The 51,052-nt window shown below is 72.8% G+C and carries 46 protein-coding genes, 2 pseudogenes and 1 riboswitch (1 of these 49 cut by a window edge); of the genes and pseudogenes, 18 read left to right on the top strand and 30 right to left on the bottom strand.

All coding sequences use genetic code 11. From position 1 onward, the window contains the following. The coding region (locus tag BM142_RS15965; protein WP_139228905.1) for an HNH endonuclease signature motif containing protein at positions 1-906 on the top strand (906 nt) is incomplete at its 5' end. Positions 907-916: 10 nt separating this feature from the next. Here BM142_RS15965 and BM142_RS24605 read toward each other — a convergent pair. Next, positions 917-1,423, bottom strand: a complete 507-nt coding sequence (locus tag BM142_RS24605) for a hypothetical protein (protein WP_092200925.1) — start codon at positions 1,421-1,423, stop codon at positions 917-919. 120 nt (positions 1,424-1,543) lie between these two features. Between BM142_RS24605 and ychF the strand changes: the two genes are divergently transcribed. Continuing rightward, positions 1,544-2,617, top strand: a complete 1,074-nt coding sequence (ychF, locus tag BM142_RS15955; protein WP_092200922.1) for a redox-regulated ATPase YchF — start codon at positions 1,544-1,546, stop codon at positions 2,615-2,617. A 19-nt stretch (positions 2,618-2,636) separates the two neighbouring features. On the opposite strand, the gene BM142_RS15950 is transcribed toward ychF, so the two are convergent. The 6 genes from BM142_RS15950 to BM142_RS15925 form a co-directional block, all read right to left on the bottom strand. Then, on the bottom strand, positions 2,637-3,791 hold the full coding sequence (locus BM142_RS15950; protein WP_092200919.1) for a tyrosine-type recombinase/integrase: 1,155 nt from the start codon (positions 3,789-3,791) through the stop codon (positions 2,637-2,639). Positions 3,792-3,942: 151 nt separating this feature from the next. After that, on the bottom strand, positions 3,943-4,368 hold the full coding sequence (locus tag BM142_RS15945) for a type II toxin-antitoxin system VapC family toxin (RefSeq protein WP_092200916.1): 426 nt from the start codon (positions 4,366-4,368) through the stop codon (positions 3,943-3,945). Continuing rightward, on the bottom strand, positions 4,365-4,625 hold the full coding sequence (locus BM142_RS15940) for a hypothetical protein (protein WP_092200914.1): 261 nt from the start codon (positions 4,623-4,625) through the stop codon (positions 4,365-4,367). Before BM142_RS15940 ends, BM142_RS15945 begins: the two co-directional genes overlap by 4 nt. A gap of 395 nt (positions 4,626-5,020) precedes the next feature. Then, complete coding sequence (locus BM142_RS15935) at positions 5,021-6,466, bottom strand: aldehyde dehydrogenase family protein (RefSeq protein WP_245160179.1); 1,446 nt, start codon at positions 6,464-6,466, stop codon at positions 5,021-5,023. An 83-nt stretch (positions 6,467-6,549) separates the two neighbouring features. Beyond that, a complete protein-coding gene (locus BM142_RS15930) occupies positions 6,550-7,425 on the bottom strand; it encodes an alpha/beta fold hydrolase (protein WP_092200908.1) in 876 nt (291 codons plus the stop codon). Between the two features lie 17 nt (positions 7,426-7,442). Next, a complete protein-coding gene (locus BM142_RS15925) occupies positions 7,443-7,850 on the bottom strand; it encodes a hypothetical protein (RefSeq protein WP_092200905.1) in 408 nt (135 codons plus the stop codon). A gap of 166 nt (positions 7,851-8,016) precedes the next feature. On the opposite strand from BM142_RS15925, the gene BM142_RS15920 reads away from it, so the two are divergent. Together BM142_RS15920 and mobF are read left to right on the top strand one after the other, a co-directional pair. Then, positions 8,017-8,985 (top strand): LysR family transcriptional regulator, encoded by a 969-nt coding sequence (locus tag BM142_RS15920; protein ID WP_092200988.1) that lies wholly within the window; start codon positions 8,017-8,019, stop codon positions 8,983-8,985. A 905-nt stretch (positions 8,986-9,890) separates the two neighbouring features. Continuing rightward, entirely contained in the window at positions 9,891-13,547 is a 3,657-nt protein-coding gene (gene mobF, locus BM142_RS15915; RefSeq protein ID WP_092200902.1) for a MobF family relaxase, read from the top strand. A gap of 295 nt (positions 13,548-13,842) precedes the next feature. On the opposite strand, the gene BM142_RS15910 is transcribed toward mobF, so the two are convergent. Continuing rightward, positions 13,843-14,523, bottom strand: a complete 681-nt coding sequence (locus tag BM142_RS15910) for a winged helix-turn-helix transcriptional regulator (RefSeq protein WP_092200899.1) — start codon at positions 14,521-14,523, stop codon at positions 13,843-13,845. 257 nt (positions 14,524-14,780) lie between these two features. Between BM142_RS15910 and BM142_RS15905 the strand changes: the two genes are divergently transcribed. Both BM142_RS15905 and BM142_RS15900 read left to right on the top strand, forming a co-directional pair. Continuing rightward, complete coding sequence (locus BM142_RS15905; RefSeq protein WP_092200896.1) at positions 14,781-16,295, top strand: FAD-dependent oxidoreductase; 1,515 nt, start codon at positions 14,781-14,783, stop codon at positions 16,293-16,295. Between the two features lie 6 nt (positions 16,296-16,301). Next, positions 16,302-17,534, top strand: a complete 1,233-nt coding sequence (locus BM142_RS15900) for an SRPBCC family protein (RefSeq protein WP_092200893.1) — start codon at positions 16,302-16,304, stop codon at positions 17,532-17,534. Positions 17,535-17,567: 33 nt separating this feature from the next. Here BM142_RS15900 and BM142_RS15895 read toward each other — a convergent pair whose 3' ends face one another. The 4 genes from BM142_RS15895 to BM142_RS15880 all read right to left on the bottom strand — a co-directional run bounded on the left by BM142_RS15895 (position 17,568) and on the right by BM142_RS15880 (position 21,014). Then, positions 17,568-18,752 (bottom strand): NAD(P)/FAD-dependent oxidoreductase, encoded by a 1,185-nt coding sequence (locus tag BM142_RS15895; protein ID WP_092200890.1) that lies wholly within the window; start codon positions 18,750-18,752, stop codon positions 17,568-17,570. A 152-nt stretch (positions 18,753-18,904) separates the two neighbouring features. Beyond that, complete coding sequence (locus tag BM142_RS15890) at positions 18,905-19,438, bottom strand: hypothetical protein (RefSeq protein WP_092200886.1); 534 nt, start codon at positions 19,436-19,438, stop codon at positions 18,905-18,907. A gap of 116 nt (positions 19,439-19,554) precedes the next feature. After that, entirely contained in the window at positions 19,555-20,424 is an 870-nt protein-coding gene (locus BM142_RS15885; protein WP_092200883.1) for an RNA polymerase sigma-70 factor, read from the bottom strand. After that, positions 20,421-21,014, bottom strand: a complete 594-nt coding sequence (locus BM142_RS15880; protein ID WP_092200880.1) for a carboxymuconolactone decarboxylase family protein — start codon at positions 21,012-21,014, stop codon at positions 20,421-20,423. The genes BM142_RS15885 and BM142_RS15880 overlap by 4 nt, the downstream gene beginning before the upstream one ends. On the opposite strand from BM142_RS15880, the pseudogene BM142_RS25680 reads away from it, so the two are divergent. Then, a pseudogene (locus tag BM142_RS25680) lies at positions 21,013-21,582 on the top strand (alcohol dehydrogenase catalytic domain-containing protein); the annotation flags it as partial. The gene BM142_RS15880 and the pseudogene BM142_RS25680 sit on opposite strands and share 2 nt — an antisense overlap. Before the next feature lie 149 nt (positions 21,583-21,731). Beyond that, positions 21,732-22,211, top strand: a pseudogene (locus BM142_RS25230) (zinc-binding dehydrogenase); the annotation flags it as partial. Between the two features lie 128 nt (positions 22,212-22,339). Here the strand turns inward: BM142_RS25230 and BM142_RS15870 are convergent. The 5 genes from BM142_RS15870 to BM142_RS15850 all read right to left on the bottom strand — a co-directional run bounded on the left by BM142_RS15870 (position 22,340) and on the right by BM142_RS15850 (position 26,231). Further along, a complete protein-coding gene (locus tag BM142_RS15870) occupies positions 22,340-23,068 on the bottom strand; it encodes an ABC transporter permease subunit (protein ID WP_092200877.1) in 729 nt (242 codons plus the stop codon). Beyond that, a complete protein-coding gene (locus BM142_RS15865) occupies positions 23,065-24,009 on the bottom strand; it encodes an ABC transporter ATP-binding protein (RefSeq protein WP_092200874.1) in 945 nt (314 codons plus the stop codon). Before BM142_RS15865 ends, BM142_RS15870 begins: the two co-directional genes overlap by 4 nt. Then, a complete protein-coding gene (locus BM142_RS15860) occupies positions 24,006-24,917 on the bottom strand; it encodes an ABC transporter permease (protein ID WP_092200871.1) in 912 nt (303 codons plus the stop codon). The genes BM142_RS15865 and BM142_RS15860 overlap by 4 nt, the downstream gene beginning before the upstream one ends. Beyond that, complete coding sequence (locus BM142_RS15855) at positions 24,907-25,863, bottom strand: ABC transporter ATP-binding protein (protein WP_217640746.1); 957 nt, start codon at positions 25,861-25,863, stop codon at positions 24,907-24,909. Before BM142_RS15855 ends, BM142_RS15860 begins: the two co-directional genes overlap by 11 nt. Positions 25,864-25,994: 131 nt before the next feature. After that, positions 25,995-26,231, bottom strand: coding sequence for a hypothetical protein (locus BM142_RS15850; protein WP_139228903.1), 237 nt, complete (start codon positions 26,229-26,231; stop codon positions 25,995-25,997). Positions 26,232-26,407: 176 nt separating this feature from the next. On the opposite strand from BM142_RS15850, the gene BM142_RS15845 reads away from it, so the two are divergent. Further along, on the top strand, positions 26,408-26,860 hold the full coding sequence (locus tag BM142_RS15845; protein ID WP_092200865.1) for a nuclear transport factor 2 family protein: 453 nt from the start codon (positions 26,408-26,410) through the stop codon (positions 26,858-26,860). A gap of 40 nt (positions 26,861-26,900) precedes the next feature. Here the strand turns inward: BM142_RS15845 and BM142_RS15840 are convergent, their stop codons facing one another. The 4 genes from BM142_RS15840 to BM142_RS15825 form a co-directional block, all read right to left on the bottom strand. After that, on the bottom strand, positions 26,901-28,124 hold the full coding sequence (locus tag BM142_RS15840; protein WP_092200861.1) for an MFS transporter: 1,224 nt from the start codon (positions 28,122-28,124) through the stop codon (positions 26,901-26,903). Positions 28,125-28,197: 73 nt separating this feature from the next. Then, a complete protein-coding gene (locus tag BM142_RS15835; protein ID WP_092200858.1) occupies positions 28,198-28,953 on the bottom strand; it encodes a succinate dehydrogenase/fumarate reductase iron-sulfur subunit in 756 nt (251 codons plus the stop codon). Then, the gene (locus tag BM142_RS15830; RefSeq protein ID WP_175527302.1) at positions 28,950-30,770 is read right to left on the bottom strand and encodes a fumarate reductase/succinate dehydrogenase flavoprotein subunit; all 1,821 of its coding nucleotides are present in this window, start codon (positions 30,768-30,770) and stop codon (positions 28,950-28,952) included. Before BM142_RS15830 ends, BM142_RS15835 begins: the two co-directional genes overlap by 4 nt. Before the next feature lie 16 nt (positions 30,771-30,786). Beyond that, positions 30,787-31,617, bottom strand: a complete 831-nt coding sequence (locus BM142_RS15825; protein ID WP_092200852.1) for a hypothetical protein — start codon at positions 31,615-31,617, stop codon at positions 30,787-30,789. Positions 31,618-31,876: 259 nt separating this feature from the next. On the opposite strand from BM142_RS15825, the gene BM142_RS15820 reads away from it, so the two are divergent. The 5 genes from BM142_RS15820 to BM142_RS15800 all read left to right on the top strand — a co-directional run bounded on the left by BM142_RS15820 (position 31,877) and on the right by BM142_RS15800 (position 37,887). Next, positions 31,877-32,251, top strand: coding sequence for a PspC domain-containing protein (locus BM142_RS15820; RefSeq protein ID WP_092200849.1), 375 nt, complete (start codon positions 31,877-31,879; stop codon positions 32,249-32,251). A 53-nt stretch (positions 32,252-32,304) separates the two neighbouring features. Then, complete coding sequence (locus BM142_RS15815) at positions 32,305-32,919, top strand: LURP-one-related family protein (protein WP_254791010.1); 615 nt, start codon at positions 32,305-32,307, stop codon at positions 32,917-32,919. Between the two features lie 65 nt (positions 32,920-32,984). Next, a riboswitch (cobalamin riboswitch) is annotated at positions 32,985-33,203 on the top strand. A 116-nt stretch (positions 33,204-33,319) separates the two neighbouring features. After that, positions 33,320-35,740 carry a ribonucleoside-diphosphate reductase subunit alpha gene (locus tag BM142_RS15810; protein ID WP_092200846.1) on the top strand — a complete coding sequence of 807 codons (2,421 nt, stop codon included), beginning with the start codon at positions 33,320-33,322 and terminating at the stop codon, positions 35,738-35,740. A gap of 53 nt (positions 35,741-35,793) precedes the next feature. After that, positions 35,794-36,792, top strand: a complete 999-nt coding sequence (locus tag BM142_RS15805) for a ribonucleotide-diphosphate reductase subunit beta (protein WP_092200843.1) — start codon at positions 35,794-35,796, stop codon at positions 36,790-36,792. A gap of 105 nt (positions 36,793-36,897) precedes the next feature. After that, positions 36,898-37,887 (top strand): LLM class flavin-dependent oxidoreductase, encoded by a 990-nt coding sequence (locus BM142_RS15800; RefSeq protein WP_092200840.1) that lies wholly within the window; start codon positions 36,898-36,900, stop codon positions 37,885-37,887. A gap of 3 nt (positions 37,888-37,890) precedes the next feature. Here BM142_RS15800 and BM142_RS15795 read toward each other — a convergent pair whose 3' ends face one another. Continuing rightward, the gene (locus tag BM142_RS15795; RefSeq protein WP_175527301.1) at positions 37,891-38,733 is read right to left on the bottom strand and encodes a helix-turn-helix domain-containing protein; all 843 of its coding nucleotides are present in this window, start codon (positions 38,731-38,733) and stop codon (positions 37,891-37,893) included. A 205-nt stretch (positions 38,734-38,938) separates the two neighbouring features. Here BM142_RS15795 and BM142_RS15790 point away from each other — a divergent pair, with 205 nt between their 5' ends. Continuing rightward, positions 38,939-39,838 carry a DUF1028 domain-containing protein gene (locus BM142_RS15790; protein WP_092200834.1) on the top strand — a complete coding sequence of 300 codons (900 nt, stop codon included), beginning with the start codon at positions 38,939-38,941 and terminating at the stop codon, positions 39,836-39,838. Positions 39,839-39,849: 11 nt separating this feature from the next. Here the strand turns inward: BM142_RS15790 and BM142_RS15785 are convergent, their stop codons facing one another. Together BM142_RS15785 and BM142_RS15780 are read right to left on the bottom strand one after the other, a co-directional pair. Then, complete coding sequence (locus BM142_RS15785) at positions 39,850-40,236, bottom strand: MmcQ/YjbR family DNA-binding protein (protein ID WP_092200831.1); 387 nt, start codon at positions 40,234-40,236, stop codon at positions 39,850-39,852. 1 nt (position 40,237) lies between these two features. Beyond that, a complete protein-coding gene (locus tag BM142_RS15780; protein WP_092200977.1) occupies positions 40,238-40,633 on the bottom strand; it encodes an MmcQ/YjbR family DNA-binding protein in 396 nt (131 codons plus the stop codon). 121 nt (positions 40,634-40,754) lie between these two features. Here BM142_RS15780 and BM142_RS15775 point away from each other — a divergent pair, with 121 nt between their 5' ends. After that, positions 40,755-43,085: a putative bifunctional diguanylate cyclase/phosphodiesterase gene (locus BM142_RS15775; RefSeq protein ID WP_092200828.1), complete on the top strand. Its 2,331-nt coding sequence runs from the start codon at positions 40,755-40,757 to the stop codon at positions 43,083-43,085. On the opposite strand, the gene BM142_RS15770 is transcribed toward BM142_RS15775, so the two are convergent. The 5 genes from BM142_RS15770 to BM142_RS15750 all read right to left on the bottom strand — a co-directional run bounded on the left by BM142_RS15770 (position 43,078) and on the right by BM142_RS15750 (position 48,223). Beyond that, positions 43,078-43,617 carry a PaaI family thioesterase gene (locus tag BM142_RS15770; protein ID WP_254791009.1) on the bottom strand — a complete coding sequence of 180 codons (540 nt, stop codon included), beginning with the start codon at positions 43,615-43,617 and terminating at the stop codon, positions 43,078-43,080. The two genes, BM142_RS15775 and BM142_RS15770, sit on opposite strands and share 8 nt — an antisense overlap. A gap of 57 nt (positions 43,618-43,674) precedes the next feature. After that, complete coding sequence (locus tag BM142_RS15765; RefSeq protein WP_139228902.1) at positions 43,675-44,631, bottom strand: hypothetical protein; 957 nt, start codon at positions 44,629-44,631, stop codon at positions 43,675-43,677. Between the two features lie 119 nt (positions 44,632-44,750). After that, positions 44,751-45,566, bottom strand: a complete 816-nt coding sequence (locus BM142_RS15760; RefSeq protein WP_254791008.1) for a succinate dehydrogenase/fumarate reductase iron-sulfur subunit — start codon at positions 45,564-45,566, stop codon at positions 44,751-44,753. Continuing rightward, complete coding sequence (locus BM142_RS15755) at positions 45,563-47,509, bottom strand: fumarate reductase/succinate dehydrogenase flavoprotein subunit (RefSeq protein WP_092200819.1); 1,947 nt, start codon at positions 47,507-47,509, stop codon at positions 45,563-45,565. Before BM142_RS15755 ends, BM142_RS15760 begins: the two co-directional genes overlap by 4 nt. Positions 47,510-47,521: 12 nt before the next feature. Next, positions 47,522-48,223, bottom strand: coding sequence for a succinate dehydrogenase cytochrome b subunit (locus tag BM142_RS15750; protein ID WP_092200816.1), 702 nt, complete (start codon positions 48,221-48,223; stop codon positions 47,522-47,524). Positions 48,224-48,377: 154 nt separating this feature from the next. Between BM142_RS15750 and BM142_RS15745 the strand changes: the two genes are divergently transcribed. Continuing rightward, a complete protein-coding gene (locus BM142_RS15745) occupies positions 48,378-48,983 on the top strand; it encodes a sulfite oxidase-like oxidoreductase (protein WP_092200968.1) in 606 nt (201 codons plus the stop codon). A gap of 2 nt (positions 48,984-48,985) precedes the next feature. Then, positions 48,986-49,714, top strand: coding sequence for an FAD-binding oxidoreductase (locus tag BM142_RS15740; protein WP_254791007.1), 729 nt, complete (start codon positions 48,986-48,988; stop codon positions 49,712-49,714). 80 nt (positions 49,715-49,794) lie between these two features. Here BM142_RS15740 and BM142_RS15735 read toward each other — a convergent pair whose 3' ends face one another. Further along, positions 49,795-51,052 carry the 3' portion of a BtrH N-terminal domain-containing protein gene (locus BM142_RS15735; RefSeq protein WP_092200813.1) on the bottom strand. 41 nt of this gene lie beyond the right edge of the window, so the window shows 1,258 of its 1,299 coding nt (coding positions 42-1,299); its start codon lies beyond the right edge, outside the window; it ends in the stop codon at positions 49,795-49,797.

The following is a 51,052-nucleotide window of genomic DNA, read 5'->3' as shown; positions in this document are numbered from 1 at the left end:
GGCGCGGGCGGGGTGTCGGCCGAGCAGGTGGCCGAGGTGGCCCGGGCGGTCACCCCGCGTGCGCTGGGGCTGGCCGCCGACCAGGGCATCGACCTGGCCGCGGTCGATGCGGCGTTCGCGCAGGTCGCCGTGGTCGGGGGGCACCAGGAGCTGGTCGCCGTCGTGGACGGCTACCTGGCGCGGCTGGATCAGGACGGGCCGGAGCCGGACCCGACGGAGGGCCGGTCGATGTCGATCGCCACCCATCCCGACGGCAGCGTCTCGGGCCGGTTCGAGCTCGACGCGGTGGGCGGGGAGAAGTTCAAGGCGGCGGTGGAGTCGCTGGTGCAGGCCGACCGGCCGGCCGGTGACGACCGGTCCCGGGCCCAGCAGCAGGGCGACGCCCTGGTCGCCCTCTGCGACCGGCTGCTGGCTGCCGGCGGTCTGCCGGTGCTGCGCACGGTCAAGCCGCAGGTGGTGGTCACCATCGACCTCGACGACCTGGCCGACCCCGCGACCGGCCCGGGTGCCGGGCGGATGGGCTCCGGCGCCATGATCTCCGCCGCCCGCGCCCGCTGGCTGGCTTGCGACGGTCAGATCGGCCGGATCGTGTTCGGCCCCGACGGCACCCCGCTGGACGTGGGCCGCTCCCACCGGGTGGTGCCCCCGCATCTGCGGCGGGCGAACGAGGCCCGGGACCGGCACTGCGTGTTCACCGGCTGCGCAGCCCCGACCCAGTGGTGCGACGTCCACCACCTGGTCCACTGGATCGACGGCGGCGAGACGTCGCTGGAGAACTCAGCGCTGCTGTGCGAACGGCATCACACCAAGGTGCACCACGGGTTCCGGGTGGAACGCCAACCCGACGGCCGATGGCGCACCTGGCGCCCCGACGGCACCGAGATCCTCGTCCCTGCCCCGCTGTAGCCGGGGTCGCTCAGCCCCGCCCGCCGGTCTTGAACGTGAACCGGCGCGGTGAGCCGTGCACGGAGAAGGCGCGCTCGACCAGCGCCCGTTTCTCGACCTCGAGCGCCATGCCGGCCGGCACGGTCGGTGGCCCCCCGGCGGGCGGCAGCACGGTCACCGGCGCGGGCGGTGCCACGGCACCCGCCGGTGGGGTGGTGGCGGCCGGCGGTGGGGCGGTCGCGGCCGGCGGTGGGGCGGTCGTGACCGGCGGTGGGGCGGTTGCGGCCGCCGGTCGGGCAGTGGACGGCAGGCCTTCCCCCGACGGGCTCACGACGCCGGCGGAGGCCGGCGCGGCCGCGGGCGCCGCGCTCGCCGCGGGCGCCGCGGCGAGCATGGCCAGGGCGGCCGCGAGCGTGCGGTCGGCGCGGTCCAGCGTGGCGTCGGCACGGTCGAGCAGGAGCTGGGCGCGGGCTGTGAGCCAGTACAGCCAGCCCGCGAGGATGAGGGCGCCGACGATGCCGGAGACGCGGCCGATCATGCGCTGACCTTGGCGTATGCCGTCGGCGCCGACGACACCGGGGTCCCGTGGTGCGGGCCCGTACCGGCCGCCGTCCGTGTCGGGGATCGCCGGGAACCGGCACACGTACGCTGGTTCCCCGTGAGTCTCACCATCGGGATCGTCGGCCTGCCCAACGTCGGCAAGTCGACCCTCTTCAACGCCCTGACCAAGAACGACGTCCTCGCGGCGAACTACCCGTTCGCGACGATCGAGCCCAACGTCGGCGTGGTGGGCGTGCCGGACCCGAGGCTGGCGACGCTCGCGGAGATCTTCGGCTCGCAGAAGATCATCCCGGCGACGGTGTCGTTCGTGGACATCGCCGGCATCGTCCGCGGTGCCAGCGAAGGCGCCGGGCTGGGCAACAAGTTCCTGGCCAACACCCGCGAGAGCGACGCGATCTGCCAGGTGATCCGGGTGTTCACCGACCCAGACGTGGTGCACGTCGACGGCAAGGTGAGCCCGGCCGACGACATCGAGACGATCAACACCGAGCTCCTCCTGGCCGACCTGCAGACGCTGGAGAGGGCGATCCCGCGGCTGGAGAAGGAGATGCGCAAGGACAAGGAGCGCGCCGCCCTCCACGCGGCCGCCGTCGACGCGCAGAAGATCCTGGACGAGGGCAGGACCCTGTTCAGCGCCGGCGTCGACCCCGCGCCGCTGCGCGAGCTCGGGCTCATGACGACCAAGCCGTTCCTCTACGTCTTCAACGTCGACGCCGACGAGCTGGCCAACACCGGGATGCTCGACGAGCTGCGCGCACTGGTCGCCCCGGCGGAGGCGATCTTCCTCGACGCCCAGACCGAGTCGGAGCTGATCGAGCTGCCGGCCGACGAGGCCGCCGAGCTGCTGGAGTCCATCGGCCAGAACGAGCCCGGCCTCGACCAGCTCGCGAAGGTCGGCTTCCGCACCCTCGGCCTGCAGACCTACCTGACCGCCGGTCCCAAGGAGTCGCGCGCCTGGACCATCCCGGTCGGCGCCACCGCCCCGCAGGCCGCCGGCGTGATCCACACCGACTTCCAGCGCGGCTTCATCAAGGCCGAGATCGTCTCCTTCGACCAGCTGGTCGAGGCCGGCTCCATGGCCGAGGCCAAGTCGAAGGGCTGGGTCCGCATGGAGGGCAAGGAGTACGTCATGGCCGACGGCGACGTCGTGGAGTTCCGCTTCAACGTGTAGATAGGTATAAAACCGCACGTCAGCGGCTTGTTGATCCCTCCGAATCCACACTCAGTCCACAAGAATCTGCGAGCAAGGCCTGCGCGGCGGTCCGGGTGCGGTCCTCGGCGCTCGGCCACAGGTGGCTGTACGTGTTCAGTGTCGTGGTGGCGGAGGCGTGCCCGAGGGCCCGCTGCACGGTGACGACGTCGCAGCCGGCCGCGATCAGGCCGGAGGCGTAGAAGTGCCGGAGGTCGTGCAGTCGAAGCCCCGCGATGCCGGCCGCCGCGGTGGTGGTGCGCCAGCGGTAGCCGACAGTGTTCTGGTGCGGGGGCTGTCCCGCTTCTCCGGTGAAGAGCCATCCACCACCCGGGCAGAACGCGGCGACATGCGCCGCCAGGATGTCGACAAGCCCCGGGGCGAGGAAGACGACCCGCTCGCTTCCGTACTTGGGCGGCCGCACCTCGACCCGGCCCGCGCCGCCTCGCTGCACCTGGCGGGTGACGGTGAGCGTGCGCCGCAGGAAGTCGATGTCTTCGACCTGGACGGCGGCGGCCTCGCCGAGCCGCAGGCCGGCGAACGCGCAGAGGGCGACGAACGGGCGGAAGGCGTCGTCGGCGGCCTGGAGGACGTCGCCGACCTGGGCCGCGGTGGGCAGGGTCATCGCGGCTGCCGCCCGGCGGCGCCGGGGGAGCGCGACGCCGACGCTCGGATCACTCGCCATCAGCCTGTCGGCGACGGCGCCGCGGAGGACGGCGCGCACGTTGTTCACCCGCGTGTGCACGGTGCCGGGGGCAAGACCGCGGTTGACCATTGCCTTGACCCAGCCCTCGACGTGCGAGCGGCGCAGCGATCTCAGCGGGAGGTCGGCGAACGGCACCGAACCGGCCGCGAGGTTCATCGCGAGGACCGTCCCCGGTGCCCACACCTGCCGGCTGGACCAGTCCGCGTAGAACTCGGCGAACGTAGTGCGACCGGCGCCCGGGTCGACGTAGGTGCCCCGAACGATGTGGGCGGTCTGTTCGGTCAGCCAACGCTGCGCGTCCCGCTTGAGCGCGAACCCCTTCATGATCTGGCGGCCCGACGGGTCCCGGAACTGCGGGCGGTAGCGCAGCCCCTTGCCGTCCAGCCCCGTGGGCACCAGGCGGCCGGTGGCCGGGTCCTTGCGACGCCACCGGTCCTGGATGCTCGCCATGGCTCCGCCCTTCAATCCGCATGGACCTCGCCGGACACCGACGCGGCCGAACGTAGTCCGAGGGCCTGACACTGCGCCGTGTCCGGGCCCCGACGCCGTCCTCGGAGTTCGACCGCGCGCCGCGCCCCGCCCGGCCCGGCGGGGCATCCGGTCAGCTTGACGTGATCCCGGGAAGCAGCGTGAACGTCGCGACGTGGGCGGGGCGGACGACCGTGAAATGGCGCCGGTCGAAGGTGGCGATCCGATCGATGCGCAGGCGCTCGGCGATGGCGACGAGCGAGGCGTCGGTTCCGCCGAGACGGAGGTCCGCGTACCGCTCAACCAGATCGGCCATGCGTGCGACGTCGGCAGTGGTCAGCTCGGCGAGTCGGAGGCCGCCGGGTCGGAGGTCGCGAAGGAACCGGACCTCGGCGCCGGGTCCACCCCACTCGTTGAGGAGGTAACAGACCTCCGCGAGCACGGTGGGTGGAACCAGCGGCGGCTCGTCGAGGGTCTGGAGCAATTGCGCCGCGGCGTCGTGATTGGTGTCGGCGGTCCGGGCAGCCGCCACGAGAACGTTCGTGTCGACGAGGATCACTCGCGGCCGAAGCCTCGCTGCAGGTACTCGTCAGTGCGGATGGACAGGTCCGCGGGACCACCGTGCACCGAACCGATGAAGTCGAGCTTCGCGCGGGTGGGCCGGGCAGCGTCTTCGCCGCTTGGCTGCTCCGGCTCCTTATCCGCGCGCACCACATGCAGGCGCTGGCCGGGCCGCACGCCGTGGCGACGCAGCTCAGCGAGCAGCTCGGCTGCATCCTCGGGGACCGTCAGGTCCCAGCCGTCGGCGGAACTCATGATCGCAGCGTACCGGGATTCTCGGACAACGAGCCAAGCCAAGATCGCTGGAGCCGCTCCCTCCGCGCCAGTATGCCGGCATCGTTGGTCGCCGGAAGGACGCTGCGCGGCCCTCCGGGCTGGGCCTTCGGCCCACCCTTCCCCCGACCCACCCCAGCCGGCCAGGAAGCGGTTAGCGGGAGCTGGCTGGGAAGTGACCAACCGTCGCACCCCGGCAGTTCCGTTTGGGGATCCTCAGCGGGATAAAAACGACGCGCGGCTGGTCGAGCGGAGACGCGCCCGCCACATGGTTGCGACGAACTTACGCACCGGTTGTCCCGCGGCCGACAGAGTGAACGATTAAATCGGCAGTCCTCACGTGGGCACCCGGTCTGCTGCGGGTCTGGTGAGTGCCCTCAGAGGTCGATGCCGGTGAGGACCAGGGTACGGTCGTAGGTGAGGTCTTCCATCGCGTAGCGGACGCCTTCGCGTCCGATGCCGGAGCCCTTCGTTCCGCCGTAGGGCATCTGGTCGGCGCGGTAGCTGGGGACATCGCCCACGATGACGCCTCCGACCTCGAGGTCGCGGTGTGCGCGGAATGCGGTGGTGATGTCGTGGGTGAAGACCCCCACCTGCAGTCCGAAATCGGAGTCATTGACGGCGGCGAGCGCCTCGTCGAGGCCGTCGACGGCTCGTAGGGACAGCACGGGGGCGAAGACCTCGTCGCGGTCGACGCGCGCTCCGGGGGGCACGTCGACCAGCACGGTCGGCTCAAGGCGGGCGTAGTCGCGTCTGCCGCCGGTGAGGACGTGCGCGCCGGCGTCGACGGCTTCGGTGATCCAGGAGTGCGCGCGCTGGGCGGCGCGTTCGTCGATCATCGGGCCCAGGGTGGTCTCTTCCCGCTCTGGGTCACCGAGCACCTGCGCTTGGACTTCGGCGACGACGAGGTCGCGCAGTTGGTCGAACACGCTGCGGTCGGCGATGACCCGTTGCACGGAGATGCAGGACTGGCCGGCTTGGCCGACGCCGAACGTGGCAATCCGCTGGGCAGCGCGCTGCAGGTCGGCGAGGCTGTTCCAGTCGGCGCACACGACGACGGCGGCGTTGCCGCCGAGTTCGAGGGTAACGTGCTTACGGGGTACGAGGTCGCGGATCCCCCAGCCGACTGGCCCGGAGCCGGTGAAGGACACGACCGGTAGTCGCGGGTCGGTAACCAGAGGGTTCATGCGTTCGTTGGGCACGGTGAGAATCGACCAGGACCCGGCGGGGAGGTCTGTCTCGGCGAGTAGGCCACCCAAGAAAAGGGCTGACAGTGGTGTGGCGGGGGCGGGCTTAAGCACGATGGGTGCGCCCACGGCCAGGGCGGGGGCGACCTTGTGGGCGACCAGGTTCAGCGGGAAGTTGAACGGGGTGATGCCCAGGACGGGTCCGCGGCTCACGCGCCGGTTGAGCGCTATGCGGCCTTCTCCCGACGGGTCGGTGTCCAGGCGCTGCAGGTCACCGACCCAGCGGCGGGCCTCCTCCCCGGCCAGGCGGAACGTCGCTGCGGCTCGATCGACCTCGGCCCGGGCCCAGCGGACCGGCTTGCCGCCTTCGGCGACGATCACCGCGGCCAGATCCTCGCGGGACTCCGTCAGGCGTCGCGACACGTGGGCCAGGGCGTCGGCACGGCGGTGGGCGGGCAGGCCCGCGAACTCCGGTGCCACGTGGTGCGCGGCGGACACCGCGGCCTCGACGTGCTCGGGGTCGGCGACGGTCACATGCCCGGCGGGGTCACCGCCGTCGGGGCGGGTGACCGGCTGGGTCTGCGAGCCCCACACCTGGGCGCCGGCGACGCGGATGGGGGTCGTCTCGAGCTGCACTCCGGGTCCTCTCGGTGAGCTGCTGGGCATGGCTATGCCGCAGGTGGTCGACCCGGTCGGGCCGACCACCCTGCGGCGCGCGGTCAGGCGTTGGCGGCCTTCTTCTCCCGCTTCTCCTGCAGTAGTTCCAGCGCCTGGATCAGGTAGGTGCGGAACACCGGGTGGTTCTCACTCATCGGAAAGTGCCCGATCGCGGGCATGTAGATGAAGGACCCGTTGGTGATGGCGTTGGCGGTGCGCTCGCTGTCCTCGGGGGTGGTGAGGTAGTCGTACTCGCCGGTCATCATCACGACCGGGCACTTCTCGCCGTCGATGTCCCCGAGCTTGCCGCGCAGGTCGTGGTCGACGGAGTAGAAGTGCAGGTCACCCTTGAAGGCCTCGGAGCCCTGGGTGTAGTAGAACCAGGTCTTCCACCGGTCGGCCTCGGGAGACTGCGGGGCCATCAGGTCCCAGGTGCCGCTGGCGCAGACCTGGGCGGCGTTGGCGTGCGGGTGCTGCCACCAGTCCAGGTAGAAGCCCGGGGAGTAGTCGGCGCCCTCGACGCTCAGGACACCGGCGAACCGGTCGGGCCGGCGCAGGGCCAGCTGCAGGGCGACGTTCCCGCCGAACGAGGACCCCATGAAGATCGGGTCCTCCAGCTCGAGGGCGTCGGCGAGGGCGATGATGAAGTTGGAGTAGTGCTCGGCGGAGAGCTGGTACTCCTCCTTCCACCACTCGGTGTTCTCCGGCGGGTCGGACTTGCCGTGGCGGGGCAGGTCGTAGGCGATGACCCGGTAGTTGGCGGTGATCTCCTCGTCCTCCAGCAGCCCGCGCCACTGGTGGTTGTGGCAGCCGGCGGTGTGCTGGCACAGGATCGGCTGACCGGTCCCGTTCTCCAAGTAGAAGACCTTGTACTGCAGGCCGTCGACGTCGACGGTCACGTAGTGGCCGGTGACGGGTGAGATCTTGCTGTTGCTCATGGGGGTTATTCCCTTCCTCAGACCGGGGAGCCGACGACGCGCAGGAGCTCGACCTGGCGGGTGATGCAGCGCAGGTTCTGCATGAGGATCAAGAGGTCGCCCTCGAGCTTCATGTCTCGCTGGAAGCTGGCCGCCCAGATGCCGTGGAACATGGCAGCGGGGGTCTCCTCACCGAACCCGCGCCAGGTCTCAGCGGAGGCCCGGATGGCGAACTGGTAGGCGACGTCCAGGGGGCCCGGGTCAACGGTGACGTGGGTGACCTTGCCGGACTCGACCTGGATGACGTAGGTCCGCTCGGTGGCGTCCAGGAGGTAGGAGCAGGTGAAGTACTTGCCGTGCGCCTGGATCTCGGGGTCGGTGTTGCTGGCGTCGGTGAAGGCCGTGGCCCATGCTTCGGCCGACGGGGCGCGGGTGGGCGCACTCATCGTTGAGTCCTCTCTGAGGGAACGGGGATGACCGGCCACCGGGCGAGCCCTGTGGCGGCTGTCACCATCAGACGGCGGCGCCGGCCGCACGTCCAATACCTGCTCCCTACGGACCGATAGGCACGCTCTATTGGTGTCCGCGCAGCTCACGGCCTAACTTGGTGTGGTGCCGGACACGCCTGAACTGCGCTCACTCCGGTACTTCGTCGCCGTGGCGGAGGAACTTCACTTCGGCCGCGCCGCCGCCCGGCTGCACATCTCCCAACCCTCGCTGAGCGTTCAGATTCGCAAGCTCGAGCACTCCCTGGGTGTGCGGTTGTTCGAGCGCACCAGCCGGCACGTCGAACTCACCGTCGTAGGCACGGTGCTGTTGGAGGAAGCGCACCGCCTGCTCACCGGTGCCGACCGGCTGGTCGCCGCGACCCGGGAGGCCTCGCGAGGAGTGCACGGCACGCTCGTCGTCGGGTTCCAGGGCAACGCCGCCGCCGAGCTGACCCCCAAGATCCTCACCGCCTTCCAGACCCGGCATCCCCGGGTGCAAGTCGAGATGCGCTCTCACGACTTCGCCGACCCCTACGTCGGCCTGGCCACCGGTAGCGTCGACGTCGCCTTCGTCCGCCCACCACTGCTGGTGCACGACTGGCTGAGCATCGAGACGCTCTTCGTCGAGCCCCGCCTGCTGGTCACCTCGACCGACTTCCCGCTGGCCAGCCGTCGCCGGATCAGCGTGGAGGAAGTCCTCGACAAAGCCTTCGTCGCGCGACGCGCCCCCGAGTACTGGCGGGACTTCTGGCTGGCCACCGACGCCCGCGGCCCGCACACAGTCAAGCTCGGTGCCGAGGTCGGCAGCGTCGACGAGTGCTTCGAAGCCATCCTCTCCGGCCGCGGTGTCGCGTTCACCCAGGCGTCGACGCAGCGCTTCTACGACCGCCCCGGCCTCACGTTCATCCCGGTCGAGGGGCTGCCGCCCTCGTCGCTGGCGATCGCCTGGCGCAACGACATGGACGCCCCACCCGTGAACGACTTCGTCGAGACCGCGCGCATGCTCGCCGCCCTCGACCTCGTCCCCGGTGCGCTGACTCCCCCCCAACCCACGGCTGCCGCGCCACTGGCGCTGGCCGTCGTGGGTCAGTAGGACCGCCGCGCCCGCCGCCGACGCCCGCGCGGCCTACGGCGCCGGCACCGGGGCAGCGCTACCTGTCTTCTTCGACCATTCAGCGGGGCGGCCGTGCCGCGAGCTGCGCGTTCATCGTCTGCACGAGGTCGACCCAGCCGGGGTTGATGGCGGACAGCTACTCGAGCTCGACGCCGCACTCCCATCGGGCCAGGCCCATCTGGTGGCGGGCGTATACGGGGTCTAGGCCAAGCCCGGCGACACCCGCCCCCTTGAACAGCGCCTCGCCCACAGGGACGACATCCCCGAGACCGCCGTCCGCCACCGCTTCTGCCGCACCCTCGGTGGCCTGGCCGCCGCTGCCTCACGCCTTCCAAGAAGCCCTCAACACAGCCGGGGCCTAGCGACGCGTCGCTGTCGCGTCGGAAGTTATCACCGGCCTCATGCGCGTGCCGGACGGATTAGCCGCGCAGCGGTCAGGAAGGCTGGGGCTTGGTAGAGAAGAGACCCCATGGCGATAACCGGCCCACGAGTGGAAGCCTCCGCCACAGCAGCCCGTTGGCGAGGCGGTCCCTCGGCTCAAGGTTGTGGTGCCCGTGCGCCACGGCCGGCGGCGGCTCCGGGACGGCCAGGCGGCGGACGGTGAACACCGCCTGGGCAATCGCCGCAGCCAGCAACGCGTCCCTCGCTCAGCGCGTTTCCGCAAATCAATCATTCAACGGTTGCCAACGCTTCTGACCAAGCAAACTCCGATACCGCGCGGCGCGGTCCGCTCAACCTAGTCTGACGACATCGAGTCACCTCCCCTGAGAACGGCACGCATGCTACCTTCGGAGGTAGTTCGGGCCCCGCTTTGCGGGGCCCATCGTCGTTTCTAGGGGTGACCTGTTGGTCATTATCGATTGGCGTTGAAAATGCACGGGGGAATGAAGGTGTACGTCGGCGACCCGGCAGCCGCCCGTGCCTATGTGGAGGCCGACCGGGGTCGGGCCGATGACTACTACCTGGCCGAGGGGACCGGCTTCGCTCGCCGCTTCACCGCCACCGACGGGCACGTGACCGAACTCGCGCCGCTGACCGGCGACAACTACGAGACCTGGGTCGCGGGCGGCGACCCGGGCACCGACCACCCGCGGGGGCAGCTGCGCGACGACGAGCGGGCGGTGCGGTTCGTGGAGGTGGTGGTCAACGGCCCGAAAACCTGGTCGCTGGCTGCTGCACTGCATCCGGACATCGCCGCCGCGTACGAGGCGGCCCAAGACCGCGCCGCCGGGCAGATCATCGGCTGGCTGTCGCAGCACGCCACCACCAGGGTCGGCCCGCGCGGCGGGCAGGTGCAGGTGCCGCTGGAGGTGCTGGAGGCGGCGACGGTGCGGCACTACACCTCCCGGGCAGAGGATCCACACTGGCATCTGCACCTGCAAATCCTGTCCCGCGTGTTCGCCGCCGGGAAATGGCGGGGCCTGCACACCATCGGCATCCGAGACTCCCTGAATGCGATCAACGGCATCGGGCACGCGGCGATGGCGTGTGACCCGGAATTGAACGCCGCCTTCGCCGCGCACGGCTACACGAAGGACGCTACTGGAGAAATACAGGAGCTCGCCGACTATGCCGGCCCGTTCAGCGCACGGCATGCGCAGATCGCCCGGAATGTGGACCGCTACGAAGCCGAATGGACCGCCACGCACCCCGGCGAACGCCCCGGCCCGGCGCTGCGGCGCGCGTGGGACGCCCGCGCCTGGGCCGACGGCCGCCCGGACAAGGTGACCCCGCAGCCGGGGACGAACGTGGCGGAACGCTGGCGGACGAGGGTGTACGACCTGGGCTACCGCGACCCGGCCGGCCCCGTGGACCTGACGCCCACCCCGGTCGGCGCCCTCGACCGAGACCAGCTGGTGCAGCGCACGCTGGCCCGGCTCGCGGCCGGCCGGTCGGCGTGGAACGCCGCCGACGTCCGCGGCGAGGTCGAGCGGCTGATCGCCGCCGCGGGCGTCGTCGCCGGGGCGGCGGTGCGTTTCGAGCTGGCCGAGGACCTCACCGCCCGCGCGATGGACCGCTGCCTGCCGCTGCTGGACCGCGACGGGGTGCCCGAGCACCTCCGGGCCTGGACGTCGCAGCTGGTGCTCGAGGTCGAGGCCGACCTGACCGCCCGGCTCGCCGCCCGCGCCGCGACCGGCGGACCGGACGCGGACCTGACACTGCCGGTCGGCCTCGCGGGCGGCGGCGCGAGGCTGGATGCCGGCCAGTCAGCGGCGGTCGCCGCGCTGTCCGGCGACCGGCCGCTGGCCGTGGTGGAGGGTGCGGCCGGCGCGGGCAAGACCACCACCCTGGCCGCCACCCGGGCCCTGCTCCACGACCAGGGCCGCGGGATGGTGGTGGTCACCCCGACGCTGAAGGCCGCCAAGGTCGCCGCCGCGGAGGTGGGCGCGGCGGCCGGGTCGGCGGCGTCCCTCGCCTACCAGCACGGCTGGCGGTGGAACGCCGACGGCGCCTGGACCCGGCTCGCGCCCGGCGACACCGATCCGGTCACCGGCCGGGTCTACGCCGGCCCGACGGAGGCGGGGGCGCGGCTGCGTCCGGGGGATCTGCTGGTCGTCGACGAGGCCGGGATGCTGGACCAGGACACCGCCCGCGCCCTGCTCACCGTCGCCGACGAATGCCAGGTGCGGGTGGCACTGCTCGGCGACCGGCACCAACTGGCCGCGGTCGGCCGCGGCGGCGTCCTGGACCTTGCCGCCGACGCAGTCGACCCGGCGGCACACCTGACACTCGAAGCGGTGCATCGCTTCACCCGCAGCGACGCCGGCCTGGTGCTGCCCGACACCGAGTACGCGGACCTGACCCTGGCCATGCGCACCGGCGCCGACCCCGCCGCGGTCTTCGACGCGCTGCTGGCGCGCGGGCAGATCCGGCTGCACCCGGATGCGACCGCGCTGCAGGATGCGATCGCGGCGGCCGCCGCCGGCCACCACCGCCGCGGCGAGTCCGTGGCGGTGGTGGTGAACACCCGCGAGCAGGCCGCCGACCTCAACGCCGCCATCCGCGACCGGCTGGCCGCCGACGGCCGCGTCGACGACCAGCGCGTCGCCATCACCGGGGCCGGGCAGCGGATCGGCGTCGGGGACCGGATCGCCACCCGCCGCAACGACCGCGACCTGGGCGTGGCCAACCGCGACATCTGGACCGTCACCGCCGTCGGCCGAAGCGGCGCGCTGCTTGTCACCCCCGCCGGCCCTGCCAGCGGGGACGTTCCCGGCGGTGTCACCCCGGACCCGCAAGGGACGCGGGTGCTGCCCGCCGACTACGTCACCGCGCACGTGGATCTGGCTTACGCGAGCACCGCGCACGGGGTGCAGGGGGAGACGGTCACTGCCACGCACCTGGTGGTTGGGGAGCGCACCGGGGCGGCGTCGGCGTACGTGGGGATGACCCGCGGCCGGACCGCCAACACCGCCCACCTGGTCGCCGCCAACGTGGACGAGGCCCGTGAGCAGTGGGTCGCTGTCTTCGCCCGTGACCGCGCCGACCTCGGCCCCTCCCACGCTGCTGAACAGGCCGCCGCCGAGGCCGCCCGCTACGCCGCACCTCGTCCCCTGGAGCACGTCGTGGCGGACCTGCATCGGGCGTGGACCGTCGAGCAGAACTGCCTGGACCGGCTGGCCTTCTGGCAGCCGCAGCGCGACCAGCTGCGAGAGGTAGTCGCGCTCGAAGCTCCCCACGCCGGCGAACTCGCGAGGTTGGGGGCCGCCCGGGAGCGGGCGGCGATCGCCGCCCAGCAGGCCCACCAGCGGGCCCAGGCCAGCGCGGCCGCGGTCGCCACCGAGGCCGACCGGATCCGCGACAGACTGCTGGGCTCCTGGGACGGCGAACGCGGGGCCGCCCGCGCGGCGGCGAAGGTCGTGCTCGACGGGCCCGGCCGGCTCGGGCTGCGCCGGGGCGCGGTCGCCCGCGCCGGCGAGCAGCTCGCCGACTGGGCCGACCGATGGCGCGCCCACGTTTCCTCCCTGCCCAGCGATGCGAAGGAGCTTGCGCGCCTGGCCGGCTGGTTCGATGACCGACCAGCGCTGTGGGCGGCACTCGACACCTCCGCTCAGCGCGCCGCCGAAGCCGCCCACCCCGAGCACGGCGCCCAGGGCGCCGCCGCCGACGCCGCACGGCAGCAGCACGAGCAGGCCCGGTCCGCGCTGGCCGAGGCCCACGGCCAACGCGACCAGCGACTCCGAGGATTGGAACCAGCCGCCTGGACCCCCGAGCCCGAGGCGCGGCTCGCCGAGCTGGACCGAGACATCGCCGCCACCCGGCAGGAGCTCACCGACGCCCGGGCACGCATCGCCACCCTCCGGGCCGAACACCTCGCCATCCCCGCCGCCGAACCGGCCCAGGCGCAGCCTGCCGAGCGGCTCGCCCATGAGCACGACGCGTGGCGTGCCCGCCGACGGAACGCCGAGCGGACTGCCCGCCGAGCAGGCGACGTTCGGAGAACCCCGAACGAGTGGCCCGTCCATGTGCCACCGCCACCGCCACCGCCACCGTCGAGCCTCGGACCACGTCCGGGTGCCGGACCGCGTATGGGACGGTGAGCCCCCCGCAGCCCGTCTACCGACGGGCACATTGCCCAGCGAGTACCTGCGCCCATGGCCTTTGGGGGAGACGTCGCGACCGTCACGGAGAGTACGGATGTGCCCGCCTCAAGACGGTCTGCGACACGCCCGAGCGCGTGGACGTCAGGCAACACTCAGTCCACAAGAATTTCATTTGAGGCCGTCGACCACCAACATCAGCCAACGGCGAAAGCGCAGGTCAACGCGGGTTTTCAGTCATGCTCAAGATCGCTCAATCACGCAGGGAACGTTCCGCTTCAACGTCTAGGGCGACCTAGCCTCGGCCGGGTCTCGGGACCTGCGCGAAATAGCTGAGCCGGAACCAGTGGGGAAGCCGCCGGCAGAGGAGCCGTGATCCGCTGAGCCCGATGCGCTCCTGTGCCACCGCGTCGTGCCAGTCGAGGTCCCCGCGCCAGACCCGGACGAAGGCCTCCAACGTGGTGTCGATGTGCACGTCGACGTCCAGCCCGGGGTCCTCGTCGCAGACGTCGACCTCGTCCGGGGCCAGCAGGAGCCACCACCGGCGCAGCTCCGGTGCGGCGTCGCGGAAGGTGAGCGCCACGATCGTCTGCCCGTCAGGCAGGGCCTCCCGGTCGATGCGGCGGTGCATGTCCCAGAGCAGGAAGACCGGGTCGAGGTCCGCCTCGTCCAGCGAGCTCATCCACCGCACACCCCACTCGCCGATGGCGACCAGGACCGGTAGCAGCTCGTGCCCCGCGTCGGTCAGCTCGTAGACCGGACCGTCCGCTGTCTCGTCCCGCTCGACGATGCCTTTGCGCTCCAGCTGCGTCAGCCGCCGTGACAGCAACGTCCGCGACATCCGCGGCAGGCCCCGGTGGAGGTCATTGAACCGGGTGCTGCCCGCCACCATCTCGCGGAGCACCAGCAGGGTCCACCGCTGGTCGAACACTTCGGCGGCCTTGGCCACGGGACAGAACTGCGCGTATCCGGTCATCCGGAGCTCCCGATCCGACGTCCCCCCAGTACAGATCGTGCACTGGGCACCGTGCAAGTCCCTCCGGACACTGGAGGTGGAGAACAGGTGACCGGGCGAAGCCCTGGGGGACCGTCCACAGCGGAGTCCGGCCGATCGCTCCAGGAGCTGATCCGGATGCGTCACCGCACACGGCGGGCCATGTCGCCGCCGTCTCCGGTTCGGGGTCCGGAACCGCTCCCACCCGCCGTTCCCATTCGAGCACCGGGAGGATCACCATGAACCCCAACAGCGCAAGCGACGCCTTCGACGTCGTCGTCGTGGGCTCCGGTTTCGGCGGAGCAGTCAACGCCGCCCGGCTCGCGGAGGCCGGCATGCGGGTGCTGGTCCTGGAGCGGGGGCCGTGGTGGGGCGCCGGGGGGCGTGATCGGCCGCCCGAGGAGACCCGGCCGTATCCCCGAGGGGCGCTCGGCTCGCGAAAGCTCCTCCGCGGCGTGCGGTGGGCACGCAACGGCCGTCGCTGGGAACGACTTCTGCACCGCGACGGCTTCCTCGAGGTGCACCGCTTCCCCCGTCTGACGACGGTCACCTCCAGTGGGGTGGGCGGCGGGTCCCACCACTACACGGCGATCATGGACGAGCCCCCCGCAGAGTTCTTCGACGCGTACCCGCCCGAGATCACCGGTGCAGAGATGCGGCCACATTTCGAGGCTGTGCGGGAGATGCTGGAACCCGCGCCGGTCCCGGCGCGGCCGGAGAAGGACGCCGTCTTCGACAAGGCCGTGACCGCCGCGGGACTCCCGGGGGCCCAGGCGTGCGACCTGGCGGTCGCCTGGGGCGAGGACCCCCGCCGTCCGCAGACGGTCACCACTGCGGCCGGGGTGCCCCACGGCACGTCGACGTACCGCGGAACCGCGTTCGTCGGTGCCACCGACGGCTCGACCACCTCGCTGGATCTGACCTACCTGCCGGTCGCGCTCCGGCACGGCGCACACCTGCGCCCACTCTGCGAGGTCACGGGCATCGGCACCGGGGACGACGGCTACGAGGTGCGCTACCTCGATCACCGCACGGGCCAGGAGTCGACGGCGACGGCACCGCGGGTGGTGCTGGCCGCCGGCTGCCTCAACACCCTGAGGCTACTCTTCGCCGCAAGGGACGTCGACAGGACGTTGCCGCGTCTGTCCCGTTCGCTCGGGCGCCGCTTCTCCGTCAACGGCGACCGGCTGTGGCTGCTGTGGCGCAGCGGCGTCCTCGAGGACTCGTCGTGGGGCCCGTCGTTCAGCGCCGTCTCCCGCGTCCCGCGCGGCGACCTCCCCGGCTACGCGGTCGGTGCGGTGGGGATTCCGGTGGACGCGTTGCCCCTGCCGCCCGGGTTGACCCGGATGCTGCGCCGGTCGACCTTCCTGTTCGCCATGGGACCCGACGCCTCCGACGCGACGGTCGGCTTCGACGGCCGGGGGCTGACCACGTCCGTCGACCGGTCCCTGGACCCGGAGTTGTTCACGGAGATGGACGATGCGCTCCGGCGCGTCGCCGAGCAGTACGAGGGGCGCCGTTTCCTGCCCGCGCGGGCACCCGGCCGCGACGATCTCCTGGCCGTGCATGCCATGGGCGGTTGTGCCATGGCCCGCTCGACCGACGAGGGTGTCGCCGACCACCGGGGTGAGGTCTTCGGCCATCCCGGTCTCTTCGTCGCCGACGGGTCCCTCTACCCACGCTCGCCCGGGCGCGCGCCGAGCATGACGATCGCTGCGCTGGCGGAACGCCAGGCCGCGCTGATCGCGAGGTAGGCCGCCATGGTGCTGCAGCTGAGCGAGGAGATCCGGATCGACCGTCCGCCGGAGGTGGTGTGGCGCCACGTGACCGACCTCGACGAGGAGCTGGTCTGGCGGGCGCCCTACGTCGTCGACCTCGACGCCGACGGCGACCCGTTGGTGGCGGGCTGCCGGATCAGCGGCACGACCCGCGCCTTCGGGCAGACCGAGACGTACCGCAACGAGGTCACCGAGGTCGACGCCCCCCACCGACTGGCCTGGCGTGGTCGTGAGGCGTCGGGCGCGCTGATGGGCAGCGAAGGCGCCTACGAGTTGGCCGGCCGGGGTGACGGCACCGTCTTCCGGCTGACGCTCACCTATCAGCCGCAGGGACTCACCGGCCGTCTGGAGGCGCCCGTGCTGGGCCCGGTGATGCGCCGCATCGGACGCCGGTTCCTGCGCCAGCTGAAGGACCGCGTCGAGGCAGGCTCCGTGCCGTGCCCATCCCCTCGCGACCGCGCCGCCGCCCTCGAGGAACGGGCGGACCTCCCCGACGTCCCGGACCGCGAGCGTCTCCGCGGCTACGCCGTCACCGGGCTGCCGTTCCGGTCGGGGCACCTGCTGGCGATGCGCCGCTTCCCCGCCACGTCGTTCGGACCCGGCTACACATCCGTGTGGCACCGCCACCCGGACGGGCGCCTGGTCATCTACCAGGACCAGGAGCCCCGGTTCGGCTGCCCCCGGGTGTTCGGCCCGGAGACCGACGAGGTCCGGGTGGTACCCATCGACCTGCGATGGCCCGCACCGGACCGCCTGCGGCTGGAGGTCGACGCCGCCACGGGCTCGGGGTTGACCTGGGAGATGACCCTGTCGCTGGACGGCGTCACCCGTGCTCTCAATGCGGTCCCTCCGCGCCTACCGCAGCGGCTTCGCCGACACCCGCTGTTCCTGGGGGCGGTCAGCCGGGGCGCCGGTGCGCTCCTGGGGGCCGGGCGCATCCGGCTCACCGGCACCGTGCCCAGTGGGCAGCAGTTCGCCGTCGACCTCGGCGAGGTCTGGCGGATCGGGGACGCCCACGCGACCGTCGACGACTGCGACCTGGGCGTGGTGGGAGCGGTCGAGGGGCGACAGCCGCATCTCGCCGACTTCTGGCTTCCCCGTCGGGGAATCCTCGTGTTCGCCGACGCGTACTTCGAGCCCTACGATTCCGGCCGGCACGTGCAGGTTGCGTCGAGGGCCGAGATCCGACGAGGCGGTCGCGGCGCGACCGGCTGATCGGCGCCGACGACACGCACCGTCCGGCGCCCCCTACACGCGGCCCCGCAGGATGCGGCGCCAGTAGACCTGCGGCAGCCCGTAGCGGTCGAAGAGCCAGGACCAGCGGTGGGGCCTGAAGGGGTCCACGAAGGGCACCGACGGGCTCGGCCGGCCGTCGCGGTCGACCTCGTTGAGCATCAGCTTCCGGCGGCTCACCGTGATCGGCATGACCGTGTAGCCGTCGTACCGCTCCAGCTCCTTCCCGCCCGCAGCGGCCTGGATGTTCCGCGCCAGGACGTCGACCTGCTTCCGCAGCGCACCACCGGACGGCCGGGTGGCGGCGTCGGCGGCGTCACCGATCGCCCAGACGGAGTCGTGGCGGCGCGAGCGCAGGGTGAACGGGTCGATGTCGACCAGCCCGGGGGTCGCGTCGGCGGCCAGGCCGGCGTCCGCGATCCACTCCGGCGCCCGGTAGTGCGGAACGGCGTGGGCGAACGCGACGTCCTCCAGCACCCGGCGGCCGGTGGGTGTCGCGACCGTCACGGCGTGCAGGTCCCAGTCCACGCTCTCCATGCGGGCCTCGCGCAGCACCTCCACGCCGTACTCCGCGAAGGTGCGCTCGAGGATCTCATCGGCCTCCGGCAGGCCGGTCGCCGTCGCGGCCGGCAGCACCAGCCGGACCTGCAGGTCCGCCAGGACCCCGGCGCGCTGCCAGTGGTCGCAGGCCATGAGCAGCGGCTTGAGCGCGGTCGGGGCGCAGGACGCCGGCTCCGGGGGCACGGTGAAGACCACGGAGCCACCGCGCAGCGCCGACAGCCTCGGCCACACCTGCGGCGCGCTGCCCGGCACGTAGGTCGAGGCGATCCACCCGTCGGCGTACGCCGGCTGCAGCCCCGGGGTGGCCGCCCAGTCCTCCACGAGGCCGGGGCAGACGACGAGGGTGGCGCAGGACAGCGTCCGTCCGCCGCGGGTGCGCACCGTCATGGCCGCCGGATCCACCACGACGACGCTGTCCCGGACCCACCGGCACCCGTCGGGGACGACGTCGGCCATCGGGCGCTCCAGGTCGGCCATCGTCGCCTCGCCCGCGCCGACGTAGTTGAGCAGCGGCTTGTACCGGTGCACCGGCTGCGGAGCCACGACGGTGACGTCCCGGGCGCCGTCGCGGAGCAACCGCGCCGCCAGGGAGACGCCGGCGTTGCCGCCACCGATGAGGAGGATCTCGCTGCGTTCCACGTCGCTCCCGCCTGAAGGCCGCGGACCTCGGTCACCGCCGCGGCTCGGCCACGGTGCGAGCCTGCCCAGCTCGAGCGGTTCGCACACGGCGACGCCGGAATGGCCGCCGGGCTCCGGGCCCGGCGACCACCCCGCTGTGCCGCGCTCGGCGGTCAGGTCGTGACGAGGCTGCGCACGCTCCCGGTGATGACCAGCGCCAGGCGACGCGTCACGCGCAGGCCCTGGTCGGCCAACGCGAAGGTGGTCTCGATGACCTCCTCCGGCCGGACGAGGACCGCGGGCACCAGGCTGCGCACGATCGTCGTCACGCCCTGCACGACGCCGGCGACGGCGTCCTCGCTGCTGTCCGCGGCGGCCGCCAGCTGCCGGCGCGCCTGCGCCTGCTCCTGCTCGCGCAGCTCCACGAGCAGGTCCCGGCGGACGGCCAGGACCAGCTGGCGCGCCCGCTCGTCGTGGGATCCGTTGCGCGCCGACTGCAGCACCTCGGCGGCCAGCAGCTCGCGGGCGCGGTCCTCGGCCTCGTCGCGCGTGCGGCTGAGCTCCTCCGTCTCGGCTCCCGGGCCGGCCTGGTCGTCGTCGGTGCGTGGGGCGGCGTCCTCGCTGCGCGGTGCGTCGTCCTCGGTGACCACGCGGCCGCTCGCGGCGTCGGTCGGCATGGACGGTGACTTCGGCTTCGACGTGGTCATGGCTTCCTCCAGGGTCGGTCCCGTTCGGGCAGTTCGAGGCTCCGGCCGCCGGATGACCTCCGGGAGAGCGGCGGGGGCACGGGGGAGGAGCGAGCCACCAACAACAGGCGGAGCCGTCACCTCCGCAGCTCGGCCACCTCGTCGAGCCGGCCGAGCTTGTGCGGGTTCCGCATGGCGTACATCCGGCTGATCCGCCCGCCCTCGACGACGAAGGTGATCGCCGTGTCGAACTCGCCGCCGGCGTCGATGCGGGCGGCGACGGTCCCGTTGACCAGCGGCGTGGTGATCTCCACGTCCGGTGCGAACGCCGCGAACCGGGACAGCGCGTTCGCCACGCGTTCGCGGCCGACGACCGGACGCCGGGCGGCGGGTGCCAGGCCGCCGCTGTCGGCGACCACGACGACGTCGGGCGCGAGCACGTCCAGCAGGCTGTGCACGTCGCCGCCGGTGACCGCGGCCAGGAACCGGTCCACGACCTCCTGCTGCTCCTCGCGGCTCACCGCCGCGCGCGGCCGCCGCGCGGCCACGTGCTCGCGCGCCCGGTGCGCGATCTGCCGGACCGCCGCGGTGGACTTGCCCACCGCCTCGGCGATGTCGTCGTAGGGAACCGCGAACACCTCGTGCAGCACCAGGACGGCGCGTTCCGTCGGCCCCAGGGTCTCCAGCACGGTCAGCATCGCGATCGAGACGCTCTCTGCCAGTTCCACGTCGTCGGCGACGTCCGGGCTGGTCAGCAGCGGCTCGGGCAGCCACTCGCCGACGTACTCCTCCCGGCGGCGGGACACGGTGCGCAGCCGGTTGAGCGCCTGACGGGTGGCGATCCGTACCAGGTAGGCGCGCGGCTCCCGCACCACCGCCTGATCCACCTCGGCCCACCGCAGCCAGGTCTCCTGCACCACGTCGTCGGCGTCGGCGGCCGAGCCGAGCAGCTCGTAGGCGACGGTGAACAGCAGGCCGCGGTGGGCGAGGAAGGGGTCGTCGGTCATGCCGGGGCGACACCGTCCGGCGAGACCGTCGCGAGCGGCGGCAGACCGCAGGACGTGGCGAACTCCTGCGAGCGGATGCCGAGCGCGACGTTCGAACGGGCGGTGAGGTTCATCGCACCGATCCTGGCAGTGAGCTCCAGGAGTGCGGGGGCTCCCAGCGCATCGAGCAGGGCGGCCGACATCTCGTCGGTCACGGTGAGCGGGGTCCGGCAGATCGCCTCGGCGTACTCCATGACCCGCCGCTCCAGCGGCGTGAATGCGGTGGACTCCCGCCACCGCGGGACCTCCCGCGCCTTGCCTTCGTCGAGCCCGCGGTCGTGGGACATGAAGTAGTGGAGGTCGAGGCAGAAGCTGCAGCCGATCGCAGCGGCCGACGCCATGGTCGCCAGCGTCGCCAGACCCGGGTCCAGCCGGTTCCACGACTCGCTCCTGCGGCCGAACCTCATCAGGTCCTTGAGCAGGGCCGGGTAGTGCCACATCACGCCGACGGCGTCCGGCACCTGCCCCAGCATCCTGCGGCTCATCGTCTTCACCAGGGCCCCGTAGAGGCCGGTGACCTCCGTCGGGGGTACCCGTGTGCTGCTCGCCATGTCTCCTCCACATCGTCGTGTCGTGTCGTCCTGTCGACATGGAGACACCACCCGCGGTGGACGTGTGACAGCCGCAAGGCGCCGCCCGGCGGCGGGGCCGGCCCTCGCGTGCCACGCTTCGGCCATGCCGCCCAAGTCCCGGGACCCGGGGAAGTCGGGTGAGGTCCCTCCCACGATGCGGGCGGCCGTCCTCACCCGGCACGGCGGGCCGGAGGTCATCGCCCTGCGCGACGTGGCGGTGCCCCGGCCCCGCCCCCGGGAAGTGCTGGTGAGGGTCGGCGCCGCAGGGTGCAACAACACCGACATCTGGACCCGGGAGGGCTCCTACGGCACGGACGAGAAGGCCGGTTGGCTCGGACCGCTGGACTTCCCGCGCATCCAGGGCGGGGACGTGGCCGGCGTCGTGGTCGCCGGCGGAGACGACGGGACCGCCGGCCTCGTGGGGGCGCGGGTGCTGGTCGATCCGGCCGAGTACGAGGACGCCGGGCCGGACGCCCGCCCGGCCGACGTGCTGGGCAGCGAGCGCGACGGGGGGTTCGCCGAGTACGTCGTCGTGCCGGCCGACCGCGCGCACCCGGTCGACTGCTCCTCGCTGACCGACGTGGAGCTGGCGGCACTGCCGATCGCCTACGGCACCGCGCTGGGCATGCTCGAGCGCGGCTCGGTCACCGAGGGTGACACGGTGCTCGTCACGGGGCGTCCGGTGGCGTCGGGCTCGCCGCGGTGCAGCTGGCCACTGCCCGCGGCGCCCGCGTGGTGGCCGTGTGCAGCGGCGACAAGGCAGCAGCCGTGCGCGCCGCGGGCGCCTCCGGGATCGTGGACCGGCGCCGCGGGAGGGTTCTCGCCGACGCGGCGACCGCCGCCTCGTCGGGGTACGACGTCGTGGTCGACGTCGTCGCCGGTCCCGTGCTCGGCCCGGGTCTCGGACTGCTGCGCCCCGGCGGGCGCTGGGTCGTCGCCGGGGCCCTGGACGGCTGGGCGGTGGAGCTCGACGTCCGGCGGCTGTATCTGGCGAACCTGGCGTTGATCGGGTCGACGATGCACACGCCGCGCATCTTCGAGCTCCTGGTGGACCTCGCCCGCCGAGGCGCCGTCCGGCCCGTCGTCGCCGCGACCTTTCGCCTGGAGGAGGTACCGGAAGCTCAGCGGCAGCTCGAGCGGCGCGCGCACGTCGGGAAGCTCGTCGTCGTTCCCTGACGGGGCTCGACAGCCGAGCGAGGGCTCCGACGCACGCGGGCGGTCGCACGGCCGAGGCGGACCGGCCCGCACCGGGCCGCAGTGTCCCGCTCGACGGGGCCGGTCCGCGAGCTCGTCGCCGCGGCGCGCTACACCTCGCTGGTCAGCCGGATGGTGCGCAGCTGCCGCCCGGCGTACCAGGTGGCCCCGGCGGTGACGACGACCAGGAGGACCACCGCCGTGGCGAGACCGACGGCGGACGTCGCACCGAGCTGCTCGGCCGGCGCGCCGACGATCCGCTCGGTGACCGCCAGCGACCACTGCTGGATGCTCAGCGCCTGCGCTCCCGGCACGAACTGCCCGATCAGCGTCTCCCAGACCAGCGCGTACAGCAGCCCGATCACGACGGCGTTGCGGGTGACGACCGCCAGCAGCAGGAACAGGGCGCAGTAGGCGACGCCGGCCACGGCGGTCCCGACGGCGTAGCCGACGGCGAGGTTCGCCGAGGTCCCGGTCAGCACGAGCCCCGCGGCGAAGGTGGGCAGCGCGCCCAGCACCGTCACGACGGCGGCCGCGACCGCGAACTTGGTGACCACGATCGCGTGCCGGTTCAGCGGCTTGGTGAGCAGGTACACGATCGAGCCGTCGTCGATCTCCGGGCCGATCGCCCCGGTGCCGGCGATCAGACCGAGCAGCGGCACCAGCGTGCCCAGTGCGAACCCGCCGAGCAGCGTGACGGCCAGCTGCTGGTCCGCCCCGGCCAGCCCCCGGGCCATGGCCGACAGCGAGAGGAGCACGGCCGGCAGGAGGAGCAGCAGCAGGGCCCGCCGGCGGCCGAGCAGCCCCCGCGCGGTCAGCCGGGCGACAGTGCCGTTCACCGCGACACCAGGTAGCTGAACACGCTCTCCAGCGACTCGTCCGCCGGAGCGACCTCGTAGAGCCGGATCCCGTGCCGGCGCGCCAGCGGCGGAAGGGTGCGCACGAAGGCCGCGAAGTCCGTGGCCTGGACGTGCAGTGCGCCGCCCCCGTCGTGCGTCCCGATGCCACGGCCGGTCGACGTCAGCTGCACTCCCGACACGCTCCCCTCCGTCATGATCGCCGCCGCGAGCGCCCGGTCGTCGTCGGACCGGATCGTGTACTGGTGCGGCCGCTCGGTCATCAGCCGCCGGATCTCGCGGAAGTCCCCGGAGGCGGCGTGCCGTCCGGCCACCATCACCTGGATGTTGCTCGCGACCTGCTCGACCTCCTCCAGGATGTGCGAGCTGAACAGGACGGTGCGCCCCTGCCGGCCCATCTCCCGGAGCAGCTCCATCAGCTGCAGCCGCTGCCGCGGGTCCATGCCGTTGAACGGCTCGTCGAGCAGCAGCACCGGCGGGTCGTGCACCAGCGCGGTGGCCATCTTGATGCGCTGCTTCATGCCCTTGGAGTAGCCGGCGATCCCGCGGTCCTGGGTGCCGGTCATCTCCACCGTCTCCAGGGCCCGCTCGGCCGCACCCTCCGGGTCGGGCAGCCGGTGCAGGCGGGCGTTGGCCAGCACGAACTCCCACCCGGTGACCACGTCGTACATGGCCTCCCGCTCGGGCACCAGGCCGATCCGGCGGTAGATCTGCTCGTTGCGCCAGATGACGTCGCCGTCGAGCGTCACCGAGCCTGTCGAGGGGCCGAGCAGGCCACCCATCATGTGGATGAGCGTCGACTTGCCGGCCCCGTTCGGGCCGAGCAGGCCGGTGACGCCCGGTCCGATCGTCATGGTCACGTCGTTGACGGCGACCACGTTCGCGAACCAGCGCGACACCTGGCTGATCTGCAGCGTGCTCACGTCCCGGTCACCTTCCGGTAGCGGCGGAGGAGGAGGCCGTAGCAGCCCGCGACGAGCAGCACCGTGACCGCGACGAAGACCGCCGTCCCGACCGCCCCCGGAGGTTCTCCCCACAGGACGGTGTCGGTTCCGAAGACGTCGTGCGCGACGCCGTCCACCAGCGAGAAGGGGGAGATGAGCCCGAGGTAGTCGGCGGCGGTGTCCGCGCCCTCCACGACGGCGATGTTCTGGGCCGCCGTCTGGACGCCGGCGAGCACGAGCAGCACCGAGACGATCGCCGCGATCCCGAGACCCCGGCGCGGGGTGAAGGCGGCGATGACCAGCCCCATCCCGGCGAGCACCACGGCCAGCAGGGCGGCGAAGGCCAGCGACCGGAGGTAGTCCGGGAGGTGCTCGCCCAGCGGCATCTCGGTGAGCAGCGCACCGAGGAACAGGATGGTCAGCGGCGCCGCCAGCAGCACGAAGACCGCCGTGGCGGAGGCGGCGTACTTGGCCCGCACGTAGTCGACCCGGCGCATCGGCCGGGAGAAGTACAGCGGCACGATGCCGAAGCGCAGGTCGCGGGACACGCTCGCCGGTGCCTGGGCCGCCACGTACACGGCGATCACCACCTGCAGCTGGATCAGGTAGGCCGTGTAGCCCACGGGCAGCTCGTCGCCGCCGGTGACCGACGCGACCACGACGATGATCAGCGTGGGCACGCACATCGCCGCGAGCAGCAGCATCGGCATGACCTTCGTGCGCGCCGCGCGGCCGAACCCGTAGGAGCCCTTGAGGCTCTCGGTGAACAGCGAGCGCTGGATGTAGCTGCGGCCCAGCCGCGGCCCGTCGTAGTGCCGGTAGCCGATGTCGTGGATGACCCCGTGCTCCCGGTCGCCGGCCGCGGGGCCGGCTCCCTCAACCGACACGGACGTCCCCTCCCTCGTCGTGGCGCGCGGCGAACAGCTCGGCCATGCGGTGCCGCCGCCGCTCCATCCGGACCAGCCCGATCCCGAGATCGGCGGCCCCGTCGCGCACCAGGTCGTAGATGCCGTCGTCGCGCAGCCCGATCTCCAGCAGCCGGCCCACCCGCTCCACGCCCAGCCCGTCCCGGCGCAGCCGGGCGGCGAGGTCCTCCTCGCCGGCGTCCACCTCGACGACGACCACCGAGCTGACGGCGGTCATGTCCGCGGTCGAGGAGCTGCGCAGCAGCCGGCCACCGTCGATCACGACGACGGAGTCGCAGACCCGCTCCAGCTCGCCCAGCAGGTGCGACGTCACCAGCACCGAGATGCCGAACTCGGTCCCGATGCGCCGGATCAGGCCCAGCATCTCGTCCCGCCCGGCGGGGTCGAGCCCGTTGGTCGGCTCGTCCAGCAGCACCAGCTGCGGGTCGTGGGCCAGGGCCTGCGCCAGCTTGACCCGCTGGCGCATCCCGGTCGAGTAGCCCCCCATGGGGCGGTAGCGCTCCTCGTAGAGGCCGACGTGCCGGAGGGTGTCCGCGGTCCGCTCCCGGGCCGACGTCCGTGGCAGGCCGGACAGCCGGGCCATCTGGACGACGAACTCGGTCGCCGACATGTCCGGCGGGAGGCAGTCGTGCTCGGGCATGTAGCCGACCCGCTCGCGGATGCGCTCCCCCTCGGTGGCGACGTCGAGGCCCAGGACGCTCGCCCGGCCCGACGTGGGGGTGAGCAGGCCCAGGAACATCTTCAGCAGCGTCGACTTGCCGGCCCCGTTCGCGCCGACCAGCCCGACGACGCCCGGTGCGACGTCGACGCCGAGCCCGTCGACGGCGGTGACCGTCCCGAACCGCTTCGTCAGCCCCTCGGTCCTGATCAGCGATGCGCCTGTGGCCGGCGTCGCCTGGTCGCTCAACGGGTCTCCCTGCGCTCGGCCGTTCCTGGTCGTCCCGGCTGTTCCGAGCGAAGGCTAGGGCCGCGAGGGGGTCGACGTCGTCATCCCCGGGCGGGATGTCGGGATCCCCCTGGGAGGGGAGGCGCCCGGTCTCACCCGGCGATGCGGGCGCACTCCTCGCAGCGGTCGACGTCGGCGGTGGACGACCAGTCCTCGGCCGCGGTGGCCCGGACGAGCACTCCGCACACCGACGCCTCGAGCCCGTCGACGACCGGCTTGGCGACGGCGTGCGTCACGTCGCCCACCCGGGCCGTGCCGCACTCCTCGGGTCGGATGCCGAGCCCGAGGGGGCCGACGCTCAGGGCGGTCACGAAGAGGCTTGCCGTCATGTCGACAGCATGGACACCGGAGGTGGCCGGCAGGTGACGACTCCTTGACGACTGGACGCTCGGATGTGGAGATCCGTACCGGCGCTCACGCGGACGTGCGGCTGCGGGTGCCCGGGCGTCCGGGCAGGGTGGGGGCGGGCGCCCGACGGTCGGCCGCCCGCCCGAGGAGGCCCCCCGTGTCGCGTCCCCCGCTCCCGCCGTTCACCCTCGAGACGGCCCGGCAGAAGGTGCAGGCGGCCGAGGACGGCTGGAACAGCCGTGATCCGGCCCGCGTGGCACAGGCCTACACGGAGGACACCGTCTGGCGGAACCGGGACGAGTTCCTGCAGGGCCGCGACGAGGTGGTCGCCTTCCTGACCCGCAAGTGGGCGCGCGAGCTGGACTACGCGCTGCGCAAGGAGCTGTGGGCGTTCACCGCCGACCGGATCGCCGTGCGGTTCCAGTACGAGTGGCGCGACGCCGAGGGCCGGACGTGGCGCTCCTACGGCAACGAGAACTGGGAGTTCACGGCCGAGGGCCTCATGCACCGGCGGGAGGCCAGCATCAACGACGTGGCGATCGATCCCGGCGACCGGTGGATCCACGGCCCGCGGGAGGACGGCGACACCACCCCGCTGCCGCTGCGCTGAGCGGTCGGGGCACCACCCGCCGGGCTGCGGCGTCCACGGCTCAGGCCGGACGGCGTCGCGTCGCCGCGCGCTTCTCCGGCCGCATCGCCAGGGCGCTGAGCAGGCTCGCGCCGAGGACGGCGGCGCTGACCGCGAAGGCGACCTGGAAGGAGGCGACGTCGGTCAGCCAGCCGGCCACCAGAGGACCGGCGATGGCGCCGAGGTCGGCCGACATCTGGAACACCGCCACCACCCGGCCGCCCCGCGCAGGGCTGACGTCGGCCACCAGGGCCGCGGGCGCGCTGGCCAGCAGCGAGGCGGCGAGGCCGAACAGGGCCATCGAGAACAGGAACGCGCCGATCGCCGGCGGCAGCACGAGGATCAGCATCGAGCCGGTCGCCACCGCCGAGCCGAGGATCAGCGACGGGCGCCGTCCCCAGCCGTCCACCAGCCGGCCGGACCCGAGCAGCGCCACCGCCTGCGCGAGCGAGCCGGCCAGCAGGCCGGCCCCCGCCCAGGCGACGGTGCGGCCCAGCTCCTCCGTCACGTACAGCGGGACGAGGGAGTTGCGGACGCCGAACAGCACCCAGCCGACGCCGAGGTTGGCGATCAGCGCGGCGATGTAGACCCGCGACCGGAACGCCGTGCGCAGCGGGACCGGCCCGGCGTCGAGGTCCGGCCCGGTCTGCACCGCCGGCTCGCCCGGGTCACCGGCGGTGGGCGCGGTGCGGAGCAGCAGGAGGCCGACGGCACCGGCGACGAGGAGGAATCCGGCGTAGAGGAAGAAGGGCAGCCGCGGCGACAGCTCGGCCAGCAGCCCGCCGGCCGCCGGCCCCGCGATCCCGCCCAGGATGAAGCCGCCCTGCCAGGTCGCCGCCGCCCGGCCGCGGTGGGTCGGCGGGGCGACGCGCAGGAGCAGGGACAGCGCCGCGACGGTGAACATCGCGCTGCCCACCCCGCCGGCGGCCCGCAGTGCCAGGAACACCGGGAACGAACCGGCCAGCCCGGCCAGTCCGGTGGTCACCGCGACGATCAGCAACCCGGAGGCCAGCACCACCCGTTCGCCGAACCGCTCGACCAGCGTGCCGCCGCTGAACGCGGAGACGAACCGGAAGAAGGCGAACGCGCTGACCGCCAGCCCGACCGCCGTCGTCCCCACACCGAAGTTCCGGGCGAAGATCGGGATGGCCGGCGCCACGATGCCGAAGCCCAGGGCGACGACGAAGGCGATGACGGCCAGGACGCCGACCTCGCGGGGCATCTCGCCCCGCCCGGGGAATCGCACGAGACGGCATCGTCGCACGCAGGCTGCCGGCCCCCGCCCGCGGCACCGCCGGGAGCGTGCGGCGGCGCGGTCCTCACGCCTGGGGGCGCCGGCCGATCTTCGAGCCGAGCCAGGTGAGCGGGTCGAACCGCCGGTCCACCACCCGCTCCTTCAGCGGGATGATGCCGTTGTCGGTGATGTGGATGCCCTCCGGGCAGACCTCGCTGCAGCACTTGGTGATGTTGCAGTAGCCGAGGCCGAACTCGTCCTGGGCCGCGTCGCGCCGGTCCACCGTGTCCAGCGGGTGCATGTCGAGCTCGGCCAGCCGGATCATGAACCGCGGCCCGGAGAATGCCGCCTTGTTCCCCTCGTGGTCGCGGATGACGTGGCAGACGTCCTGGCAGAGCCAGCACTCGATGCACTTGCGGAACTCCTGGGAGCGCTCGACGTCGACCTGCTGCATCCGGTGGTTGCCGTCCTCCTCCCGCGCCTTGGGGGTGAACGCCGGGATCCGCGCGGCCTGCTCGTAGTTGAAAGAGACGTCGGTGACCAGGTCGCGGATGACCGGGAAGGCGCGCAGCGGGGTGACCGTCACCGTCTCGTCCTCGCCGAAGGTGCTCATCCGGGTCATGCACATCAGCCGCGGGCGACCGTTGATCTCGGCGCTGCACGAGCCGCACTTGCCGGCCTTGCAGTTCCACCGGACGGCGAGGTCACCGACCTGCGTCGACTGCAGCCGGTGGATGACGTCGAGCACCACCTCGCCCTCGTTCACCGCCACCGTGAACGACTGCAGGTCCCCGCCCTCGGCGTCGCCGCGCCAGACCCGGAACGTCGCGTCGTAGCTCATGACGCGGACACCTCCTCGAACACGTCGGCGAGCTCGGCCGGCATCCGGGGGAGCGGCTGGCGGGTCAGCGCGACGGAGCCGTCCGGTGCCTGGGCGCAGATCAGGTTGGTCCGCGCCCACTCGTCGTCGGTCGCGGGGAAGTCGTCGCGGGTGTGCCCGCCCCGGCTCTCCTGCCGCTCCAGCGCCGCCCGGGCGATGCACTCGCTGACCACCAGCATGTGCGGCAGGTCCAGCGCCAGGTGCCAGCCGGGGTTGTACTGCCGGTGGCCCTCGACCGACAGGTTCGCCACCCGCTCCTTGAGCGCCGCGATGCGCTCCAGCGCCTGCTCCATCTCCGGCGCGGTCCGGATGATCCCGACCAGGTCGTGCATCGTCTGCTGCAGGTCGTGCTGCACGGTGTAGGGGTTCTCCCCGCCCTCCCGCTCGAAGGGGGCCAGGGCCGCGCGGGCGGCGTCGGCCAGGGCGTCGTCGCGCAGGTGCGTCCGGTCGATCCGCTTCAGGGCGTGCTCGGCGGCCGCCAGCCCCGCGCGCCGGCCGAAGACGAGCAGGTCCGACAGCGAGTTGCCGCCGAGCCGGTTGGAGCCGTGCATGCCGCCGGCGACCTCCCCGGCCGCGAACAGCCCCGGCACGCGGGCGGCCTCGGTGTCGGGGTCGACCTCCACCCCGCCCATGACGTAGTGGCAGGTGGGCCCGACCTCCATGGCCTCGGCGGTGATGTCGACCTCGGCCAGCTCCCGGAACTGGTGGTACATCGACGGCAGCCGCTTGCGGATGTACTCCGCCGACCGGCGCGAGGCGATGTCGAGGAAGACGCCGCCGTGCGGGGAGCCCCGGCCGGCCTTCACCTCGCTGTTGATGGCCCGGGCGACCTCGTCGCGGGGCAGCAGTTCGGGTGGGCGACGGTTGTTCTTCTTGTCGTCGTACCAGCGGTCGGCCTCGGCCTCGGTCTCCGCCGTCTCCTTGCGGAAGAAGTCGGGGATGTAGTCGAACATGAACCGGTTGCCGGCGGAGTTCTTCAGGATCCCGCCGTCGCCGCGCACGCTCTCGGTCACCAGGATCCCGCGCACCGAGGGCGGCCAGACCATCCCGGTCGGGTGGAACTGGACGAACTCCATGTTCACCAGCGTCGCCCCGGCCTGCAGCGCCAGGGAGTGCCCGTCGCCGGTGTACTCCCACGAGTTCGACGTCACCTTGTAGGACTTGCCGATGCCGCCCGTCGCGAGCACCACCGACGGCGCCTGCCAGGCGACGAAGCGCCCCGATTCCCGCCAGTAGCCGAAGGCACCGGTCACCTCGTCCGGACCGCCGTCCCCGGCCGGGCCGGTGAGCAGCCGGGTGACCGTGCACTCCATGAAGACGTCGATGCCGAGGGCGACGGTGCGCTGCTGCAGGGTGCGGATCAGCTCCAGGCCGGTCCGGTCGCCGACGTGCGCGAGACGGGCGTACCGGTGGCCGCCGAAGTCCCGCTGGCTGATCAGGCCGTCGGGGGTGCGGTCGAACAGCGCACCCCAGTCCTCGAGCTCGCGCACCCGGTCGGGGGCCTCCTGGGCGTGCAGCTGGGCCATGCGCCAGTGGTTGAGCATCTTGCCGCCGCGCATGGTGTCCCGGAAGTGCACCCGCCAGTTGTCCTCCGGGTACAGGTTCGCCATCGCCGCGGCGATCCCGCCCTCCGCCATGACCGTGTGCGCCTTGCCGAGCAGGGACTTGCACACCACCGCCGTCCGCGCCCCGTTCTCCTGGGCTTCGATGGCGGCCCGCAGGCCCGCACCTCCCGCCCCGACCACGACGACGTCGTACTCGTGCCGCTCGAGCTCCATCAGAAGAACCCCGTCATCAGAAGAACCGCAGATCGCTGATCGTGCCGGTGGCCAGCAGGAACACGTAGAAGTCGGCGAAGGCGACGCCGAACAGCGAGATCCAGGCGTACTGCATGTGGCGGGCGTTCTGCTTGGACACCCAGGTCCACGCCCTGTACCGCAGCGGGTGCTTGGAGAAGGAGTTCAGCCGTCCGCCCACGATGTGCCGGCAGGAGTGGCAGGAGATCGAGTACATGAAGAGCAGGACGGCGTTCACCAGCAGGATCAGGGTGCCCAGCCCCATGTGCCCCCACTCGCCGGTCTCGTCCCGGAACGACGCGAACGCCTCGTAGAAGAGGATCACGTTGAACACCAGCGCCGCGTACAGGAAGTACCGGTGGATGTTCTGGCCGATCAGCGGGAGCCGCGTCTCGCCGGTGTACCGGCCGTGCGGCTCGGCGACCGCGCACGCCGGCGGGGAGAGCCAGAACGACCGGTAGTACGCCTTGCGGTAGTAGTAGCAGGTCAGCCGGATGCCCAGCGGCAGCACCAGGATGTAGAGCGCCGGGGAGATCCAGGACGGGCCCTCGAAGAACTCGGGGAAGCTGTCGCCCTCGCACCGGGTGGTGATGCAGGGGGAGTAGAACGGCGAGACGTAGGGCTCGGCGTAGTAGTAGGCGTTCTGGAACGCCCGGAACGTCGAGTACGCGATGAACAGCACCAGCACGACGACGGTGACCAGCGGCTGCACCCACCACCGGTCGGTGCGCAGGGTGCGTTCGGCGATCGCCGCGCGGCGCGGGGCAGGTCCCCCGTCGCCCCGCCCGGGAGTGACCGCCCCCGTCCCCCGGGGGGCCGTGGCGGTCACGAGGCCGGGGAGCCCGGGCCGGCGCCGGTCGCGCGAGTGACGGTTCCCTGCCCGAGCGGCATTCCTGCCTCCAGCTTCGCTGCCGACGCCGACGACGCGGCGGGGGAGGAGCGCAGTGGATCACGGACGCCGGGGAGGGGGAAGGGTTTTCGCGCCGCCCGGCGGGACGCGCCGGGGGACACCCCGAGGCGCGGAACCAGGGTCGGATCAGGGGGTCACCGGATGGATCGCCGGGCGCTCCACCGGCAGGCTCATCGGCATGACCAGTGCACCTCCTCCCGTCCCGCCCGCCGACCAGCCGACGCCCGGGCAGACCCCGCCCGCCGACCAGCAGCTCCCGCCCGCCGCCCCGCCGCCCCGGCCGCAGCTGCGCCGCAGCAGCACCGATCGCATGATCGGGGGCGTCTCCGGCGGCCTCGCCGAGTACAGCGGCATCGACTCGGTGCTCTGGCGGGTCGGCTTCGTCGGCCTGACGCTCGCCGGCGGGGCCGGCGTCGTCCTCTACCTGCTGCTGTGGGTCCTCGTGCCCTCGGGCCCCCGCCACCCCGACCAGGCCGACAGCCCGCTCGAGCAGCTCGTCCAGCGCCTGCACGGCGCGGTGAACGGCGCGCGTTCGGCCCCGCCGAGGGGCTGACCGCTGCCAGGATGTGCCTGCCCACCGACCCCGCCCCCAGGAGGACCCACCCCGTGACCACGCCCGCGGGATCCCCGGCGCCGATGACCGTGCCGTCGTTCTTCGTCTCGCAGCGGATCACCGTCATGGTGAACCGGTACGAGATCCGCGCCGCCACCCCGGACGGCGGCGAGGGGCAGCTGCTCGCCTTCGCCGAGCAGAAGCGGATGAAGCTCAAGGAGGAGGTGACCTTCTACGCCGACGAGTCGAAGAGCCGGGCGGTGTTCTCCTTCAAGGCACGCCAGCGGCTCGACGTGCACGCCGAGCACGACGTGTACGACGAGTACGGCCGGGTGCTCGGCACCTTCAGCAAGCAGTTCGGCGCCAGCCTGCTGCGCTCGACCTGGAACCTGTCGGCCCCGGGCCTGCAGGCGGTCGGCCGGGAGCGCCGTCCGGTCATCGCGATCCTGCGCCGGATCTGGGACCTCATCCCGTGGATCGGGGAGATCTGGGTGCCGTTCGTCTTCCACTTCGACTTCGTCGACTCCGCGACCGGGCAGCCGGTGATGACCAGCGAGCGGAAGAAGGCCATCCGGGACCGCTACGTCGTCACCGTGCCCGACCCGCGGGTGGACTTCCGGCTCGCGGCGTCGATGGCGGTGGCCCTGGACGCGCTGCAGAGCCGCTGACCACCAGCACTGGCTCGACACGCCGATCGAACATGTAGTGCTGTCCATCAGCACTCGGCTCCACATATGGTGGTCGTGCAGCTGGTCCGGGCCGCTCTGCGCGAGTGGCCCGGGGCAAGAGGGAACCCGGTGGGAATCCGGGACTGTCCCGCAGCGGTGAGTGGGAACGACCGCCGTCACATGCACTGGGTGCGCGAGCACCTGGGAAGCGACGGCCAGTAGGAGCCGACCGGCAGGTCGGCGCGCCCGCGAGTCCGAAGACCTGCCAGCCGCACCGCGCACGCCCGTGCGCGGTCGTCCGGGACCTCGGGGATCGGGTCCGTCGGACAGCCCGGGCACCACCCTGGGCTGGCGGCTCATCCTCGCCCGGACTCGGATCTGGCTTCCGAGGAGCGAGCAGATGACCCTGACCGACCAGTCGCAGGCTGCCCCGAGCGCGCCTGCCGCCGACACAGCCCCACCGGCCACCGCACCGCCCCGCAGCACCATGCAGGTGCGCAAGCGCAGCGGGGATCTCGAGCCGGTCGACGTGAACAAGATCGTCCGAGCCGTCGCGCGCTGGTGCGACGACCTCGCCTGGGTGGACCCGCTGCGGGTGGCCACCCGCACCATCAGCGGCCTCTACGACGGGGCCACCAGCGCCGAGCTGGACCGGCTCTCCATCCGGACGGCGGCGGAGATGACGGGGGAGGAGCCCGAGTACTCCCGGCTCGCCGGGCGGCTGCTGGCGAACTTCGTCCGCAAGGAGGTCGCCGGCCAGGGGATCGCCTCGTTCAGCCAGAGCATCGCGCTCGGCCACGCGGAAGGACTGATCGGGGACGCGACGGCGGACTTCGTGGCCCGGCACGCTCGCAAGCTCGACGACGCGATCGACCCCGACGCCGACCGTCGCTTCGAGTACTTCGGCCTCCGCACCGTCGCCGACCGCTACCTGCTCCGTCACCCCACCACCCGCCTGGTGATCGAGACACCCCAGTACTGGCTGCTCCGGGTGGCCTGCGGGCTCTCGCGCACGCCGGCCGAGGCCATCGCCTTCTACCGGCTGATGAGCTCGCTGGCCTACCTGCCCAGCTCGCCGACCCTGTTCAACTCCGGCACCCGGCACACCCAGATGAGCTCCTGCTACCTCGTCGACTCCCCGCGCGACGAGCTCGGCTCCATCTACGAGCGCTACGCCCAGGTGGCCGCCCTGTCGAAGTTCGCCGGCGGCATCGGCATCTCGTGGTCGCGCGTCCGGTCCCGCGGCGCACTCATCCGCGGGACGAACGGCCAGTCCAACGGGATCGTGCCGTGGCTGCGCACGCTCAACGCCTCGGTCGCCGCCGTGAACCAGGGTGGGCGGCGCAAGGGCGCGGCCTGCGTCTACCTCGAGCCGTGGCACCCCGACGTCGAGGAGTTCCTGGAGCTGCGCGACAACACCGGTGAGGACGCGCGCCGCACCCACGACCTCAACCTGGCCAACTGGATCCCCGACGAGTTCATGCGTCGCGTCGAGGCCGACGAGCCGTGGTCGCTGATCGACCCCGACGAGGTGCCGGAGCTCCCGGACCTGTGGGGCGAGGAGTTCGACACCGCCTACCGGGCCGCGGAGGCGGCCGGCCGGATCGTCCGCCAGGTGCCCGCCCGGGAGCTGTACGGGCGGATGATGCGCACCCTCGCCCAGACGGGGAACGGGTGGATGACGTTCAAGGACGCCGCCAACCGCACGTGCAACCAGACGGCCCGACCGGGCAACGTCGTCCACCTGTCCAACCTGTGCACCGAGATCATGGAGGTCTCCAGCGACAGCGAGACCGCCGTCTGCAACCTCGGCTCGGTCAACCTGGCCCGGCACCTGCTGATCAGGCCCGACGGCCGGGCCGAGGGGGTGGACTGGGCGCGGCTGCGGGCCACCGTCGCCACGGCGGTGGACTTCCTCGACCGCGTGATCGACATCAACTTCTACCCGAGCGAGCAGGCCGCGGCGAGCAACCCGCGCTGGCGCCCGGTGGGCCTGGGCCTGATGGGCCTGCAGGACGTCTTCTTCGCCCTCGGGCTGCCGTTCGACGGTCCGGAGGCGCTGGAGCTGTCCACCCGGATCTCCGAGGAGATCTACCTTACCGCGCTGGAGACCTCGGCGGCGCTCGCCGCCCGGCTCGGCGCACACCCGGCGTTCAGCCAGACGCGGGCCGCCGGCGGGAAGCTGCAGCCGGACCTGTGGGGCGTGACGCCGACCTCGACCGCGCGGTGGGACGCCCTCCGCGCGGCCGTCGCCGAGCACGGGCTGCGCAACTCGCTGCTGGTCGCGATCGCCCCGACGGCGACCATCGCCTCGATCGCGGGCTGCTACGAGTGCATCGAGCCGCAGGTGTCGAACCTGTTCAAGCGCGAGACGCTCTCGGGGGAGTTCCTCCAGGTCAACGGCGCGCTGGTGGCCGAGCTCAAGCGGCTCGGCCGGTGGGACGAGGAGACGCGCCAGGCCCTCAAGCGGGCCGAGGGGTCGGTCCAGGGCATCACCGGACTGCCCGAGGAGACCCGCCGGCTGTTCCGCACCGCCTGGGAGCTGCCGCAGAAGGCGCTGATCGACCTCGCGGCCGCCCGGGCGCCGTACGTGGACCAGAGCCAGTCGCTGAACCTCTTCCTGGCCAACCCGACCATCGGCAAGTTGTCGTCGATGTACCGCTACGCCTGGGCCAGCGGGCTGAAGAGCACCTACTACCTGCGCTCGCGGCCGGCGACGCGCATCCAGCAGGCCACGGTCGGGGTGCGGCCGGCGGCTCCCGCGGAGGACGCCGTCGCCTGCTCGCTGGAGAACCCGGAGAGCTGCGAGGCGTGCGAGTGACCGTGCCCGTTCCCGCGCCCGCGACCCCCACCGATCGTTCCCAGGAGACCCCCATGCTGCTCGACCCCGGGATGGAGCTCACGCTCCGGCCGATGCGCTACCCGCACTTCTACGACCGCTTCCGCGACGCCATCAAGAACACCTGGACGGTGGAGGAGGTCGACCTGCACACCGACCTCGCCGACCTGCGGCGCATGACACCGGCCGAACGGCATCTGGTCAGCCGGCTGGTCGCCTTCTTCGCGACCGGCGACACGATCGTGGCCAACAACCTCGTGCTGAACCTCTACCAGCACGTCAACTCGCCCGAGGGCCGGCTGTACCTCTCCCGGCAGCTGTTCGAGGAGGCCGTCCACGTCCAGTTCTACCTGACGCTGCTGGACACCTACGTCCCCGACGAGACCGAGCGGCACGAGGCGTTCGCCGCGGTCGAGAACATCCCGTCGATCAAGCGGAAGGCCGATTTCTGCTTCCGCTGGATCGACTCGCTCGGGAACCTGGACGAGCTGCGCACGCGGGAGGACCGGCGGGCGTTCCTGCTCAACCTGATCTGCTTCGCCGCCTGCATCGAGGGCCTGTTCTTCTACGGGGCCTTCGCCTACGTGTACTTCCTCCGGTCGCGCGGGCTGCTCAACGGGCTGGCCAGCGGGACCAACTGGGTGTTCCGCGACGAGTCCATGCACATGGCGTTCGCCTTCGACGTCGTGGACACCGTCCGGCGCGAGGAACCCGACCTGTGGGACGACGAGTTCGAGGCCCAGGTGAGCGAGATGCTGGCCGAGGCGGTCGAGTGCGAGGTCCAGTTCGCCGAGGACCTGCTCGGCGGGGGAGTGCCCGGCATGAGCCTGACCGACATGCGCGGCTACCTGGAGCACGTCGCCGACCGGCGGCTGGAGCTGCTGGGCATCCCGGCGCGGTACGGGTCGGCGAACCCGTTCGCGTTCATGGAGCTGCAGGACGTGCAGGAGCTGTCCAACTTCTTCGAACGCCGGGTCTCGGCCTACCAGACGGGGATCGGCGGGCAGGTCTCCTTCGACGACGAGGAGTTCTAGGGGCGCGCACCCGGGGTGGGGGCGACGTCCCCGGTCCCCACCCCGGGAAGCCCGTCCCCGTCCTGCGCGTTGCACCGGGCAACCAACGTGAAGGGCTTCCACTCCATGCGCATCCCCGTGTCCATCCTCGACCTGGCACCCATCGCCCGCGGCGAGACGGCGGGCAGCAGCATCGCCGCCAGCGTCGCCCTCGCCCAGCGGGCGGAGGAGCACGGGTACCGGCGGGTCTGGTACGCCGAGCACCACAACATGCCCTCGATCGCGTCGTCGGCGACCAGCGTGCTCATCTCCCACGTGGGCGCCCAGACGTCCACGATCCGGCTGGGTGCCGGCGGGGTCATGCTGCCCAACCACGCGCCGCTGACGATCGCCGAGCAGTTCGGCACCCTGGAGGCGATGTACCCGGGGCGGATCGACCTCGGCCTGGGCCGGGCACCCGGATCGGACCAGAACACGATGTACGCCCTGCGCCGGAACCCGAACTCCGCCGACCGGTTCTCGCAGGACGTGCTCGAGCTGCAGGCCTACCTCGCCGGCGAGACCCGCGTGCCCGGCGTCGACGCGATCCCCGGCAAGGGGACGAACGTCCCGCTGTACATCCTCGGCTCGTCCATGTTCGGCGCGACGCTGGCCGCCGCGCTCGGCCTGCCCTACGCCTTCGCCTCGCACTTCGCACCGCAGATGCTGGAGCCGGCCGTCGCGGCCTACCGCCGGGAGTTCACGGCGTCGGAGCAGCTGGCCGAGCCCTACGTGATCGCGGGCGTCAACGTGGTCGCCGCCGACACGACCGAGGAGGCTCGCGCGAACCTCGGAACCGTGAAGCGGAACCTCGCCGTCGGGCTCTTCGGCCGCGGGCAGCAGCTCAGCGACGAGCAGGCCGACCAGCTGCTGGCGCAGGGCGCGGGCACGCACGTGAACTCCATGCTCACCCACGCCGCCGTCGGCACCCGCACCGAGGTGGGGGACTACCTCGACGGCTTCCTGAAGACCGCCGACGCGGACGAGCTGATCGTGGCGCACCAGGCCCCGACGACCGAGGCCCGGCTCCGGTCGGTCACCCTGCTCGCCGAGGCGCTGGAGGACGTGCGGGTCTGACCGTCACCCGCAGCGCGGGAGGCCGAGGCCACCCCGGTCGGCCGGGCTGATCCAGGTCTCGGCCAGGTAGCCCAGGCTCCCGTCGGGGAGCCGCGACCCGTACCAGCGGGTCGAGGTGAACAGCTCGGGGTTGGCGTCGTCGGCGGGGTCGCCGTCGTTGCCGTTGGTGGTGCGTTCCCCGGTGACCTGGCAGACCACCTCCAGCGTGTCCCCGGTGTCGAAGGCGGCGTCCCCGGGGGCGAGGCACCCCCGTGCCCGGCAAGAGTTCTCCGGCCGGGAGGACAGGTAGGCCGGGCTGTCCTCCCGCATCGCCGCGGGGCCGGCCGTCACCTCGTTCTGCACCGTCACGATGACGGGGCCCGACGGGGAGGACGCCGGGGCCCTCCCGGGGTCCTCCGCGCCGGCGAGCTGGAAGCCGGTCACCGCGACGGCGACCGCGGCCAGCCCGGCGACGCCGGCCATCGCCGCGGGCCGGCGCCACCGCGGGGCCGGGGCGTCGACGGGCACGGCCTCCCCGGGATCAGCGGCACCAGCGCCGTCAGCGGTGTCCGCGGACGGCGGTACGGCCGCGCGCCCGCCGTCGGGCGCGGGGAGCGCCCGCCATCGCTCGTCCCACTCGGCCGCGTCGCCGCCGAGCGCCACGACCAGGGCCTGCACCACCTCCCGGGAGGGGCGCCCGCGCCCGCTCGCCGCGGCCGAGAGCGTCGTGTCGCTGTAACCGGTGCGCCGCTGCAGCTGCGCGTAGGTCGGGTCGCCGGCGTCGGCACGCAGCCGCCGCAGCGCGCGACCGAACTCCGCCTCCGGGGAGCGGTCGTCGTCCGGAATGGGCCGTTGTGGTCGCCCCACCGCTGCTCCCGTCGTCCCGGCCGCCGTCGGCGACCGCCCCCGTTGTCCGAATTTTATTGTCCGGCAGCCGGAGGGCGTTCGGGACAACCTGCCCCGCCGCATCAATGACCAGGGGGGAGGCGCAGTCCCCTGAGCCCGGGCTGCGCCTCCCGCACGGCCCGACCGGCACGTGTAGCCGTCGACGGGCTCCGGGTAGCGTCCGCCGGTGACCTACTCGATCGTCGCCCGAGACCCCGACACCGGCGAGATGGGCGTCGCCACCCAGTCGCAGGCCTTCGCGGTCGGCAACAGCGTCCCGTTCGCCCTGCCCGGCCACGGCGTCATCGCCACCCAGTCGATGGCCGAGCCCATGTACGGCTCGGTCGGCCTGGACCTGCTGCGGGGCGGGTTCACCGCGCAGGAGGTGCTGACCGCGCTGAGCAGCGTCGACCCCCAGCCGGAACGCCGGCAGGTCGCGGTCCTCGGCGTCAACGGCGACCTGGCCGCCTACACCGGCACCAGTTGCGTGGAGGCGGCCGGCCACCTGATCGGGGACACCTCCGTGGCGCTGGCCAACATGGCCGCCTCGCCGGCCGTGTGGGAGTCGATGGTCGAGCGGTTCGAGAACTCGGCCGGGCCGTTGGCCCAGCGGCTGCTCAGCGCCCTGCAGGCCGCCGAGGAGGCCGGTGGTGACTTCCGGGGGAAGCGCTCGGCAGCGATCATGGTGATCCGGGCGACGACGACCGGCCGCCCGTGGCACGACGCGGTGGTGGACCTGCGCGTCGACGACTCGCCGGACCCGGTGCCGGCGCTGGCCGAGCTGCTGGTGACCCGGGCCCGCTACCAGGACGTCGTCCGCGCCTTCCAGCAGGCGATCGACGGCGACCCCGTCACCGCCGACCGCGAGCTGGAGCTGCTGCGACCCATGGACGCCACCACCGAGCCCGACCAGCTGGTGTGGCGTGCCGTGGTCGCCGCGCTGGCCGGCCGCGAGGAGGCGGCCCGGGAGATGCTCTGCGAGCTGGCCGGTACGGCACCGCAGTTCCTGGAGGCGGCCCGGCGGTTCGGCAAGGCCGGGCTGATGCCGGCCGACGTCATCGAGCGGATCGTGCCCGCCGCGTCGTAGCCCGCGCCGGATCAGCCCGGGGGCGGGTGCTCGGCCACCAGCCGGCGGGGTGCGCGGCAGGCCCAGGCCTCGGTCGCGAGCTCGACGAGGGACTGCTGGTCCAGCTCGTCGAGCCGGCACAGCACGATCGGGTACCCGTCGAAGTGCGACGTCGTGAAGTAGACGTGCGGCTCCGCGCTGATCAGCGCCTGCTTCGCCCCGTCGTCGGGCACGTAGGCGGCCAGGACCGGGCCGGTCGGTGCGGCGTCCCCGAGCTCGGCGGCGTCCTTCTTCCCGAGGGGGCGCTCCCAGACGAATCCCCTGGCCCGCACCTGCCACTGGCGATGGCCGCGGCTGCTGCCCTCGGCAGCCCCGGGCAGGGCGAGGCAGGTGCGTGCGACGTCGTCCCAGCCGGCCACGTCAGGAGTGTGCGCCCGGGAGGTGCGCGGCGACCAGCCTCCGCGGTGCGCGGGCCGCCCATGCCTCGGTGGCCAGCTCGGTGAGCGACTGCTCGTCGAGCCGGTCCAGGCGGCACAGCACGGCCGCCCAGCCGTCGAAGTGCGACGTCGTGAAGTAGATCTCCGGCTCGGCCGCCAGCAGCGCCGCCTTGGCTCCCTCGTCCGGTACGGACGCCACGAGGACCGGGCCGGACGGCGCCCGCGTGCCGAGCTCGTCGAGGTCCCGGCGGTGCAGCGGGCGGTCGCGCAGGAACGTCCTCCCGCCCACCTGCCAGCGCCGGCGCCCGCGGGCGGAGACGGCCTCGGTCGTCCCGGGCAGTGCGAGGCCCACCCGCGCCACGTCGTCCCAGGTCGCCACGGGGAGCACGGTACGGCGGGCGGTCCCGGGGGAACCCGGGGTTGCTCCCCCGGGCGAGGGGGCCGCGGAATTTCCCGGCGCCGACGCTGCAGAAGACGCGCGGATCGGCCGATGGACCTCCATGCGCAGCACGCGATCCACCGATGCCCGGGGCCGCGGCGCCGGCGCACGCCCGGTGGACCGCCATCTGCGGGTCGTGCGCGTCCTGGCCGTCGTCTTCGGCGGTACGTGGGCTGCCGCGCTCGCCGTGGGTGCGCTCGGCGCCACCGGCGTGGGAGCGCTCCTGGCGTCCTCCGGCAAGCTGGTCTTCTTCGTCGGGCTGGTCGCCATGTTCGTCGTGCGCGGAGCCGGGGCCACGGAGGACCGGGCGGCGTGGTGGCTGCTCGCCGCCGCCGTCGGGGCCTACTTCGCCGGCGCCCTGGCCTTCGAGCTGTACTACCGCGCGCTGCCGGTCGCGCCCCGCCCGTCGTGGTCGGACCTGGGCTATCTGGGCTTCTACCCGCTGGCCTTCGCCGCGCTCTTCCTCATGCTCCGCACCCGCGTGCGCCGGCTGACCGCCGCCACCTGGCTGGACTGCGTCATCACCGGGCTCACCGCTGCGGCCTTCGCCGCGGGCCTGGCGCTCGGCGCCCTGGTGCGGGCGGCCGACGGCAGCGTGGCCGTGGTGCTCGCCGGTGTCGCCTACCCGATCGCCGATCTCTTCCTGCTCGGCCTGCTGGCGGGGGGCCTGGTCGTCATCGGCCGCGGCGCCGGGGCCGGCTGGTGGTGGCTGGCCGGGGGAGCAGCGCTGTTCGTGGTGACCGACACCGTCTACGCGCACCAGGTCGTGCACGGCACCTACACCGTCGGCGGGCCGCTGGACGTCGCCTGGAGCGCGGCCTTCATCTGCTTCGGGATGGCCGCCTGCCGGCCGACGCGGGTCGGTACGACCAGCAGGGTGGAGGGGCGGCTGGCGCTGCTCGTCCCGGCCGGCTGCGCCCTCTCCGCGGTCGGGCTGCTCTTCTGGGGCTACCTGGGCGACAGCGATCCGGTGGCCGGGGTGCTGGCCCTCGGCGCGGTGCTCGCGGCGCTGGCCCGTACCGGCCTGACCTTCCGCGACGTGCGCGCCCTGGCCGACAGCCGGCGGCAGGCGCGCACCGACGAGCTGACCGGACTGCCGAACCGCCGATCGGTCTTCGAGGCGCTGGAGGCGGCCGACGAGCGGCTCGCCTCCGGTGCCGGGGTCACCGTCCTGGTCCTGGACCTCGACCGGTTCAAGGAGATCAACGACTCGCTCGGTCATGCGGTCGGCGACGCGCTGCTGCGGCAGGTCGGGCCCCGGCTGAGCCGCGAGCTGCGGGGGGAGGACTTCCTGGCCCGGCTCGGCGGCGACGAGTTCATCGTGCTCTGCTCGGCCCTGGACGGCGCCGACGCCGTCACCCTCGCCGCGCGGCTGCGGGCCCAGTTGCAGCAGCCGTTCCGGGTGGGCGGCATGAGCCTCACCGTCGACGCCAGCGTGGGTGTGGCGCTCGGCCCCGAGCAGTCGGCCACCGCCGAGGAGCTCCTGCAGCTCGCCGACCTGGCGATGTACTCGGCCAAGGCCGGCCGCAGCGGCTCCTCGGACGGGGTCGCCGTCTACGACGACGCCCGCGACGGCTCCGGCCGCCACCGCCTCGAGGCCGTCGACCAGCTGCGGACCGGCATCGGCAGCGGCCAGCTCGTGCTGCACTACCAGCCCAAGCTGGCGCTGGCCACGGGCGAGGTCGACGGTGTCGAGGCGCTCGTGCGATGGCAGCACCCCACCCGCGGGCTGCTGTTCCCGGACGCGTTCATCGACCTGGCCGAGTCGGCCGGCCTGATGAGCCGGCTCACCTCCGCCGTGGTCGACATGGCCCTGGCCCAGTGCCGCGCCTGGGCGGACGAGGGATGCCCGCTCACGGTGTCGGTGAACGTCAGCCCGTCCAACCTGGTCGACGAGGAGTTCCCCGACGAGGTGGCGCAGGCCCTGCGACGGCACGGACTGCCCGCCGCCGCGCTCGTCCTGGAGGTCACCGAGAGCATCCTCATGGAGGACCGGGAGCGGGCGGTCCGGGTGCTGTCCCGCCTGCGGGCCACCGGTGTCGGCGTCTCGATCGACGACTACGGCACCGGCTACTCCAGCCTGGCCTACCTCGCCGCGCTGCCGGTGACCGAGCTCAAGCTCGACCGGGTCTTCGTCGGCGCCATGACCGGGAGCTCCCGCGCCGCCTCGATCGTCACCTCGACGCTCCAGCTGGCCCACGCCCTCGACCTCACGCTCGTCGCCGAGGGGGCGGAGGACCAGGACACGGTCGACGCGCTGGCCACCCTCGGCTGCGACGTCGTCCAGGGCTACCACCTCAGCCGGCCCCTGCCGCCCGAGCAGCTGTGGGCGTGGCTGCAGGACCGGCCGCCGGCCGGCGTGCGCTCGCCGCTCGCCGACGACCTCAGGTAGCCGGCAGCGGGAACACCAGCAGCGAGCTGGACGCCGTCGCCACCGTCCGGCCGGCGGCGTCGAGCACCTCGCCCTCGGCGAAGGCGACCCGCCGCCCGGGCTTGACCACCCGGCCGATCGCGGTGAGCGGCCCGCTGTCGGTGTGCACCGGACGCAGGTAGTTCACCTTCAGCTCGATGGACGTGTAGCCGACCCCCGCCGGCAGCGTGGTGTGCACGGCGCACCCGGCGACGGTGTCCAGCATCGTGCAGACCAGCCCGCCGTGGACGACGCCGATCGGGTTGTAGACCGACTCGTCGAGCGCGCAGGTGAACTCGACCCGGCCCTCCTCGATGGCCGTGATGCCCATCTGCACGAGCTGCGCGATCGGGGCGGGGGGCAGCACGCCGTCCCGGATGGCCTGCAGGGTCTCCAGCCCGGACCGCTCCCGTGCGCCGGCCGCGGTGACCATCGGGTCGTGCCAGGTGATCTCTCTCCTGCGGGGCTCGCCCCAGCTGTCAGGCGTGGTCCCGGTCGTCAGCTCAGCGGTCACAGGGCCTAGGTTCACATGTCGAACCCAAAGATGCCACCCCGGCTGTCCCAGGGCGCCTCACCACCCGGGGGTCAGGCCCTCCTCCAGCCAGGTGTCGTACTCCGCGTCGGTCATCGGCCGGGCCGCCGCCAGCGCCGCCTCGAGCACCGGGAGCGGGACCGTCGGTGCGGCCGACACCCCGGTACGCACCTCCGGGGCCAGGCGCGTCAGTTCCTGCCAGGTCTCGGAGGTGCGCAGCCACCGGCCGTCGCCCAGGGGAGTGCACGCGGTGAGCGGCTGGTCCCCACCGGGGGTCCAGAACGAGAAGGCGGCGCAGGGGTCGGGAAGCCCCGGGTCCACCGCCCGGTCGCGGAAGAGCCACAGCCCCGAGTCCGCCCGTCCGTCGTCGGCCTCGAGCCGGGTCCAGATCAGCGGGCTGCCGGTGACCTGCGACGCGCCGAGTCGGTAGCCCACCACCTCGGTCACCCACGGCTTCTCGATCGTGCCCACCTCGGTGACGATGCGCTGGGTGTAGTGCTCGTCGGCTGCCCGCAGACCGGCCGGGACGACGACGGCGGCGGCACCGGAGACCAGGGCGATGGCGGTGACGATCCGCACGACGCCCGACCACTGCAGCGCGGCGAGGACGGCGAAGGGCGCGGCGGCGGCCGTGTACCAGAGCGGCACCGGCAGTGAGTCGCCGAGGTCCGCCTCCAGCCCCCACCAGGCCAGGCCCATCGCGGCGGCCGATCCCAGACCACCCACCGCGAGCCCACGGCCGAGCGAGCCCGGCCGTCCGGTGCCGCCCGGGCCGGCGGTGCGGTCGAGCCCGACGGCGAGCGCGGTCGCCACACCCGCCACGAGGAGGGCGGCGCACAGGACGGCCACCAGCCCGCCGAACAGCGAGGCGAGCAGCACCGGCGCACCCGCCAGGCCCACCACCACGCCCAGCACGCCGGCGAGCAGGACGTGGCCGAGGGCGGGCGCCACCGACGCCGTCGGGCGCTCGGGCTGCGGCGGCGGCGGCGACGTCACGGCGGGAGTGTGCCAGCCCACCGTCGGTTGCGGGACCCGCCGGTCCGGGACCCGCCGCCCCGGCCCCGGCCAGGGGGCTCACCCCGAGCGTGCGAGGGGTGAGGGGGCCGGGGTGTTCCTCAGCTCTTGGGGCGCGCTCCGGCCCGGAGCGCGCCGAGCAGGTCGTGGTTGAGCCGGGAGATGGTCTCCATCGAGATGCCCTTGGGGCAGGCGTGCGAGCACTCGCCGATGTTGGTGCAGCCGCCGAAGCCCTCGAGGTCCTGCTGGGCGATCATGTTGACCACCCGGTCGTCGCGCTCGGGCTGGCCCTGGGGGAGCAGGCCGAGGTGGGTGACCTTGGCGGCGGTGAACAGCATCGACGAGGCGTTGGGGCAGGCCGCCACGCAGGCGCCGCAGCCGATGCACGTCGCCGCGTCGAACGCGGCGTCGGAGTCCTTCTTCGGCACCGGCGTGGCGTGCGCCTCGGGCGCGGTGCCGGTCGGCACGGAGATGTAGCCGCCGGCCTGGATGATCCGGTCGAACGCCCGCCGGTCGACGGCGAGGTCCTTGATCACCGGGAACGGGCTGGCCCGCCACGGCTCGATGTCGATCTTGTCGCCGTCCTTGAACGAGCGCATGTGCAGCTGGCACGTGGTCGTCTGCTGGGGGCCGTGCGCCTCGCCGTTGATCATGACGCCGCACATGCCGCAGATGCCCTCGCGGCAGTCGTGGTCGAAGGCGACCGGGTCGTCGCCCTGCATGATCAGCTGCTCGTTCAGCACGTCGAGCATCTCGAGGAAGGACATGTCGGGGGAGATGTCGGTGACCTTGTAGGTCACCATCTTGCCCTTGACCGACGGGTCCTTCTGCCGCCAGATGCGCAGCGTCAGGTTCATGCCGCGCTTCTGCGCCGGAGCGTCGACGGACGAGTGGGCGCCGTCCTGGGTGAGGGTCACTTGTAGCTCCGCTGTGCGAGGTGGACGTACTCGTACTCGAGGGCTTCCTGGTGCAGCACCGGGGGCTGGCCCTCCGGCGTCCACTCCCAGGCGGCGACGTAGGCGAAGTTGTCGTCGTCGCGCAGCGCCTCGCCCTCGGGGGTCTGGCTCTCGGCCCGGAAGTGGCCACCGCAGCTCTCGCGGCGGTGCAGGGCGTCGACGCACATCAGCTCGGCGAGCTCGATGAAGTCCGCCACCCGGCCGGCCAGTTCCAGGGTCTGGTTGAAGGAGTGCCAGTCGCCGGACACCTTCACGTTGGTCCAGAACTCCTGGCGGATCTCCGGGATGCGGTCCAGCGCCTTGCGCAGGCCCTCCTCGGAGCGCTCCATGCCGCAGAGGTCCCACATCAGCTTGCCCAGCTCCCGGTGGAAGGACGCCGGGGTGCGGGTGCCGTTGATGGTGAGCAGCTTCTGCACCTGGTCCTGGACGCCCTGCAGCGCCTCGGCGGCCGCGGGGTGGGCGTCGTCGATCTTCTCGAACGGCCCGTCGGCGAGGTACTCGGTGATGGTCGCCGGGAGGACGAAGTAACCATCGGCCAGCCCCTGCATCAGGGCGGAGGCGCCCAGCCGGTTGGCGCCGTGGTCGGAGAAGTTGGCCTCACCGATCACGAACATGCCGGGGATCGAGGACTGCAGGTCGTAGTCGACCCACAGGCCGCCCATCGTGTAGTGCACGGCGGGGTAGATCCGCATCGGCACCGTGTAGGGGTCCTCGCCCGTGATCTGGGCGTACATGTCGAAGAGGTTGCCGTACTTGGCCTCGACCGCCGGGCGGCCCAGCCGCTCGATGGCCTCGGCGAAGTCCAGGTAGACGCCGAGCCCGCCCGGGCCCACCCCGCGGCCCTCGTCGCAGACGTTCTTGGCCTGCCGGGAGGCGATGTCGCGGGGCACCAGGTTGCCGAACGACGGGTAGATGCGCTCGAGGTAGTAGTCGCGCTCGTCCTCGGGGATCTCCCGCGGGTCGCGGTCGTCGCCGCGCTCCTTCGGCACCCAGACCCGGCCGTCGTTGCGCAGCGACTCGCTCATCAGCGTGAGCTTGGACTGGTAGTCGCCCTTGACCGGGATGCAGGTCGGGTGGATCTGGGTGTAGCAGGGGTTGGCGAAGTACGCGCCCCGCTTGTGCGCCCGCCAGATCGCCGTGGCGTTGGAGCCCATGGCGTTGGTGGAGAGGTAGAAGACGTTGCCGTACCCGCCGGTGGCCAGGACGACCGCGTCGGCGAAGTGCGTGCTGATCTCGCCGGTGACCAGGTCGCGGGCGACGATCCCGCGGGCGCGGCCGTCCACCACGATGAGGTCCAGCATCTCGGTGCGCGCGTGCTGCTCGACGTTGCCGGCTGCGATCTGCCGCTCGAGCGCCTGGTAGGCGCCGTAGAGGAGCTGCTGGCCCGTCTGGCCGCGGGCGTAGAACGTGCGCGACACCTGGGTGCCACCGAAGGAGCGGTTGTCCAGCAGGCCGCCGTACTCGCGGGCGAAGGGCACCCCCTGCGCGACGCACTGGTCGATGATGTTGACGCTCACCTCGGCCAGGCGGTGGACGTTGTTCTCCCGGGAGCGGAAGTCGCCGCCCTTGACCGTGTCGTAGAACAGCCGGTGCACGCTGTCGCCGTCGTTGCGGTAGTTCTTCGCCGCGTTGATGCCGCCCTGCGCGGCCACGCTGTGCGCCCGGCGCGGGCTGTCCTGGTACCAGAAGGACGTGACCTTGTAGCCGGCCTCGCCGAGCGTCGCCGCGGCCGAGCCGCCGGCCAGGCCGGTGCCGACGACGATGATCGTCATCTTGCGCCGGTTGGCCGGGTTGACCAGGCGGCCGCGGAACCGGCGCTCGCTCCAGCGCTCGCCGATCGGGACGTCGGTCGGTGCCTTGGTGTCGGCGATCGGCTCGCCGGTGGTGAAGAGTTCGAGAGGCATCGCTGGGGCTCCTCAGTCGATGATGTTGAAGAGGACGGAGAACGGCACCAGCAGGAAGCCGAGCGTCAGCACGGTCGCGAACCCGAGGGCGAACAGGTTGACCGTCGTCTCCCGGCGCCGGTTGCTCTGGCCCAGGGTCTGGGTGGCGCTCCAGATCCCGTGGCGCAGGTGCATGCCCAGCAGGATGACCGAGATCGCGTAGAAGGCGGTGACCACGGGGTTGGAGAAGCTGGCGACCAGGCGGTCGTAGGGCGTGCTGTCGAAGCCCTCGGCGTTCACCGTGCCGAGGGTGAGGTCGAGGATGTGGAAGATGATGAAGGCCAGCACGATGACCCCGCCCCAGCGCATCGTGCGCGAGGCGTAGCTCTGGGCGGCCGACTTCTTCGTCACGTACCCCTCGGGGCGGGCCCGCTTGGCCTGGCGCCACAGCGAGACGGCGGCCCAGACGTGCGCGACGACGGCGACCAGCAGCACGATGCGGATGATCCAGAGCGTCGTCTCGCCCGGCACCGCGGGATTGCCGACCGTGCGGATCCAGCCCGAGTAGGAGTTGAAGGCCTCCCGCCCGGAGAAGGCCTTCAGGTTCCCGACCACGTGGGCGATGAGGTACAGCACCATGATGATGCCGCTCACGGCCATGACGGCCTTCTTGAAGACGGAGTTCGTCTTCGCCACCTTCGGGGTCCGGCGTCCCGCGTGCGTCACTGTCACCACAGGCACAAAGCTAGGTGCCGGAGCACTTTGCGGCCAGGTAAACACGAGGTGACTCAGCTCATGTAAGGCTGCCCTCACCGCAGCGGGAAGCCCTAGGGTCGGGCCGTGCGAGGGCCGGGTGTCCCGGGTCTCCGCCGATGGAGAGGACGAGGCCGTGCCCGGAGCAACCAGAGGATTCCTCGGCCGCCGCGCGCGTGATCCACGTCTGCCCCCCGGCCAGTACGACGTGGGCGGCGACTGGCCGGTGCTGACCGCCGAGCCCACCCCGCGGATCAGCCCGGAGACCTGGAGCATCACCGTCGACGGGAAGGTGGAGTCGCCGACCACGTGGAGCTGGGACGAGGCCCACCGGCTGCCCCCGTCGGAGTACCGCGGCGACATCCACTGCGTCACCACCTGGTCGAAGTTCGACACGCACTTCGCCGGCGTCAGCGTCGACACGCTGCTCGACGCGGCGCGGCCGACGGACGAGGCGCACTTCGTCATGGCGACGTCGAAGACCGGGTACACGACCAACCTCCCGCTGGAGCACGTCACCGGCGGCAAGGCGTGGGTGGTCTGGGAGTTCGACGGCAAGCCGCTGCCGATCGAGCACGGCGGTCCGGTCCGGCTGCTGGTGCCGCACCTGTACTTCTGGAAGAGCGCCAAGTGGATCGGCAAGCTGACCCTGCTGGCCCGCGACCAGCAGGGGTTCTGGGAGCAGAACGGCTACCACGACCTCGGCGACCCGTGGCGCCAGCAGCGCTACCAGGGCGACTGAGGGTGACCGAGCAGCGGCTCGCCACCGGGTACGTGGCGCCGACCGGAGGATGGCGGACGGCGACCGTCGCCGGGCTCCGTCGTCCCCTGCAGCGCTCGGTCGAGCTGCGGCTGGACGTCCACGACCGGATCGACCACCTGGCCGGCCAGCACTACGTCGTCCGGCTCACCGCCGAGGACGGCTACACCGCCCAGCGGTCGTACTCGGTGGCCTCGGCGCCCGGCGACCCGCTGGTCGAGCTGTTCGTCGAGCGGCTGGACGACGGCGAGGTGTCCGGCTACCTCGCCGACGTCGTGGAGCCCGGCGACGAGCTGGAGGTGCGCGGGCCGATCGGGGGCTGGTTCGTCTGGGACGGCGCGACCCCGGCGCTGCTGGTGGCCGGCGGGTTCGGCGTCGTCCCGTTCGTCGCGATGATCCGGCACGCCCGCGACCTCGGCCGGCTGGACCTGCTGCGGGTGGCGGTCTCCAGCCGCACCCTCGCCGAGCTGCCCTACGCCGAGGAGCTGGTGGACGCCGGCGCGGTCGTCGTCCTCACCCGCGAGCCACGCGGCATCCGACCCGCCGGCCGGCTGACCGCCGCCGACCTCGTGCCGCTGTGGGAACCGGGGCAGACCGCGTACGTGTGCGGGTCCACGCCGTTCGCCGAGGCGGCCAGCCAGCTCCTGGTCGGGATGGGTTTCCCCGCCGCCGACGTCCGGGTGGAGCGGTTCGGCCCCAGCGGCGGGCCCTGACCGCCGCCGTGCGCACCGGTGGACCGGGGAGCCCGGGACGCGCCCCGTCCTGAACTCCTCCGGCCCGCCGGTCGACGGGCCTACGTCCCCGTGGCGGCCTGCAGGGCCGCGCAGGCCTCGCGCTCCAGCGCGACCACCTCGGCGGCGAGCCCGGCCAAGGGGTCCAGGACGGCGAGCCGCCCGGCCTCGTCGAGGTCGAGGCCGGCGGTGAGCGCCTCCGCCTCGTCGGCGAGCGGTCGCAGCCGGTCGGCGCCGGCCCCGCCGAGGAGGAGCTCGAGGCGCCGCTCGGCCAGCCCCCGGTAGGGAGCGAGGGGCCCGGCCACGGCGGTCTCGGCCAGCTGCGCCCACAGGTCCCCGGCCCGGGAGTACAGCCGTGCCGCCTCAGCGAGCGCGGGCTCGTCGAGCAGGCCCGCGGCCGCGGTGAGGAAGTCGGCGTAGAGCGGCCGCATCGCGCCGGGGGAGGAGTGGTCGAAGGTCAGGCAGTCGTGCAGCCGCCGCAGGGCGTGCCCCAGCGCCGGGCCGCTGTCGAAGATCCGGGCCCAGCCCGTCTTCGTGCGCCGGTCGGCGAGCGCGTCGGCCCACCTGGTCAGCCCGCGCAGCCCGAAGTTCCCCGCGCCGTTGCCCGGCATCACGTCCTCGGTCAGGTCGTGCACGGTCACGGCGATCGAGGCGCGCACGGCCGGGGCCAGGTCGACCGGTGCACCCGGCGGCTCGACGACGACCATCCGGTGCCTGCTCGCGCGGTGCGCCGCGCGCGCGGAGGCGAGCACGTCGACCGGCACCTCGAGCGGGGCCAGGGCGTCGTCGTCCAGCAGCGCGACGTCCCCGAGCCGGCCGGCGACCACGACGTCGTAGGGGTCGCTGCCCGGGATGCTGTCGGCCCAGACCTGGTGGCCCAGGCCCGCCCGGTCGACGGTGACCAGCGCGGGGTGGCCGGCGTCGAGGGCCGCGTCGAGCTCCCGGGCGGCCTTGGCCGCGCTGGTCGTCTCGCTGACGTGGTGCGGGAGGCCGGTGCGCTCGAGGGCGCCGACGAGGAAGGGGCGCGGGTGGATCCGCGGCACGATCGTCATCGTCGGCAGGTGCCCGGTGTAGGAGAACGAGAAGTACATGAAGCCGATCCCGCCGGCCAGCCCCGCGGCCATCGGCTCGTCGATCGGCTCGCCGTCGTGCGCGCCGGTGACGCCGAGGGCCTCCAGCAGGTGCGCGAGCAGGGCGCTGTCGTGGTGCCGGCCACCTCCGAAGCGGCGGTACCCGGGGACGAGGCCGGGGTGGTCGGGGACCGGCCGTCCGGCGAGCTGCCGGCGGGCGGTCGTGTACCGCTCGCCGGTGCGGGCCATG

This window comes from Blastococcus tunisiensis (assembly GCF_900112815.1).
Classification (GTDB): Bacteria; Actinomycetota; Actinomycetes; order Mycobacteriales; family Geodermatophilaceae; genus Blastococcus_B; species Blastococcus_B tunisiensis.
This window is presented reverse-complemented; position numbering and strand designations above follow the sequence as displayed.

Bases quoted from the DNA above. Each gene is read 5' to 3' on its own strand.
- BM142_RS24605 (WP_092200925.1), bottom strand. From the start codon at position 1,423: ATGATCGGCCGCGTCTCCGGCATCGTCGGCGCCCTCATCCTCGCGGGC.
- BM142_RS15950 (WP_092200919.1), bottom strand. From the start codon at position 3,791: ATGGCGAGCATCCAGGACCGGTGGCGTCGCAAGGACCCGGCCACCGGC.
- BM142_RS15940 (WP_092200914.1), bottom strand. From the start codon at position 4,625: ATGAGTTCCGCCGACGGCTGGGACCTGACGGTCCCCGAGGATGCAGCC.
- BM142_RS15930 (WP_092200908.1), bottom strand. From the start codon at position 7,425: ATGAGCAACAGCAAGATCTCACCCGTCACCGGCCACTACGTGACCGTC.
- BM142_RS15925 (WP_092200905.1), bottom strand. From the start codon at position 7,850: ATGAGTGCGCCCACCCGCGCCCCGTCGGCCGAAGCATGGGCCACGGCC.
- mobF (WP_092200902.1), top strand. From the start codon at position 9,891: ATGAAGGTGTACGTCGGCGACCCGGCAGCCGCCCGTGCCTATGTGGAG.
- BM142_RS15910 (WP_092200899.1), bottom strand. From the start codon at position 14,523: ATGACCGGATACGCGCAGTTCTGTCCCGTGGCCAAGGCCGCCGAAGTG.
- BM142_RS15905 (WP_092200896.1), top strand. From the start codon at position 14,781: ATGAACCCCAACAGCGCAAGCGACGCCTTCGACGTCGTCGTCGTGGGC.
- BM142_RS15900 (WP_092200893.1), top strand. From the start codon at position 16,302: ATGGTGCTGCAGCTGAGCGAGGAGATCCGGATCGACCGTCCGCCGGAG.
- BM142_RS15890 (WP_092200886.1), bottom strand. From the start codon at position 19,438: ATGACCACGTCGAAGCCGAAGTCACCGTCCATGCCGACCGACGCCGCG.
- BM142_RS15885 (WP_092200883.1), bottom strand. From the start codon at position 20,424: ATGACCGACGACCCCTTCCTCGCCCACCGCGGCCTGCTGTTCACCGTC.
- BM142_RS15880 (WP_092200880.1), bottom strand. From the start codon at position 21,014: ATGGCGAGCAGCACACGGGTACCCCCGACGGAGGTCACCGGCCTCTAC.
- BM142_RS15850 (WP_139228903.1), bottom strand. From the start codon at position 26,231: ATGACGGCAAGCCTCTTCGTGACCGCCCTGAGCGTCGGCCCCCTCGGG.
- BM142_RS15835 (WP_092200858.1), bottom strand. From the start codon at position 28,953: ATGAGCTACGACGCGACGTTCCGGGTCTGGCGCGGCGACGCCGAGGGC.
- BM142_RS15830 (WP_175527302.1), bottom strand. From the start codon at position 30,770: ATGGAGCTCGAGCGGCACGAGTACGACGTCGTCGTGGTCGGGGCGGGA.
- BM142_RS15820 (WP_092200849.1), top strand. From the start codon at position 31,877: ATGACCAGTGCACCTCCTCCCGTCCCGCCCGCCGACCAGCCGACGCCC.
- BM142_RS15810 (WP_092200846.1), top strand. From the start codon at position 33,320: ATGACCCTGACCGACCAGTCGCAGGCTGCCCCGAGCGCGCCTGCCGCC.
- BM142_RS15805 (WP_092200843.1), top strand. From the start codon at position 35,794: ATGCTGCTCGACCCCGGGATGGAGCTCACGCTCCGGCCGATGCGCTAC.
- BM142_RS15800 (WP_092200840.1), top strand. From the start codon at position 36,898: ATGCGCATCCCCGTGTCCATCCTCGACCTGGCACCCATCGCCCGCGGC.
- BM142_RS15775 (WP_092200828.1), top strand. From the start codon at position 40,755: ATGCGCAGCACGCGATCCACCGATGCCCGGGGCCGCGGCGCCGGCGCA.
- BM142_RS15755 (WP_092200819.1), bottom strand. From the start codon at position 47,509: ATGCCTCTCGAACTCTTCACCACCGGCGAGCCGATCGCCGACACCAAG.